The sequence below is a fragment of the Acinetobacter sp. CAU_H_S139_7 genome (assembly GCF_058599305.1).
The window spans coordinates 1-57671 of sequence record NZ_CM178651.1; the positions used below are offsets into that span (position 1 = coordinate 1).

Annotated in this window: 42 protein-coding genes, 2 tRNA genes, 3 rRNA genes and 1 pseudogene (1 of these 48 running past the window's edge); 32 read left to right on the forward strand and 16 right to left on the reverse strand. The window is 43.1% G+C overall.

Annotated elements, in window-relative coordinates; genetic code table 11:
• The 5 genes from dnaA to AC4MC0_RS00025 all read left to right on the forward strand — a co-directional run bounded on the left by dnaA (window position 1) and on the right by AC4MC0_RS00025 (window position 6799).
• Entirely contained in the window at window positions 1–1380 is a 1380-nt protein-coding gene (gene dnaA / locus AC4MC0_RS00005; protein ID WP_078390110.1) for a chromosomal replication initiator protein DnaA, read from the forward strand.
• 110 nt (window positions 1381–1490) lie between these two features.
• Window positions 1491–2639 (forward strand): DNA polymerase III subunit beta, encoded by a 1149-nt coding sequence (dnaN, locus tag AC4MC0_RS00010; RefSeq protein WP_004977721.1) that lies wholly within the window; start codon window positions 1491–1493, stop codon window positions 2637–2639.
• 15 nt (window positions 2640–2654) lie between these two features.
• The gene (gene recF / locus AC4MC0_RS00015) at window positions 2655–3737 is read left to right on the forward strand and encodes a DNA replication/repair protein RecF (protein ID WP_491887187.1); all 1083 of its coding nucleotides are present in this window, start codon (window positions 2655–2657) and stop codon (window positions 3735–3737) included.
• A gap of 52 nt (window positions 3738–3789) precedes the next feature.
• Complete coding sequence (gyrB, locus tag AC4MC0_RS00020; protein ID WP_491887188.1) at window positions 3790–6261, forward strand: DNA topoisomerase (ATP-hydrolyzing) subunit B; 2472 nt, start codon at window positions 3790–3792, stop codon at window positions 6259–6261.
• A 169-nt stretch (window positions 6262–6430) separates the two neighbouring features.
• The gene (locus AC4MC0_RS00025; protein ID WP_004977712.1) at window positions 6431–6799 is read left to right on the forward strand and encodes a hypothetical protein; all 369 of its coding nucleotides are present in this window, start codon (window positions 6431–6433) and stop codon (window positions 6797–6799) included.
• Between the two features lie 639 nt (window positions 6800–7438).
• On the opposite strand, the gene AC4MC0_RS00030 is transcribed toward AC4MC0_RS00025, so the two are convergent.
• Window positions 7439–9379: an ATP-binding cassette domain-containing protein gene (locus AC4MC0_RS00030; RefSeq protein ID WP_491887189.1), complete on the reverse strand. Its 1941-nt coding sequence runs from the start codon at window positions 9377–9379 to the stop codon at window positions 7439–7441.
• 229 nt (window positions 9380–9608) lie between these two features.
• Between AC4MC0_RS00030 and AC4MC0_RS00035 the strand changes: the two genes are divergently transcribed.
• The 4 genes from AC4MC0_RS00035 (at window position 9609) to erpA (ending at window position 13571) form a co-directional block, all read left to right on the forward strand.
• Window positions 9609–10619, forward strand: coding sequence for a putative solute-binding protein (locus AC4MC0_RS00035; RefSeq protein ID WP_279741216.1), 1011 nt, complete (start codon window positions 9609–9611; stop codon window positions 10617–10619).
• Between the two features lie 254 nt (window positions 10620–10873).
• Window positions 10874–11884: a putative solute-binding protein gene (locus tag AC4MC0_RS00040; RefSeq protein WP_078390106.1), complete on the forward strand. Its 1011-nt coding sequence runs from the start codon at window positions 10874–10876 to the stop codon at window positions 11882–11884.
• Between the two features lie 231 nt (window positions 11885–12115).
• On the forward strand, window positions 12116–13117 hold the full coding sequence (locus AC4MC0_RS00045) for a putative solute-binding protein (protein WP_171263906.1): 1002 nt from the start codon (window positions 12116–12118) through the stop codon (window positions 13115–13117).
• Window positions 13118–13235: 118 nt separating this feature from the next.
• A complete protein-coding gene (gene erpA / locus AC4MC0_RS00050; protein WP_004697409.1) occupies window positions 13236–13571 on the forward strand; it encodes an iron-sulfur cluster insertion protein ErpA in 336 nt (111 codons plus the stop codon).
• A 60-nt stretch (window positions 13572–13631) separates the two neighbouring features.
• On the opposite strand, the gene AC4MC0_RS00055 is transcribed toward erpA, so the two are convergent.
• The 5 genes from AC4MC0_RS00055 to grpE all read right to left on the reverse strand — a co-directional run bounded on the left by AC4MC0_RS00055 (window position 13632) and on the right by grpE (window position 18663).
• The gene (locus AC4MC0_RS00055; RefSeq protein WP_005401765.1) at window positions 13632–14006 is read right to left on the reverse strand and encodes a hypothetical protein; all 375 of its coding nucleotides are present in this window, start codon (window positions 14004–14006) and stop codon (window positions 13632–13634) included.
• 115 nt (window positions 14007–14121) lie between these two features.
• Window positions 14122–15033, reverse strand: coding sequence for a matrixin family metalloprotease (locus AC4MC0_RS00060; RefSeq protein WP_491887190.1), 912 nt, complete (start codon window positions 15031–15033; stop codon window positions 14122–14124).
• Between the two features lie 82 nt (window positions 15034–15115).
• Window positions 15116–15940 carry an OXA-211 family carbapenem-hydrolyzing class D beta-lactamase gene (blaOXA, locus tag AC4MC0_RS00065; protein WP_491887191.1) on the reverse strand — a complete coding sequence of 275 codons (825 nt, stop codon included), beginning with the start codon at window positions 15938–15940 and terminating at the stop codon, window positions 15116–15118.
• Between the two features lie 114 nt (window positions 15941–16054).
• Window positions 16055–17995: a molecular chaperone DnaK gene (dnaK, locus tag AC4MC0_RS00070; RefSeq protein WP_491887192.1), complete on the reverse strand. Its 1941-nt coding sequence runs from the start codon at window positions 17993–17995 to the stop codon at window positions 16055–16057.
• A gap of 119 nt (window positions 17996–18114) precedes the next feature.
• On the reverse strand, window positions 18115–18663 hold the full coding sequence (gene grpE / locus AC4MC0_RS00075) for a nucleotide exchange factor GrpE (RefSeq protein WP_004697399.1): 549 nt from the start codon (window positions 18661–18663) through the stop codon (window positions 18115–18117).
• A 924-nt stretch (window positions 18664–19587) separates the two neighbouring features.
• On the opposite strand from grpE, the gene AC4MC0_RS00080 reads away from it, so the two are divergent.
• Window positions 19588–19815 carry a hypothetical protein gene (locus tag AC4MC0_RS00080; protein WP_004697397.1) on the forward strand — a complete coding sequence of 76 codons (228 nt, stop codon included), beginning with the start codon at window positions 19588–19590 and terminating at the stop codon, window positions 19813–19815.
• Between the two features lie 113 nt (window positions 19816–19928).
• On the opposite strand, the gene AC4MC0_RS00085 is transcribed toward AC4MC0_RS00080, so the two are convergent.
• Window positions 19929–20501 (reverse strand): hypothetical protein, encoded by a 573-nt coding sequence (locus tag AC4MC0_RS00085; RefSeq protein ID WP_004697394.1) that lies wholly within the window; start codon window positions 20499–20501, stop codon window positions 19929–19931.
• 198 nt (window positions 20502–20699) lie between these two features.
• Between AC4MC0_RS00085 and AC4MC0_RS00090 the strand changes: the two genes are divergently transcribed.
• The gene (locus AC4MC0_RS00090; RefSeq protein WP_491887193.1) at window positions 20700–21773 is read left to right on the forward strand and encodes an alpha/beta hydrolase; all 1074 of its coding nucleotides are present in this window, start codon (window positions 20700–20702) and stop codon (window positions 21771–21773) included.
• A 47-nt stretch (window positions 21774–21820) separates the two neighbouring features.
• On the opposite strand, the gene AC4MC0_RS00095 is transcribed toward AC4MC0_RS00090, so the two are convergent.
• From AC4MC0_RS00095 to tnpA, 3 genes are all read right to left on the reverse strand, one after another.
• Window positions 21821–22489, reverse strand: a complete 669-nt coding sequence (locus AC4MC0_RS00095; RefSeq protein ID WP_005401739.1) for an acetoacetate decarboxylase family protein — start codon at window positions 22487–22489, stop codon at window positions 21821–21823.
• 37 nt (window positions 22490–22526) lie between these two features.
• Window positions 22527–23807: a transposase gene (locus AC4MC0_RS00100; RefSeq protein ID WP_490747393.1), complete on the reverse strand. Its 1281-nt coding sequence runs from the start codon at window positions 23805–23807 to the stop codon at window positions 22527–22529.
• Window positions 23808–23964: 157 nt separating this feature from the next.
• Window positions 23965–24378 (reverse strand): IS200/IS605 family transposase, encoded by a 414-nt coding sequence (gene tnpA, locus AC4MC0_RS00105; protein WP_287166577.1) that lies wholly within the window; start codon window positions 24376–24378, stop codon window positions 23965–23967.
• 20 nt (window positions 24379–24398) lie between these two features.
• Here tnpA and AC4MC0_RS00110 point away from each other — a divergent pair, with 20 nt between their 5' ends.
• From AC4MC0_RS00110 to AC4MC0_RS00175, 14 genes and pseudogenes are all read left to right on the forward strand, one after another.
• Complete coding sequence (locus AC4MC0_RS00110; RefSeq protein WP_058951462.1) at window positions 24399–25457, forward strand: RNA-guided endonuclease InsQ/TnpB family protein; 1059 nt, start codon at window positions 24399–24401, stop codon at window positions 25455–25457.
• A 72-nt stretch (window positions 25458–25529) separates the two neighbouring features.
• Window positions 25530–26099, forward strand: a complete 570-nt coding sequence (locus AC4MC0_RS00115) for a peptidylprolyl isomerase (protein ID WP_005402030.1) — start codon at window positions 25530–25532, stop codon at window positions 26097–26099.
• A 428-nt stretch (window positions 26100–26527) separates the two neighbouring features.
• A 16S ribosomal RNA gene (locus AC4MC0_RS00120) occupies window positions 26528–28065 on the forward strand.
• Between the two features lie 61 nt (window positions 28066–28126).
• A tRNA-Ile gene (locus tag AC4MC0_RS00125) sits at window positions 28127–28203 on the forward strand.
• A gap of 68 nt (window positions 28204–28271) precedes the next feature.
• Window positions 28272–28347 (forward strand) — tRNA-Ala (locus AC4MC0_RS00130).
• 420 nt (window positions 28348–28767) lie between these two features.
• Window positions 28768–31661 (forward strand): 23S ribosomal RNA (locus AC4MC0_RS00135).
• Between the two features lie 175 nt (window positions 31662–31836).
• A 5S ribosomal RNA gene (gene rrf / locus AC4MC0_RS00140) occupies window positions 31837–31951 on the forward strand.
• Together the 16S, 23S and 5S rRNA genes with 2 tRNA genes alongside form the textbook arrangement of a ribosomal RNA operon.
• 365 nt (window positions 31952–32316) lie before the next feature.
• Entirely contained in the window at window positions 32317–33675 is a 1359-nt protein-coding gene (locus AC4MC0_RS00145; protein ID WP_078425160.1) for an MFS transporter, read from the forward strand.
• Window positions 33676–33818: 143 nt separating this feature from the next.
• Window positions 33819–34379 carry a DUF4256 domain-containing protein gene (locus AC4MC0_RS00150; protein ID WP_409449317.1) on the forward strand — a complete coding sequence of 187 codons (561 nt, stop codon included), beginning with the start codon at window positions 33819–33821 and terminating at the stop codon, window positions 34377–34379.
• Window positions 34380–35342: 963 nt separating this feature from the next.
• Window positions 35343–36821 carry a sodium-dependent transporter gene (locus AC4MC0_RS00155; protein WP_224467933.1) on the forward strand — a complete coding sequence of 493 codons (1479 nt, stop codon included), beginning with the start codon at window positions 35343–35345 and terminating at the stop codon, window positions 36819–36821.
• A 10-nt stretch (window positions 36822–36831) separates the two neighbouring features.
• On the forward strand, window positions 36832–36975 hold the full coding sequence (locus AC4MC0_RS00160) for a methionine/alanine import family NSS transporter small subunit (RefSeq protein ID WP_081313279.1): 144 nt from the start codon (window positions 36832–36834) through the stop codon (window positions 36973–36975).
• Window positions 36976–37432: 457 nt separating this feature from the next.
• Complete coding sequence (locus AC4MC0_RS00165; protein ID WP_094148453.1) at window positions 37433–37813, forward strand: hypothetical protein; 381 nt, start codon at window positions 37433–37435, stop codon at window positions 37811–37813.
• Window positions 37804–37986: pseudogene (locus AC4MC0_RS00170) on the forward strand (hypothetical protein); the annotation flags it as partial. The gene AC4MC0_RS00165 and the pseudogene AC4MC0_RS00170, both read left to right, overlap by 10 nt.
• Window positions 37986–38558: a hypothetical protein gene (locus AC4MC0_RS00175; RefSeq protein ID WP_094148447.1), complete on the forward strand. Its 573-nt coding sequence runs from the start codon at window positions 37986–37988 to the stop codon at window positions 38556–38558. The pseudogene AC4MC0_RS00170 and the gene AC4MC0_RS00175, both read left to right, overlap by 1 nt.
• Before the next feature lie 64 nt (window positions 38559–38622).
• Here AC4MC0_RS00175 and rsmB read toward each other — a convergent pair whose 3' ends face one another.
• Together rsmB and fmt are read right to left on the reverse strand one after the other, a co-directional pair.
• Window positions 38623–39927 (reverse strand): 16S rRNA (cytosine(967)-C(5))-methyltransferase RsmB, encoded by a 1305-nt coding sequence (rsmB, locus tag AC4MC0_RS00180; RefSeq protein ID WP_004978440.1) that lies wholly within the window; start codon window positions 39925–39927, stop codon window positions 38623–38625.
• Window positions 39927–40886 carry a methionyl-tRNA formyltransferase gene (fmt, locus tag AC4MC0_RS00185; RefSeq protein ID WP_094148446.1) on the reverse strand — a complete coding sequence of 320 codons (960 nt, stop codon included), beginning with the start codon at window positions 40884–40886 and terminating at the stop codon, window positions 39927–39929. The genes rsmB and fmt overlap by 1 nt, the downstream gene beginning before the upstream one ends.
• Before the next feature lie 471 nt (window positions 40887–41357).
• Between fmt and ilvD (AC4MC0_RS00190) the strand changes: the two genes are divergently transcribed.
• From ilvD (AC4MC0_RS00190) to AC4MC0_RS00210, 5 genes are all read left to right on the forward strand, one after another.
• On the forward strand, window positions 41358–43187 hold the full coding sequence (gene ilvD, locus AC4MC0_RS00190) for a dihydroxy-acid dehydratase (protein ID WP_279700825.1): 1830 nt from the start codon (window positions 41358–41360) through the stop codon (window positions 43185–43187).
• 360 nt (window positions 43188–43547) lie between these two features.
• On the forward strand, window positions 43548–45233 hold the full coding sequence (gene ilvD, locus AC4MC0_RS00195) for a dihydroxy-acid dehydratase (protein ID WP_004691869.1): 1686 nt from the start codon (window positions 43548–43550) through the stop codon (window positions 45231–45233).
• Between the two features lie 71 nt (window positions 45234–45304).
• Window positions 45305–46603: a hypothetical protein gene (locus AC4MC0_RS00200; protein ID WP_491887194.1), complete on the forward strand. Its 1299-nt coding sequence runs from the start codon at window positions 45305–45307 to the stop codon at window positions 46601–46603.
• A 205-nt stretch (window positions 46604–46808) separates the two neighbouring features.
• Window positions 46809–48917, forward strand: a complete 2109-nt coding sequence (locus AC4MC0_RS00205) for a TonB-dependent siderophore receptor (RefSeq protein ID WP_491887195.1) — start codon at window positions 46809–46811, stop codon at window positions 48915–48917.
• Between the two features lie 161 nt (window positions 48918–49078).
• Entirely contained in the window at window positions 49079–49816 is a 738-nt protein-coding gene (locus tag AC4MC0_RS00210; protein ID WP_062031789.1) for a sulfite exporter TauE/SafE family protein, read from the forward strand.
• Here the strand turns inward: AC4MC0_RS00210 and AC4MC0_RS00215 are convergent.
• The 4 genes from AC4MC0_RS00215 to AC4MC0_RS00230 all read right to left on the reverse strand — a co-directional run bounded on the left by AC4MC0_RS00215 (window position 49813) and on the right by AC4MC0_RS00230 (window position 55984).
• The gene (locus AC4MC0_RS00215; RefSeq protein WP_183175356.1) at window positions 49813–50718 is read right to left on the reverse strand and encodes a LysR family transcriptional regulator; all 906 of its coding nucleotides are present in this window, start codon (window positions 50716–50718) and stop codon (window positions 49813–49815) included. The two genes, AC4MC0_RS00210 and AC4MC0_RS00215, sit on opposite strands and share 4 nt — an antisense overlap.
• 149 nt (window positions 50719–50867) lie before the next feature.
• A complete protein-coding gene (locus AC4MC0_RS00220) occupies window positions 50868–52169 on the reverse strand; it encodes a solute carrier family 23 protein (protein ID WP_058951473.1) in 1302 nt (433 codons plus the stop codon).
• A gap of 299 nt (window positions 52170–52468) precedes the next feature.
• Window positions 52469–55153, reverse strand: coding sequence for a phosphoenolpyruvate carboxylase (ppc, locus tag AC4MC0_RS00225; RefSeq protein WP_195728406.1), 2685 nt, complete (start codon window positions 55151–55153; stop codon window positions 52469–52471).
• A 204-nt stretch (window positions 55154–55357) separates the two neighbouring features.
• Window positions 55358–55984, reverse strand: coding sequence for a TetR/AcrR family transcriptional regulator (locus tag AC4MC0_RS00230; protein WP_195728405.1), 627 nt, complete (start codon window positions 55982–55984; stop codon window positions 55358–55360).
• A 149-nt stretch (window positions 55985–56133) separates the two neighbouring features.
• Between AC4MC0_RS00230 and AC4MC0_RS00235 the strand changes: the two genes are divergently transcribed.
• A complete protein-coding gene (locus tag AC4MC0_RS00235) occupies window positions 56134–57234 on the forward strand; it encodes an efflux RND transporter periplasmic adaptor subunit (RefSeq protein WP_279697122.1) in 1101 nt (366 codons plus the stop codon).
• A gap of 2 nt (window positions 57235–57236) precedes the next feature.
• Window positions 57237–57671, forward strand: the 5' end (the start) of a protein-coding gene (locus tag AC4MC0_RS00240; RefSeq protein WP_491887196.1) for an efflux RND transporter permease subunit. 2703 nt of this gene lie beyond the right edge of the window; 435 of the gene's 3138 nt are visible here — the first part of the coding sequence; its start codon is at window positions 57237–57239; its stop codon lies off the right edge, out of view.

A 57671-nucleotide genomic window follows, 5' to 3' on the forward strand; every position in this document is an offset into this window, starting at 1 on the left:
ATGCTTTGGACGGACTGCTTAACTCGCTTGCGACAAGAGCTCTCTGGGAATGTCTTTACAATGTGGATACGCCCTTTAGTTGCAGAAGAGTTAAATGACACACTACGTCTTTATGCTCCCAATCCCTATTGGACACGTTACATTCAAGAACATCACCTAGAGTTGATTACAATTTTAGTGGAGCAGCTCTCTGAAGGGCGTGTACGTAAAGTTGAAATTTTAGTCGATTCACGCCCGGGTGCAATTTTATCTGCGAGTGAGCAACCTGCAACGACGACTGCGGCTTTAGAGTCTGCTCCAGCACCTGTTGTACGTTCGAAAAAAGAAAAAGAAGAAGGGAATTCTAAAAACAGCCGTAAACGCCAGTTAAATCCTTTATTTTCCTTCTCACTTTTTGTGGAAGGTCGTTCAAACCAAATGGCTGCTGAAACGTGTCGTAAGGTTTTAACCCAGTTAGGTGCTTCTCAGCACAATCCCTTATTTTTATATGGCCCGACTGGTTTAGGTAAAACACACTTAATGCAAGCAGTGGGCAATGCCTTGTTGCAAGCCAAACCCAATGCACGTGTCATGTATATGACGGCAGAAAGCTTTGTTCAAGACTTCGTTAGTTCTTTACAACAAGGTAAAGTGGAAGAATTTAAGAAAAATTGCCGATCTTTAGATCTATTGTTGGTCGATGATATTCATTTGTTGGCGGGTAAAGAGGCAAGTTTAGTTGAGTTTTTCTATACTTTTAACGCACTTTTAGATGAATCTAAGCAAATTATTCTGACCTCTGATCGTTATCCAAAAGAATTAACGGAATTGGATCCACGTTTGGTTTCACGCTTTTCTTGGGGCTTGTCGGTTGGAGTTGAACCACCAGATATTGAAACCCGTATTGAAATTTTGCTGAAAAAAGCAGAAAGCAATGATGTGGAATTACCACGAAACTGTGCGTTATTTATTGCGCAACAAGTGGTTGCAAACGTACGTGAATTGGAAGGTGCGTTGAATAAAGTGGTGGCCATTTCACGCTTTAAGGGTACAGCTATTGATTTGGATGTTGTGCGTGAGTCTTTAAAAGACGTCTTGGCCATTCGTGCACGAACCATCAGTACTGAAAATATTCAACGTGTGGTGAGTGAGTACTTTAGAATCCCACTCAAAGAGTTGGTTGGGCCTAAACGTACCCGTATTTATGCTCGTCCACGCCAATTGGCAATGGGCTTGGCACGTGAGTTAACTGGCGACAGTTTCCCTGAAATTGGTATGGCCTTTGGCGGTCGTGATCACAGTACTGTCATGCATGCTTGTGAAAAAGTTTTAAGTCTGCGTGATGAAGATCCGATCTTCAATGAGGACTATAAAAACTTGCAACGCTTGCTGCAAAGTTAAGCGAAATTGCTCAAATTCTATTCTTGCAATGCGGCATGTTCTGCCGCATAGTACACTGCTAAAAACACATTTATTTATTATTTTATCTTCAGTTTTTCGAGGAATGTATCGTGCGTTTAAAAATCGCGAAAGAAAGCTTACTTAATGTTCTATCACATGTCGTAGGAGCGGTTGAACGTCGCCATACTTTAAATATTCTTTCAAATGTTAAAGTGCAAGTGAGCCAAGCGTCTTTGACGATTACAGGTTCAGACCTAGAAGTTGAATTGGTTGCAAGCACTACTCTTGCCGAAGGGGCGTGTTTGCAAGCGGGTGAAACCACTGTTCCTGCGCGCAAGCTGATGGATATTTGCAAATCTTTACCGACTGCAGCACTGATAGATTTACAAATTACTGAAGATCAACGTTGTATTTTAAAGTCTGGTAATAGTCGTTTTGTGTTGGGGACTTTACCGGCTGAAGATTACCCGTTATTGACCACAGAGAACACGCAAGGCACGCAAGTTGCGGTGACACAGCGTGAATTAAAGCGCCTATTTGAAAAAACTGCATTTGCTATGGCAGTGCAGGATGTGCGTTTTTATCTCACGGGAACCTTGCTTGAAATTGATAATAATCAACTGCGTGCAGTGACCACAGATGGCCACCGTTTAGCTCTGTGTGAAACTGTTGCTAGCTCAAATGCCACTCAATTGATTCAAGCGATTGTTCCACGTAAAGCAGTGGGTGAACTACAGCGTTTATTGAGCATTGAAGATGAACAATTGGCGTTGTTAATCGGTCGTGAACTATTGAATGTGACCATTTCTATTGCCAGCCGTGACAAAGAACAAGGGGATACCACTGTTCGTTTCACCACGAAACTGATTGACGGTAAATTCCCTGATTATCGCCGTGTGATTCCACGTGGTGGGGATAAAAATGTCTTAATTGCACATGATGTCTTTAAGCAATCTTTACAACGTGTTTCGATTTTAAGTAATGAAAAACTACGTGGTGTGTTCTTAAACTTTGCCGCAGATACTTTACAGCTACGTGCCAATAACCCTGAGCAAGACGAAGCCGTAGAAGATTTGGCGATTCAATATAATAATGCGCCAATGGAAATGTCTTTTAATGCCCAATACATATTGGAAGTCTTAGGCGCATTGGATGGTGATGATGTGTCAATGACGATGACCGAAGCAAATCAATCGGTTCTAGTGCAAGATCCAGCTCATCAAGATCAGACCTATGTGGTCATGCCAATGCGTGTTTAAGCCCTAGGTTCAGGCATGCAAATCACGCGTTTAAACATCGAACGTGTTCGAAATCTTAGAACGGTTGCTCTCCATGGATTGCAACCGTTTAATGTTTTTTATGGACAAAATGGTTCAGGTAAAACCTCGATTTTAGAAGCCATTCATCTGTTGGCGACAGGGCGTTCCTTTCGTACCCATATTCCGAAAAACTATATTCAAACCGATACCCACAACGCGATTGTCTTTGCCCAATCCAGTTCTGAAAAAATAGGGATACAAAAGCTGTTGTCTGGTGAACAGCTCATCAAGGTCAATGGCGACAACATTGCCACTCAAGGTCAATTGGCTAAGATTCTTCCTTTGCAACTGATTGATCCGCAAAGTACCGATATTATTGATCATGGCGCCAAGCCTAGACGGCAGTTATTAGATTGGCTGATGTTCCACGTGGAACCTGAGTTTTATCATGCATGGCAATATTATTCACGGGCATTAAAACAGCGTAATAGTTTACTGAAAACACGACGGAATCTAAGTCTGACAGATTTGGAGCCGTGGAACAAAATGCTCAGTGACTATGGGGAAATGCTGCATTCGCAGCGCGTCAGCATTGTGGAGCAGTGGAAGGGTTTTTTTGAGCAAGATTTAAAACACTTGCTGCCAGATATCGAGGTTCAGTTAGAATATAGCCCTGGCTTTCATACCGAGTTAGGGTTACTGAATGACCTGCAAAGTCACCATCAAAAAGACCTTGAACGGCGCTATACTGAGTATGGTCCACACAAGGCAGATTTACGTTTAAAAACAAGCCTTGGCGATGCAGATGTCGTACTGTCACGTGGACAAAAAAAGCTGTTAATCATAGCCTTAAAACTGTCACAGATTGCAATGCTGCATGCTTGTAATAAGGAAACTGTGGTATTATTAGATGATCTGACAGCAGAATTAGATTTAACAGCACAACAACGTTTAATTGAGCGATTGAGCCAACTGGGTAGTCAAGTTTTTATTACCACTTTAGAGTGTGAATCAGTCAAAAATCACTTACATGATTTATCTATTTCTTATCAATTATTCTGTGTTGAAAACGGTCAAGTTCAAGTTGTCGCACAATGATTTTAGATTTTACCCATCACGGGATAGACCTATTTTTCGCTAGGGAGAAACCATGAGTTCAGAAGATCAACAAGCTGCTTCTCAAACGGAACAAACCACAGAAAAAGCTTATGATTCCTCTAGTATCAAAGTATTACGTGGATTGGACGCAGTACGTAAACGTCCGGGTATGTATATTGGCGATACGGATGATGGTTCAGGCTTGCACCATATGGTGTTTGAGGTGGTGGATAATGCGATCGATGAGGCGCTTGCAGGTCACTGTGATGAAATTTTGGTGACGATTCACGAAGATGAATCTGTAAGTGTATCGGACAATGGGCGCGGTATTCCGACCGATATTCACCCTGAAGAAGGGGTTTCTGCCGCAGAAGTGATTTTAACCATTCTGCACGCAGGTGGTAAGTTTGATGACAATAGCTACAAGGTTTCAGGTGGTCTACATGGTGTAGGCGTATCGGTTGTAAATGCCTTGTCGCGTAAGTTGGAACTGACGATTCATCGTGCAGGTCATATTCATCAACAAGAATATAAACACGGTGATCCGGTTTACCCACTGACTGTTGTGGGGGATACGGATACCACAGGAACAACTGTCCGTTTTTGGCCAAGTGCTGAAACTTTTAGCCAAACCATTTTCTATGTTGATATTTTGGCGCGTCGTTTACGTGAATTGTCTTTCTTAAACGCGGGCGTGCGCATTGTTTTGCGTGACGAGCGTATTCATGCAGAACATGTGTTTGACTACGAAGGCGGTCTGTCTGAGTTTGTGAAATATATTAACCAAGGCAAAACCCATCTGAATGACATTTTCCATTTCACCGTACAGGCTGAAAATGGCATTGGTGTTGAAGTGGCGTTGCAGTGGAATGATACCTATCAAGAAAATGTACGTTGCTTTACCAACAACATTCCACAAAAAGATGGTGGAACGCATTTAGCGGGTTTCCGTGCGGCATTAACGCGTGGTCTAAACAGCTATATGGAAAACGAAAACTTACTCAAAAAAGAGAAAGTAGCCGTTTCTGGTGATGATGCCCGTGAAGGTTTAACCGCGATTGTTTCAGTGAAAGTGCCTGATCCAAAATTCTCTTCACAAACCAAAGAAAAGTTGGTTTCAAGTGAAGTGAAACCTGCGGTTGAACAGGCAATGAATAAATCATTCTCTGAGTATTTGCTTGAAAACCCACAAGCTGCAAAATCGATTGCGGGCAAAATCATTGATGCGGCACGTGCTCGTGATGCAGCACGTAAAGCGCGTGAAATGACACGCCGTAAAAGTGCGTTGGATATTGCAGGCCTACCAGGTAAGCTCGCAGATTGCCAAGAAAAAGATCCAGCATTGTCTGAATTGTATCTAGTCGAGGGTGACTCTGCAGGCGGTTCAGCAAAACAAGGCCGTAACCGTAAGATGCAAGCGATTTTACCGTTGAAAGGTAAAATCCTAAACGTGGAACGTGCGCGTTTTGACAAGATGATTTCATCTCAAGAAGTCGGCACGCTGATCACAGCACTCGGTTGTGGTATTGGTCGTGAAGAGTACAATCCGGACAAGTTGCGTTATCACAAAATCATCATCATGACCGATGCTGACGTGGATGGTTCGCATATTCGTACCCTATTGTTGACCTTCTTTTTCCGTCAAATGCCTGAGCTGGTGGAGCGTGGTTATATCTATATTGCTCAGCCACCGCTGTATAAGCTGAAAAAAGGCAAGCAAGAGCAGTATCTGAAAGATAATGATGCGCTTGAAACCTATTTAATTTCAAACGCGATTGATGAGCTTGAATTGCACATCAGCGATGCTGCACCTGCAATCCGTGGTGAAGCTTTAGCGAATGTGATTGCAGACTATCAAACGTCTCAGAAGAGCTTACAGCGTTTAACTGTACGTTATCCTGCCAGTGTCTTAGATGCGTTGATTTCGGTTGAAGGCTTTAAGCTTGATCAAAACCATGACCGAGCTTATGTTGAGCAGTGGGCTGAACAAGTGCGCAGTGCTGTGGCAGAGATTCAACCGAGCTTGCGTCCTGAGTTGAGCTTAGAAACGTTTGAAAAAGAACTGGCGGATGGTCAAAAGATCGAGACTTACTTGCCTCGTATCACCATCTATGTACACAATTTGCCGCACAGCTATTTATTAGATGCAGGCTTATTGGGTTCTGGTGAATATGCACGTTTATTGAAGAACTCCAAGAGTTGGTTCACGTTGTTGGAAGACGGTGCTTACCTACAAAAAGGCGATCGCAAGATTGCAGTCACTAACTTCCATCAGGTATGGCAGCATATTTTGTCTGATTCACGTCGTGGCATGATGATTCAGCGCTATAAAGGCTTGGGGGAGATGAATGCGGACCAGCTTTGGGAAACGACTATGGATCCTGAAAACCGCAACATGTTGCAAGTTACCATTCAGGATGCGATTGAAGCTGATCGTATGTTCTCTTGTTTGATGGGTGACGATGTGGAACCACGTCGTGCATTCATTGAGGAAAATGCATTGAATGCGGACATTGATGCCTAAGCGCTTTACAAAATAAGCCAAAAAAGCACCCTACGGGGTGCTTTTTTTTACAGCATTTTTTATGATTTTGAATAAAATATAAGCAGTGCACACTGTTATTAAACTGACTTATAGCGATGTCATGATGTGAGTATCAAGTCTTTTGCACAGTGCAAAATGTGAGGTCATTATGATGGATAACCAACTAGAACAAGTACGCGACATTTGGGTGAATGCTTTTTTTACAGGTAATTATGAGGTTTTAGCTCAATATGAAGATGAGCATTTTAAAGTGGTCTATGAACAAGCTGATCGTGTAGAGAGTAACTATACGCGCTATGAAAAGATCGCGCATGCTGTGAAAAATGGCGTTTGGAAACCTCAAAAACCCGACGTTGAATTTGAAGAATTTGAGTTTGATCGTGACCAAACACGCTGTCAGGTCTTGATCGGTTTGGTTGAAAATCGCCAACAAATCCAAGAAACATGGGTCTTTGATCAGGGATGGAAAATACAAGAATTACGGTTTTTAAAGGCGCAAAGAGCTGTATTAAATTAAGGAAAAAGAGTACAAAAACAGGATGGATTTGCCTAAAACAACTGAATAAATAAACAGCATTAGCCTGTGGATAAATAAAAATAGCACTTTATATCAGTTGCTAAAATACGTATAATTTTATCCACAGTTGTTTCAAGTGTGGTTTTTAAATTTAAAACCATACGTTATTTTTTAAATTTAAATCGGATCTTTTAAATTTATTCCCTCTTTTTAAATTCAAAACTTGTTGTGTTGAAAGGTGCATGTCTGAACATGGTGGATATTCGCTGTCTGTTGTGAAGGTTGTATTTGGCTTTAAGCTGTGAAATGCATGGAAATAGGGCAGTATATAGTTGAATATTCAATTAATTAAGCTAAATTAAACAATCTAATTTTTTGCTTTTTAAGAATATCTAAACAATAAAAATCAATCAATTTATCGCTTTATTTATTAAGAAATAATTTTAATTTCAATCACTTATGAATTATAAAAATGCTCAGATTCTTTGGGTGCATTTCCTATTGAGTTATATGCATAGACCGAAAAGGTACATTTTTCAAGATCGATTGGTGTTGCAGCAAAGTAAATCAATCAAAATGGTTAAGACATAAAAATGCCCGCCATGCATAAACAGAGCGGGCAGGGTGTATGAGGAAAGATTATTCGTTTTCGAATGAGCTTTCGAGTTCTTCAAGTTCCATCATCAGCTCTAGCATTTGTTCTTCTGCTTCACTGACTTGGCTTTTAAGTTCGGTTTGCTCATTCATCAGTTTCATGAGTTCATCTTTGCGTGCAGCATCATATAGGCCAGCATCACCGAGTAAACGTTCAATGTCGACTAAACGTGGCTGGTGTTTTGCCAGTAGGCTTTCACATTTTTCGATATTTTTACGAATCGGACGCGTTTGTTCACGGCGCTGTGCAGCTAATTTACGCTGCGCTTCTTTATCAACCTTTGAAACGATGGTTTTTTGAGTGCTGACTTTAGACACGATCGGCGCTACGATTCCGCCTTGTTTAATCATTTCTAGGCGCGCTTGGCGTAACCAGTTGGCATAATCGTGTAGATCACCTTCAAATTCGGTCGATTTTCCAGCATGGACTAAAATGAGGTCATCACACACGCTGGCAATCAGTTGGCGTTCGTGCGAAACCAAGACCACAGCACCTTCATAGTCTTGTAAAGCCATGGTTAGCGCATGGCGCATATCTAAGTCTAAATGGTTGGTCGGTTCATCTAGAATCAAGACATTGGGACGTAACCACACGATTAAAGCCAATGCCAAACGTGCACGTTCACCACCTGAAAAGCTCTCACAAGGGGTATCCATCCGTTCGCCACTAAAGCCGAAGCTGCCTAAAAAGGCACGTAAGGTCGCTTCACTGATTTTTTTATCCGCAATGCGTGCCAATTGCAGCATTGGGCTGGCCGACTCATCCAGTGAATCCATTTGATGCTGCGCAAAATAGCCGATATTTAGCAGTTCTGAGGCTTTACGTTGTCCTGCCAATAAAGGTAAATCACCGACCAAGGATTTGATTAAAGTCGATTTACCTGCACCATTCATCCCCAATAAGCCAATTCGGCTCGTCGGGGTGATTTGTATATTGATATTGGTTGCAATCAGTTTGTCGCCATAACCAATATCAGCCTGTTCTAGAGTCAGCAGTGGTGAACTCATTTTAGTGGGTTCACGGAAGCTAAAGGTAAAAGGGGTATCGACATGTGCAGGCGCAAGCAGCTGCATCCGTTCCAATTGTTTAATTCGGCTTTGTGCCTGACGTGCTTTAGTGGCTTGGGCTTTAAAACGGTCAATATATTTTTGAATATGTGCCCGTGTTTCGAGCTGCTTTTCATAGGCTTGTTGTTGTTGTGCTAAGCGTTCTGCACGAGTGGTTTCAAAGGTGGAATAGTTGCCGCTATAGAGGGTGAGTTCTTGATTTTCGATATGTAAAATACGGTTGGTAATGGCATCTAAGAAATCACGGTCATGCGAAATTAAAATTAGGGTACCTGTATAGGCATTTAACCAATCTTCTAACCATAAAATAGCATCGAGATCTAAGTGGTTGGTTGGTTCATCCAGTAATAATAGATCCGAACGGCTCATCAAAGTACGCGCTAAGTTTAAGCGCATCCGCCATCCACCAGAGAAACTCGAAACCAAAAGTTGGTTTTGATGTTCCATAAAACCCAGACCCGCCATAAGCTGAGCGGCTTTAGCGGGTGCGGAATAACCGTTAATTTCGTCGAATCGGCCATGTAAATCAGCCAGTTCAGTGTCAGTTAACTGTTCAGGATGGTTGAGCTGTTGTTGAATGTTCCAATATTCTTCATCACCGGTCAGGACGAAATCAATCGCAGCCATATCTAAGGCTTTCACTTCCTGTGCCATGTGTGCCACTGTCCATACGGCAGGGCGGCTCAGGGTGCCATCATCAGGACCTATCGAGCCTAAAAGCGCAGCAAACAGGGTTGATTTTCCAGCACCGTTGACACCGGTGAGACCAACTTTCCAACCCGGATGGATTTGCATGGAGGCTTTTTGAAATAACACTCGTCCACCACGGCGCAATGAAACTTGATCAAGCTGAATCATGGAACTATCAAATATCAGAAAAAGGTGCGCCTATTCTAATGGATGCGTCAGCAAAAGACTAAACATTCAAAATTTATCTGAACTGAAATCTTGAATAGCTGCTTTTAAGGGGAGGATGAAGCCATTTGACCTTTGGTCGGAAAGCTAAAAATTGACCTTTTTTGACCTATATTGAGGAATAGCACACAGATATATTTTCCCAGTAAAACAAAAATATGAAGGGATAATAATGAAAAGAAAAGGATTTTTTATTTTATCGACGCTAGCACTGTGCGGCTTCTCAAGTATGGTACAGGCGAAGCAGCAGGTGTGTGTCTTTGATTTACTGGGTAAAGCAGGGGAGTCTTATAAATTCTTAGAAGAATGGGCTTTGGTCAGTAAAAAATGGGGTGCACAAGTACAGTTGATTTCGTTTCAGGACGAAGACTTGGTCGATAAAGCCTTTCAAAATGATAAATGCGATGCGGTGTATATGACCTCAATGCGCGCGCGCACCTATAACAAGTTCGCAGGTTCGATTGATGCCTTAGGTGGAGTATCAAGCAATAAAATTGCACAAAAGGCCGTGGAATATGTACTCGATCCTCGTAATACCAAGCGCATGACCACCACATTACAAGGTGAAAACTATGAAGTGGCAGGCATTGGCTTGATTGGTTCAGCTTATATTTTTGTCAAAGACCGAAATTTGAATACTATTGAGAAAGCGCAAGGTAAAAAATTTGCCATCCTGCATTATGACCGTGCACAACGGGTGATGGTAGAGCGGGTAGGGGCTGTTCCTGTGATGTCGGATATTTCCAACTTTATAAAAAAGTTTAATACAGGTGAAGTGGATGTGGTTGCTGCACCTGCTTATGCGTATAAACCCTTAGAAATTGAAAAAGGTCTAGGCGCTAAAGGGGCTATGCTTAATTTTCCCGTGGTCAATGTCACTGCAGATTTAATTGTCAGACCCGAGCGTTTTCCTGCCCAATTTGGCGAGCAATCGCGACAATGGTTTTTACAAAAAATCCCGCAATCCTTTGCCATGGTGCAGCGACTTGAAGCTGCCATTCCCAGTAAAATCAAAATGCAGCTCAGCAAAGAAGACAAAGAAAAATATCAGCGCTTGCTACGGGAAGGGCGCATTGATTTAACCAAACAAGGGGTCTATGACCCAGGCATGATGCGCGTGCTTAAAAAAGCCCGTTGTACGGTTGAACGTACCAATTTTGAATGTTCATTGGGCGGTGAATAAGGCGAAAATCTGTATTTCTTTGTAATATTAAGCATCATTCATGTAAAACGGCTGATGCAGGATTTTTATTTTAATATGATGAATTTAAAATGCTTTTACTAATCCTTTGAAAAGAAAAATGAGAGAAAAGAAAAAAATTTGCCCAATTGACAGTAATTTTTGAGTAAATGCTCTATTTTTTTAATTTTAACTTGCTTAATATTTTGCATGTGTATGGACACCTGTCAAACAACAAAACGAACAAGGACACAAGAATGAAAAAATTAACCCTCGCACTCGCTGCTTTTTCTGCTTTGGGTGTAGCGTCGACAGCACAAGCGGCCAAAGTGGACATCTGTGTATTTGACTTGCTTGGCAAATCTGGTGAGTCCTATCAAATGGCGCAAGAATGGGCTTTGGCGGCAAAAGGCTGGGGGGCTGAAATCAATTTAATCCCTCGTCAGGATGAAGCCGTTGCCGACAATGACTTTAAAGCAGGCAAGTGTGATGGCGTGTTTATGACTGCTATGCGTGCACGCCAGTACAATAAATTTGTCGGTTCTATTGATGCATTGGGTGGTGCTCCAAGCAATGCCATTGCACAACGTGCGATTACTTTTGCATTGGATCAGCGTAATGCGACCAAAATGGTGAGCAATCTTGGGGGTAAAAAATATGAAGTGGCAGGGATTGCACCTTTAGGTTCAGCTTTTATTTTTGTGCGCGATAAAAGTATTAATTCCATTGAAAAAGCGGCAGGTAAAAAGTTTGCAGTCTTGGGCTATGACGATGCCCAAAAAATCATGGTACAACGCGTCGGTGCGCAAGCAGTGATTTCCGATGTGTCTAACTTTGTGGCGAAGTTTAATAATGGTCAAGTTGATATGGTCGGCGCACCGGCTTATGCTTATAAACCCCTAGAAATTTATAAAGGTTTAGGCACGAACGGCGCCATGTTTAACTTCCCTGTACTACAAGTGACAGCTGACTTTGTGATTCGTCCAGATCAATTTCCAGCAGGCTTTGGACAAAAATCACGCGATTGGTTTGTGAAAAACCTACCGAAAAGCATCGCAATGATTGGTCGTTTAGAAGCAGGCATTCCTGCAAAATACAAAATGAACCTCACAGCAGAAGACAAAACCAAATATCAAAAAATGCTGCGCGATGGTCGGATGGATATGACCAAACGAGGCATTTATGATCCAGCAATGATGTCGGTGTTGAAAAAAGCCCGTTGCTCGGTGGATAAAGCCAACTTTGAATGCTCACTGGGCGGTGAGTAATTTGCCGAGTGTAATCAAAGAAAGCTCAGTTTAATTGGGCTTTCTTTTTTTGCTTTTAATCGACAGATTTAAATCGATTTGACGCAACTAATTTGTATAGCGCGTAGGAAATGAGTGGTTTTGAACCGAGTGAAGTGTCAGTCGGGGCATTAAAAAATAACAAAGAGCACAAGTGAATGGCTCATCACAATAAACAACAATAAGTCAAAAGGAAGATGCATGAAACAGTGGATGAAAGGCCTCAGTGTCGGGACATTAGTCATTTCTGCAACAGCGATGGCACAGGCCAAACAAGTGGTTTGTGTATTCGACTTGGTCGGTAAAAATGGTGATGTATATAGCTTGATGAAAGATTATCAGTTGGCGGCTAAAAACTGGGGCGCGGATATTGAACTGCGGGTCGGACAAAACGAAGCCGTGATTGCTGAGGATTTTAAAGCAGGAAAATGCGATGCCATTAGTGTTACAGGCATGCGTGGGCGTCAATTTAATTCGTTTACAGGCTCACTCGACGCGATTGGTGCGATTCCCGATCTCAATTTAGCGGTTAAAGTGATGCAAGGCTTGGCTAGCCCCACTTTTGCTAAACATATGGTCAATGGTAAGTACGAGGTCGCAGGTGTGATTCCTGTGGGGGATGCCTTTTTATTGGTGAATGACCGTAGCATCAATACCGTAGCGAAAGCCGCAGGCAAGAAAATTGCGGTTTTAGACTATGACCAAGCGCAAAAAGTCATGGTTCAACAAATTGGTGCGCAAGCTGTGAGTGCCGATGTCACGAACTTTGGTGCAAAGTTCAATAACGGTCAAGTCGATATTATTGGTGCGCCTGCTGCGGTTTTTAAGCCGTTGGAATTACATAAAGGCTTGGGGACGAAAGGGGCGATTGTGAATTATCCGATTTTACAGGTCACAGGTAATATCATTATTCGTCCGGATAAATTTCCTGCAGGTTATGGACAAAAATCACGGGAATGGGTCAAAGGCCAGCTGCCGCGTGCATTCGGTATCTTGGGTAAAATGAAAGCTGAAATTCCGCAAAAATATTGGATGCAGGTGCCGGCTGCAGATCAACCGGGTTATCAAAAGATGATGCGGGAAGCACGAATTGATCTCACCAATCGCGGTATTTATGATAAGCGAATGATGAAACTGTTATGGCAATTCCGTTGTAAGCAAGCGGCGAAAAACTTTGAATGTGGACTACAGGATGAAAATTACAAACAATCTTGAGAAAATTAGTCTGATTTGACTTTAAATATTCAAATAGGGACCATATATTGAGTATGCTATACTCGAAATATGGTCTTTTTGATTTGAAAGACAGCTGAACCGAACTGAGGAATCTAAGATGAATGCCCAAGCACTTGAACTAAGCGACAATGCCGCAAATAAAGTACGTCAATTACGTGACAGTGAAGGGAATCAGGATTTAATGCTTCGTGTATATGTCACGGGCGGTGGTTGTTCAGGTTTTTCTTATGGCTTTAACTTTGCTGAAAACCAAAATGAAGACGACGCAGAATTTATCAATGGTGATGTGAAAATGTTGGTTGACTCATTGAGTTATCAATATTTGGTCGGTTCAGTGGTGGATTATATTGAAGGTTTGGAAGGTTCACGTTTCATCGTGCAAAACCCAAATGCAACAACGACCTGTGGTTGTGGTTCATCTTTCTCGATCTAAACCTGATCTGATTAAAAAAGCCCTCATCATGAGGGCTTTTTTATGTGCAATCATTCACTTTCAATCGAGTTTAATTGCATCGAGTAAGTCAAAAATAATCGTGGTGACATCTTGGCTTAAGTCACGGTTATTAAAAACTTCATAGGCAGTAATGGTGACATCGGTGTCACTCGGTAACAGTTTCTGCTCTTCTTCAATCAAGTCATTGATTGGTAAAAGCGTCTGTTTCACCTCCAGATGTAAAACATCCTTAAACTCTAAATTTTCATCTTCAAGTTCTAACAGCTGCTCGTTAAAATAGGGCAATAGAATAGAATGGAGATAAGGTTGAATCTCAACAATATCAAAGATTTCGATATCACGAGTTTCTTCAATCGTACTGATGTGGTCATTTACTTCGATTAAGATATGGTAGTAACTCACATTCGTCTCCAAAGCTTCTAGTGGATATTCAATTATTTACAATAACACGAACCCGAGTCAAGATGTGCTGTGATTGTATTTCATACACATATTAAAATTATGGGATTTTTTTTAGCAATTCATCATTTCAACGGGCATTAAACAATGCAATATCGGCACTTTGTAAACGGAAATGCTGCATATCTTGCTCTTCTAGCATTGGGTACATCAGGGCTTTCGGATCATTATGATGTTTCATTCCGAGGGCATGGCCAAATTCATGCGCTAAAGTCAGACGTAAGTCTTCTTTGGACTCAAACTCATAAATATGAATTTCACGCCCATTGAACAGTCCTTTATCAAATAGACGGGGTTGAAAGCGCTGGTTGAACTTGTCGATGGCCAGATTATGGCCTTGATCTAAGCGGTTCAGTTCATCTACCTTTTGATTGTAGGCATTCACTTGCAGATTAAAGTTGGCAATTTGTTGGTCTAAAACGTGTTGCTGTTGACGCAGCTGCGCCAAACTCTGTTGTACAGCCGCCTGCTGCGAAGCAGGGACTCCGCCGTGCTGGTTATACTGACGGATCATGGCATTATAGTTTTGGCTAAGTTCCTGTAGGCTCTGTTTTTGTACATCTAAAGCCCCTGAGTAGCGTGCCAGATTTTGTTGCATGGCTTTGAGTTCATTATTTTTTTGACTCAGCCCGTGTTCATTTTGTGTCAGTTTAGACAGTTGATCACGGCGTTGTACCGACTCATCTTGACGCTGGTCATAAATAAGTCGAATACTGAGTCGAGCATTAGGGTCATAGACAAAGTAGTCTTGGCCTAAACCCTGTTTCCAAATATCCGTGGCTTGCTGGCTAATGTACTTTAACTCATGTTCACTAAGACCAAAACGTGGATCGACTTCCGCAATACGATAGCGAATACGCTGATCGAAAGGATGGGTGAGTCGATCCAGCAGGGGATTGAGACGTAGCTGGGGTTGTTGCATATTTTGATACAGAATCAACCCTAAAAAGCCCAGCAAAGCAAACAAGAGACTTTGACGCATATTTCTTCATATATCTTTATTTTTAGCTACTTTAGCGTAAAAAATACCTTTGCAACATAAAAAATATGTCTTCTCTGTGGGCTTAAATTATCCCCAGTGCTGTCAGGCTTTGTTTGACCAGTTGCTCACGCACGCTGGCTGAAATCCCTGTTTTCATCTGCATATTCAAAGCAAAATACACTTTTGCACCTGTTGCTGTTTCGACCCAGCCTGTCCACCAACCGACTTGCGGTTCTAGGTCCATGCCCCAGCCTGATTTTGCATAGAGTTTATAATTCGGTTTTTGTTCAATCAGTAGCATGTCTTGTACTGCATGTTGCACGTCGGGCTTAAAAGCGAGTTTTGTATTGGCTAGTTTCTCCACAAAAAGGACTTCTTGAACAGGCGTAATTTGCAGTGGACCGACTAACCAAAAATTATCGACAACGGTGCCAATCTGTTGATTGCCATATCCAATGCGCTGCACTTCTTTTTGCATCAGGTCTAGGCCAATGCGCCGTGCAAGCTCCTGATAAACGGGAACGGCAGATGCTTGCATGGCTTGGCCTAAAGTCATGTCTTTTTCCCAAGCAGGGAAGCTGCGCTTTTGACCATCCCATTTAAATACTTCGGTGCTGGTTGCTTTACCATGTTCTAGTCCGATTAAGGCATTCAGCATTTTAAAGGTAGAGGCAGGTACATAGGGTGTCTGAGCACGGCTCAAGTCATTACCGTAGCTGTGTAAGCCATGTTTATCCTTAATGACAACCACCCCCGTGGTTTGGAGTTGATCGAAGGCTTGTTGGATCTGCTGCTGCGCGCTTTGCTGATGTTGGTTTTTAGCTGTTTCTACGGAGGGGGTTATTGTGGTACATGCGGAACCGAAGGTTGTAATTAGGGCGATGAGGCCCAATTGTAAATTTTTCATTGAAGGCTGAGATCTAAATTTTTTATCAGCCTAATGTAAAAGTGGAATGTGAAACAACAATATTTAGGTAATAAAAAACCGCGCTTTCGCGCGGTTTTTTATTAAAGAGACAAATTATTTTTTGTCATCTTTTACTTCAGTGAACTCAGCATCTACAACGCCATCGTCCGCTTTTTGTTGTTGACCAGCGTCACCGCCAAATGCATTCGGGTCGAAACCTTCAGCACCGCCTTGACCTTGCGCAGCTTCATACGCACGTTGCGTGATTGGCATGATGATGTTTTGAAGTGCTTCAGTTTTCGCTTTGATGTCTTCTACATCATTTTCTTTAGTTGAAGTTTCAAGCTCAGCGACTGCAGTTTCAACAGCACTTTTTTCGTCAGCAGTTACTTGCTCACCTAGATCTTTTACTGCTTTTTGAGCAGAAGATACCAATGCATCCGCTTCGTTACGTGCTTTCGCAAGTTCTTCGAACTTACGGTCTTCTTCAGCATTCGCTTCAGCATCTTTGATCATTGCTTCGATTTCAGCATCAGACAAACCTGAGTTTGCTTTAATCTGGATTGATTGCTCTTTACCAGTGCTCTTATCTTTCGCCGATACTTTTAAGATACCGTCAGCGTTAATGTCGAACGATACTTCAATTTGTGGCACGCCACGTGGAGCAGGCGGAATGTCACCTAATTGGAAGTTACCCAACAATTTGTTTTGTTGAGCCATCTTACGTTCACCTTGGTAAACAGAAATGTCTACAGCAGGCTGGTTGTCAGCAGCAGTAGAGAACACTTGTGATTTCTTCGCAGGAATCGTGGTGTTTTTCTCAATGATTGGTGTTAATACACCGCCCATTGTTTCAATACCTAAAGTTAACGGTGTTACGTCTAATAAAAGAACGTCAGTTTTGTCACCAGACAATACCGCACCTTGAATTGCAGCACCCATTGCTACCGCTTCGTCAGGGTTCACGTCTTTACGTGGTTCACGACCGAAGAACTCTTGTACTTTTTGTTGTACAAGTGGCATACGAGACTGACCACCCACCAAGATCACATCAGAAATCTCAGAAGTTGAAAGACCTGCATCTTTAAGTGCAATACGGCAAGGTTCGATTGTACGTTCAACTAAATCAGCCACTAAACCTTCAAGTTTTGCACGTGTTACGTTAATCACTAAATGTTTAGGACCAGTCGCATCAGCCGTGATGTACGGAAGGTTAATTTCAGTTGCATTTGACGAAGAAAGCTCGATTTTTGCTTTTTCAGCTGCTTCTTTCAAACGTTGTAATGCAAGTGGATCTTGTTTCAAGTTGAAGTTTTGTTCTTTCTTGAACTCTTCAACCAAGAACTCGATTAAAGCGTTATCGAAGTCTTCACCGCCAAGGAAAGTATCACCATTGGTTGATAACACTTCAATTTGTTGGTCGCCATCAAGATCAGCGATTTCAATGATAGATACGTCAAAAGTACCACCACCTAAGTCATAAACTGCAACTTTACGGTCGCCTTCTTTTTTGTCCATACCGAACGCAAGTGCAGCAGCCGTTGGTTCGTTGATGATACGTTTAACTTCTAAACCTGCGATTTTACCCGCATCTTTAGTTGCTTGACGCTGTGCATCGTTAAAGTAAGCAGGAACGGTAATCACCGCTTCAGTTACTGTCTCACCTAAGTAATCTTCTGCAGTTTTCTTCATCTTTTTCAAGATTTCAGCAGAGATTTGTTGTGGTGCAAGTTTCTTGTCGTTTACTTCAACCCAAGCATCACCATTGTCAGCTTTGATGATTTTGTAAGGGACAAGACCGATGTCCTTTTGAACTGCTTGGTCTTGATACTTACGACCGATCAAACGTTTGATTGCGAATAATGTGTTTTTAGGGTTAGTCACTGCTTGACGTTTTGCAGACTGACCCACCAAGATTTCGCCATCTTTATACGCAATAATCGATGGTGTTGTACGTGCACCTTCAGCGTTGTCGATCACTTTAACTTTGTCGCCTTCAAGTACAGCGACGCAAGAGTTTGTTGTACCTAAGTCAATACCAATGATTTTAGCCATTTGGATGATTCCTCAAAAATTTTTGCAATGTTTTTGCTTGTTATTCGATATGAGAGCCGTTCAATTTTTTTCAAGTGATAATCAAGAAAAAATTTTACAAACTCTCGAATTTATAGAGTTTATGCGCCAACCATGACCATTGCTGGACGAAGCAAACGACCATTTAAGGTATAACCTTTTTGTAATACCGTTCCGATCTCGTTGGCTTTCGCATTTGGATCAATCCCGACTGCTTGATGCAAGTCCGCATTGAAACCATTTGCTGTATCAACTGCGACCACACCAAATTTTTCCAGTGCAGTCAGTAACGATTTCAACGTCAGTTCCACACCTTCAAACATTGGTGTTTTTTCCTCACCCGATGCGCTAAGGGCACGTTCTAAATTATCCACTGAGTCCAGTAACTCTTTTGCGAATTTTTCGAGAACGGTGTCTTTATGCTTCTCTGATTCACGTTGAATACGCTCTACACTTTTTTGTGCTTCGTATACAGCATTTGCAGTGCGGGCTTTTTCAAGTTTTAAACTTTCTTCCAGATTAGTGATCTGGGCTTGTAAATCTTCAACTGAAACTTCAGCTTGCTCCGTTTCAGCTTGAGTTTGTGCTGTTTGTTGATCAGCTTGCTCTTGCCCTAGATCTTGAGCTTGTTCGTTTTGCTCAGCCGCCATAGATTTACTCCGTTTAAATGGGTTCTTAAACATGTACAGTCCTTTTGGCTTCAGTGCTAACTGGGTTAATCCTGAACTGCCATGAGTGATAAAATTCATGATTAATACAAAGGTCGGGGCAACAGCCAAAAATTCAAGCGGCTTCAGTGATTAATTCATGTATTTTTGGTAAAAAATTGCTGAAATCAGGCTTTCTAGGTGCTTATTCTGTCCGAAGGTCCATTTCCAATTCTGCTTGAGTTTTTTTATGTTGAAAAAGGCTAATCGTTACATTGAATTATTTTAATTAAATTTATCTGTTTTACTAATTTTTCGCTTGACCACATAATGAGTTCATCAGCGGTGATCATACTTTGTGGAGAGAGCAAAGTATGGTGACTGCGACCTATTTGCATAGCTTGGGGAAACTCTCCCATTTAGAGATTTAGGTTTTTGAATAGTACGTCTCCCAAAAGTACTTTATTCAGTGCAAAGGTATAATGCTGTCAGGATGATTCGAGCTTTGCGCTCAAAATTCGATTTTTAAGGCTGTGGTTTCTTTATTTTTGTATGCTTTTTCGAGCTTAATCCGCCTTGGGTTAAGCTTTTTTTTTTGCTTAAAATTTAAAAGTAACATTATTTAATCGTGTATCAGCATACAAGAGTTCTGCAATGCTGAAGAGTTGAGAGGCTCAGTATAGATTTCCTTTTGTGCTGCTAATCGAAGAGAGAAACAATGAAGAATCAGCACATTAACTTGCATTGCTGTGGAGATGTAGTGCTAAGGCGGCATTTGTGCGCAATTAATAAAAAATTGCACAAGTTGTACTCGAGTCTGCAAAAACTACAACTCAGCACGTGTGTAAAAGTTTTCAGATTTGACAAAGATAGGCAGGGCAAAGTTTGGCTTTGCTATTTTTGTATGACGTAAAAGGAAATGAAAGAATGTTAAATAAGAAAACTGCATTATTGTCTCTAGCGCTTTTAGGTTCAGCATTTGCCATTGTGGGCTGTAGCTCAAATGAAACCAGTACAGCGCCTGAGTCCGCTCAAGTGACCACTGCACCGGATGCAACAGCAACCGTTGAGGGGAGTGCTGGAGTCGAGGTTCAAGCAGATCCTGCGGCTCAGATTGAACCCATCCAATCTACACCTGCGACAACACAACAATAAAGCTTAAAAGAGAACGTTCTCTTACACTCGCTTTGTTCAAGACCTTCACCGGATGCCGTGAAGGTCTTTTTTTAGAGGGTAAATCACTAAAGCTGCTCAGCCGTGTTATTTCATCAGTCTGATGTACGATGACGATTTTCTCGTTCTTGACGTGAGTTATCCCAACCTTTGTTTTGATCGCGGCGTTGATCATCGGGATGTTGCTTACGATCGTTATGGGATTGTTTGCGTCGATCTTCAGTCCGTTGACGCTCTTGCTCGCGACGTTGGCGTTCGGCATTTTGTCGTTGCTGACGTTCAGCATCATAACGTTTACGTTCTTGGTTTAATCGCTCTTGATCACGCTTTTTCTGTTGCCAATCGTGATGACGTTGATTGGCGATCCGTTTGCGCTCAGCTTCAATACGTTGCCGTTCTTGTTCACGGTTTTGACGTTCCCATTCAGCATGTCTTTGGCGGTTTCGGTCTGCCTCGCGACGTTCGCGCTCGATACGGTTTTGTCGTTGTTGGTATTCCCAACGTTGGCGGTCTCGTTCACGTTCATAGCGATCATGCTGGTCGTAGCGTCGATCATCATAATCATAGCGGTGGTCGTAGCGTCCGTCATAATAGCCATCCTCAGGAAAAGCCACACAGCCAACAAACAAAGTGCTGATGAGCGAGAGGAATATTATTTTTTTAGTCATGGCAGATCTCCTTCATAAAACGGAGTAGCAAAACACTCCTAAATCGGCATAAAAATTGTCAATGACAAGCTCTTAAAAGAAGATTAGCGTATAGGGCGTATTGCTATGTATCTTGATGTGAAGACTTATATAAGAGAATGGTCACATAAGTGCTGATCATGTAGAGAATATGAAGAACGATAAAAGGATATTATTGACATGGGCGTGTTGAATCAAACTTTACAACAATGGATGGAACAAGGCCAAGGCAGTGCGGCGCGTGTAATTGATCGCTTACCGACAGTAGCACAAGAAGGCTTGGTGAAAGCGCTGGGTTATCCTCACCAGTTTGAACAATTAGATCCCTTTATCAAATGCTTAATGGCAGCTCAATATAAGCAAGGCAAATCGGGCTTTATTTTTGAAGACTACCATCGTTCGCGTAGATTGTTTGATCATCAAATTCAAATGTTGACCGCGAAACCCAGCGCGGTAAAACAAGTGGAAGATTTACGTCTACCTTTACAAAGTGGAACTGTGTTTGCACGGCATTATCATCCTGCACCGAATAAGAAACTTCCGATGCTGGTGTTTTATCATGGCGGCGGCTTTGTGGTTGGCAGTCTCGACAGCCATGATGAAGTCTGTCGCTTACTGGCGATCCATGCCAAAGTGCAGGTGCTCAGTATTGATTATCCTTTGGCACCTGAAGTTGGCCCAAATGTATTGATTCAATCTTGTGAAGATGCTTTGGCTTGGGTCTATCAAAACCGTCGTCAGTTCAAAATTTTGAAAAACCGAATTGCGGTTGCAGGCGATAGTGCAGGTGGTAATATCAGTGCCGTAGTGGCGCAGCGAACTGCTGCAAAAGCTTATGCGCCAAGTGCACAACTGTTAATTTATCCTGTAGTCGATTTCAAAAGTCGCCATCCATCGTTCTTTGCTTATAAAGATGGACTGACCTTAACTGGACAAGATGTCGATAGGGTGACGTCATTGTATGCTGAACAACATCAAGTAGCTCTGGATGATCCTATTGTTTCGCCAACCTATGGCGTATTAAAAAGTGTCGCCCCCGCTTTTGTCATCACCGCAGGTCATGATTTATTGCATGATGAAGGTGAAATTTATGCCATTAAATTAAAGCAACAGGGCAATAAGGTTTATTATCAGAATTATCTAGATCAACCGCATGGCTTTGTGAACTTCACCATCATTTCTCGTCGAGCAAAAAAAATCACCATAGAAATGGCAAAGAACTTTAGAAAATTTTGGGATAAGAATGCCAAATAAAAAAGCATGGATTTTAAAAAGAATGTTTCACGTGGAACATTCTTTTTTTATTTAGGGCGGATTTTGGCTTCTGGAAAAACGAGCTGAAAACTCGGGACATAAAAACTTTGTAGAGCCTTGGCTTGGCCAAAGTCTGGGAAGAGGGTGGTATGGTTTTGCCATTCAAATTTTTTCAGTTTTATTAGCTTTGCGCGAAACTGTGGAGAAAACTCATAGCGTTGACCTTGCCATGCTTGTTGTATTTTGAGCATGGAACGTGGAATGTGATGACTATTAATATAAAACGGACGTGCCTTTTTGCATTGGGTGAGTGTTAAACACAGGGTTTGGTCTTGAGTGCTGAGTTGACATTGTGTTGTTTCGTGCTGCGTATGCCAGTCAAACTGAGCGAACTCTTTCGGAATGCCCCAAAGTTGTTGACCATGTTCAACTGAAATCTGTGTAGACACATAAATTTTAGGAATCGAGCTTAATCGCCGTTTGCTCAGTAAAGGGTGGTCGAGCAAAAGCAGTTCATCATAAGGTCCAACAGGGGATTGATGATAACGCACCAACATGACTTGAACCACACGACCAATCGGGGACGGGGCGATACGAAACGCTTTATATTGTCGGATAAATTGCGGACTGATCCAATAATTCAAAATAAAGGCTTCACCTTGTAAATGCCAAGGTGGAAATTGACTCAATTGAGACAGGGCTAAAGCTTCATTCATCGTTATTCTCGTTTTCTTAGAAGAAGTAGTGTTTTATTTATCCATTGGAGCGTAAAACCTCGGGGTTTAGCCCATAGGTATCTACACATCTTGATGTACCTAATGCAATTGTTGCGATTTCATTCAGTTCATCTATTGAATATTCTGAGAGCAGTTGAAGAGTGTTCAGTAAAATCGAAAGTCCTGCCAATATTGCAGGTGCACTTTCCAACTTACCTCTCTTCTGCTGTCGGCCTGAAAGACGGGCCAGAAATATACGAATTTTCTGATTTTGTTCATCTTCAGAACGCTGTATTCGCCAAGTCAGTACACACGCCATACTGCTGATCAGGAGCCGTCTTAAAATCGCTGCAGGTGTGGTCTGAAGCCATGATTCAACGTCATGGCCTGCCTGCTTCAGAAGCTTGAAATAGCACTCAATTGTCCAGCGCCAGTAATACCAGGTGGTTAATTCTACCGCATCAATCTCTGAAGAAACATTGCTGATCAGCGACCATCTCGCGACTGTTTTACCTTGAGCATCTTTCACCACAGCAACAATTAATCTGGCTGTAACTGCCTTGCCTGGCTGGGGAGCAACCCGTTGGCCTAAATCATCTTTTCTCTTCGGTTTTGCTGCACGCGTTATCCGAATATCGGTTTCTCCAACATGCAGCATATGCCTGTTTCCTTTATAAGCAATCGGCTTAACTTGCTGAGTTACTACTTTTTCTGCGACTTCTGCAACTTTGTAGGTTTCCCCTTGATGCTCAATCCGATGGCTTTCTTTGGCCCGAATCAACCATTTGAAACCATGGCTGCTGATTTCCCTCAAGTGGGCAATCGAGTCTCCTTCACGGTCAATGATATGGACTTTTGTTTTCTCAATCGGATACTGTTCAATCGTTTTGATTTGTTCTGCGAGTGAGTCCAAATGGGACTTGCGCTCGCTGTATTGTTCACTGAATGTGGAATAACAGCCGGATGCATCTGTTAGCGTCTGAGCTAATGGCGCAATTGGGAGCCCTGATGACGCATCGACAAGTAAACTGCTTTGCAATTCATAGCCTGAATTCGCCTCTGTTCTTTGAAGACGCCGAACCTTATGACTGTGCTTCACATACTGCAGTTGAGACCAGTCATGAACGATTAATGCATACTGATGCGGTGATGTCTTGATCTGTTCGCATGCAAGAAGCTTAATCGGCTGGTTTAATTGACTAAAAGAGATTTTATTATTATTCAGGAATCGCCAAACAGCCTGTGTAGTTGAGAAACTCGACTTTTGGGTAGAGGCCAGGTCTTTGATTGCGGGAGCAAGTGAAGCAAGAGGATTCATATTGAGTTTTACAAGGCTGTTATAACGTTTGACAAGACGCTGATCCAGACCAGAGATGTTAAATTGAAGAGCATGCTCTTCAATTTAACGCAAAGCTCGGAAATTGTGTAGATACCTATGGGTTTAGCCCGAGGATATAAGCGAGTGGCGTAAGCCATTAATGCGGTGTTTGCTGTTGTTGAATATATTGTTTAACAATTCCAATTGGCGCACCGCCACATGAAGCAGCGAAGTAACTAGGCGACCACAAAGCACTGCCCCATAGCTTGTTTTTAATTTCAGGGTGTTTGGTTCTTACAATGCGACTTGAAGCACCCTTTAAACTATTCACTAAGCTAGAAATTGCTATTTTAGGTGGATAATTCACAAGCAAATGAACATGATCGTGTTCACCATCAAACTCTACCAACTCGGCTTCAAAGTCTAAACAAACACGCTCAAACACTTCACGCATTGTTTCAAGCATTGCTTTGGTAAAAACATCTCTACGGTATTTAGCCACAAAGACTAAATGTACATGCATATTAAAAACACAGTGGCGACCTGTTCTAATCTCTTGACTATTGCTCATAGACCAAATATATTTTAATCATGAAAACACTTAAATTACGCATAAAAGACAAACATTACAAGGTACTAGACCAACTCGCATTGGAAGTAAATTTTGTTTGGAATTATGTGAATGATTTAGGATTTAAACATCTAAAAAGAAAAGGTGAATTTCTTTCAGCTTACGATATTGCTAAATACACGAAAGGCACATCTAAAGAATGCAATCTGCATAGTCAAACTGTTCAAGCGATAACAGAAGAATTGGTTACTCGAAGAAAGCAGTTTAAAAAAGCAAAGCTAAAATGGCGGGTGAGTAATAAGAAGTCTGCAAGACGTTCTTTGGGTTGGATACCGTTCAAAAAGGTTGCAATCAAATATGCTGATGGCTACGTGCAGTATGGCAAGCATCAATTCAAGCTATGGGATAGCTATGGACTATCAAAATACAACGTCAAAACAGGCTCATTTGTAGAAGACAGTCGTGGACGTTGGTATGTTTGTTTAGTTGTTGATAAGACAAAACAAGTTAAATCAAAGGGTAATACCTCAATCGGTATAGATTTGGGCTTAAAAGACCTTGCAACCTGTTCAGATGGCGTAAAGCTCAAAGCCCCTCAAATCTATCGGCAATACGAACAAAAACTTGGCATTGCTCAACGTGCTAGAAATAAAAAGCGTGTTAAAGCGATTCATGCCAAGATTAGAAACATACGTCAAAATACGCTACATCAATTCAGTCATAAATTGGTGAATAAACATGCAGCCATCTTCGTTGGTAATGTGAATGCAAAGGCATTAGCACGGACTAAACTAGCGAAGTCTGTATTAGATGCAAGTTGGACAACACTTAGAACCATGCTCAAGTATAAATGCGAGAACGCAAGTGTATGGTATAAAGAAGTCAATGAAGCCTATACCACCCAAACTTGTTCGAGCTGTGGCTCACGCTGTAGTAGTCCGAAAGGTAGAACGGGACTTGGAATAAGAGAATGGCAGTGCATGGAATGCGGTACATTCCATGATAGGGATATAAATTCCGCACTGAATATTCTTGCGCTCGGACATGAGCGTCTAGCAGTAGGAATCCCCGTCCTTTAGGTCGCGGAGGATGTCAAACTGAACGATTAATATACCGAAATCTAATAACATCTGAATGCTGTGAGTAAAGAAATGTTAAAGAAGAGTTTAGTTGCAGTGGCGGCTACATGTATGAGTATGGCGGTCATGGCAAATAACACGATTGTTGAAATGAAAACATCAATGGGCAACATCGAAATTGAACTGTTTAATGATAAAGCACCTATCTCAGCAAAAAACTTTGAAGACTATACGAAAGCTAAGTTTTATAACGGCACGATCTTTCATCGCGTCATTCCGGGTTTCATGGTACAAGGCGGGGGTATGACTGCGGACCTTGTAGAAAAGCCAACTCGACCAGCCATTCAAAATGAATCAAGCAATGGTCTATCTAATAAACGTGGCACTTTGGCGATGGCACGAACCAACCTACCGCATTCTGCAACCAGTCAGTTCTTTATTAATGTGGTGGATAATAACTTTCTAGATAGAAGTACCAATAACGCAGGTTATGCGGTTTTTGGTCAGGTCACTAAAGGTATGGATGTGGTGGATAAGATCACTAAAGTACCGACAGGACGTGCAGGGCCACATCAAGATGTACCGAAACAACCTGTTAAAATTCTCAGTGTGAATATTAAAGCAGCAGCAGTGCAAAAGTAATGAAAAAAGAGAGCAGAAATATTAAATTTATATTTCTGCTTTAAAATTATTAGGTTAGGTGTGTGACTGCATGTTTTTGAACCTTTTTAGTGCATAAAAATACAACACCCGATAAAACAACCAGTTAAAAGCACTTGCAAAGCTTTAGAAATCCTCTAGAATGCACCCCATACCGACGAGATAGACGGAAACGAACGAAGCACGAAGTGCTGAGTTGTTGAGTATATTGAGTCCAGCTTCTAGCACTGACGAGGTGTTAGAAAGATCATTAAGAGATTATGAAGAACAACTTGTGTGGATTTTTACTGATTGATCGATCGAAAATATTTCATTGATTGAATGGTAAAAATTACTCGAAGTTTATTTGAGAAATATTTGTCAGAAAATTGATGAGCCAAGATTTGTAGCCATAAGCTACTAATGATTTTTAACTGAAGAGTTTGATCATGGCTCAGATTGAACGCTGGCGGCAGGCTTAACACATGCAAGTCGAGCGGGGAAGGGTAGCTTGCTACCTGACCTAGCGGCGGACGGGTGAGTAATGCTTAGGAATCTGCCTATTAGTGGGGGACAACATTCCGAAAGGAATGCTAATACCGCATACGCCCTACGGGGGAAAGCAGGGGATCTTCGGACCTTGCGCTAATAGATGAGCCTAAGTCAGATTAGCTAGTTGGTGGGGTAAAGGCCTACCAAGGCGACGATCTGTAGCGGGTCTGAGAGGATGATCCGCCACACTGGGACTGAGACACGGCCCAGACTCCTACGGGAGGCAGCAGTGGGGAATATTGGACAATGGGCGAAAGCCTGATCCAGCCATGCCGCGTGTGTGAAGAAGGCCTTTTGGTTGTAAAGCACTTTAAGCGAGGAGGAGGCTACTTAGATTAATACTCTAGGATAGTGGACGTTACTCGCAGAATAAGCACCGGCTAACTCTGTGCCAGCAGCCGCGGTAATACAGAGGGTGCGAGCGTTAATCGGATTTACTGGGCGTAAAGCGTGCGTAGGCGGCTTCTTAAGTCGGATGTGAAATCCCTGAGCTTAACTTAGGAATTGCATTCGATACTGGGAAGCTAGAGTATGGGAGAGGATGGTAGAATTCCAGGTGTAGCGGTGAAATGCGTAGAGATCTGGAGGAATACCGATGGCGAAGGCAGCCATCTGGCCTAATACTGACGCTGAGGTACGAAAGCATGGGGAGCAAACAGGATTAGATACCCTGGTAGTCCATGCCGTAAACGATGTCTACTAGCCGTTGGGGCCTTTGAGGCTTTAGTGGCGCAGCTAACGCGATAAGTAGACCGCCTGGGGAGTACGGTCGCAAGACTAAAACTCAAATGAATTGACGGGGGCCCGCACAAGCGGTGGAGCATGTGGTTTAATTCGATGCAACGCGAAGAACCTTACCTGGTCTTGACATAGTAAGAACTTTCCAGAGATGGATTGGTGCCTTCGGGAACTTACATACAGGTGCTGCATGGCTGTCGTCAGCTCGTGTCGTGAGATGTTGGGTTAAGTCCCGCAACGAGCGCAACCCTTTTCCTTATTTGCCAGCGGGTTAAGCCGGGAACTTTAAGGATACTGCCAGTGACAAACTGGAGGAAGGCGGGGACGACGTCAAGTCATCATGGCCCTTACGACCAGGGCTACACACGTGCTACAATGGTCGGTACAAAGGGTTGCTACCTAGCGATAGGATGCTAATCTCAAAAAGCCGATCGTAGTCCGGATTGGAGTCTGCAACTCGACTCCATGAAGTCGGAATCGCTAGTAATCGCGGATCAGAATGCCGCGGTGAATACGTTCCCGGGCCTTGTACACACCGCCCGTCACACCATGGGAATTTGTTGCACCAGAAGTAGGTAGTCTAACCGCAAGGAGGACGCTTACCACGGTGTGGCCGATGACTGGGGTGAAGTCGTAACAAGGTAGCCGTAGGGGAACCTGCGGCTGGATCACCTCCTTAACGAAAGATTGACGATTGGTAAGAATCCACAACAAGTTGTTCTTCATGACGATGTATCTGAGGGTCTGTAGCTCAGTTGGTTAGAGCACACGCTTGATAAGCGTGGGGTCACAAGTTCAAGTCTTGTCAGACCCACCAAATCTGACTAACAAGCATTATTAAATGCTGAATACAGAAAAACAGAGACATTGACTTATTGATAAGCTGGGGACTTAGCTTAGTTGGTAGAGCGCCTGCTTTGCACGCAGGAGGTCAGGAGTTCGACTCTCCTAGTCTCCACCAAATTTCAAGACAAGAAAAGCATGCTTTTCCTTGAAATTTAAGCAAGAAGCTATGCTTCGCGCAGATAGGTTGGATTACAGAAATTAGTAAGTAGATAACTTATTAACTTCTGTGATTTATCACAGTTTCCTGACCTGACGAAGGCTGGAAAAATCATTAACAGAATATATTTGAGTTGAAATAATTTGTTCATACTCGTTTTTAAGATTGACATTAACAGTGATTTATTACTGATTGATGAAGATTGAAGAAATGAGTTACTAGCGAAATTAACTGAATCAAGCGTTTTGGTATGTGAATTGAATTGAAGCTGTACAGTGTTTAAGTACACAGAACAACAAACTGTAAGGAAGTGATGAGAAATCATCATAGACTGTCTTAATCCTACTTGTAGGGATTAACGACTGTTTGGGGTTGTATAGTCAAGTAATTAAGTGCATGTGGTGGATGCCTTGGCAGTCAGAGGCGATGAAAGACGTAATAGCCTGCGATAAGCTCCGGGGAGGCGGCAAATATCCTGTGATCCGGAGATTTCTGAATGGGGAAACCCACCTGTCATAAGGCAGGTATCGTATGATGAATACATAGTCATACGAGGCGAACGAGGGGAAGTGAAACATCTCAGTACCCTTAGGAAAAGAAATCAATTGAGATTCCCTCAGTAGCGGCGAGCGAACGGGGAAAAGCCCATTAAGTCATATCAGTTTTAGTGGAATGCTCTGGGAAGTGCAACCATAGTGGGTGATAGTCCTGTACACGAAAGGGCTGATATGATGATGTCGAGTAGGGCGGGGCACGTGAAACCTTGTCTGAATATGGGGGGACCATCCTCCAAGGCTAAATACTCCTGACTGACCGATAGTGAACCAGTACCGTGAGGGAAAGGCGAAAAGAACCCCTGTGAGGGGAGTGAAATAGATCCTGAAACCGCATGCATACAAGCAGTGGGAGCCGACTTGTTCGGTGACTGCGTACCTTTTGTATAATGGGTCAGCGACTTACATTCAGTAGCAAGGTTAACCGCATAGGGGAGCCGTAGAGAAATCGAGTCTTAATAGGGCGTTTAGTTGCTGGGTGTAGACCCGAAACCGGGTGATCTATCCATGAGCAGGTTGAAGGTTGGGTAACACTAACTGGAGGACCGAACCCACTGTCGTTGAAAAGCCAGGGGATGACTTGTGGATAGGGGTGAAAGGCTAATCAAACTCGGTGATAGCTGGTTCTCCCCGAAAGCTATTTAGGTAGCGCCTCGGACGAATACCATTGGGGGTAGAGCACTGTTTCGGCTAGGGGGTCATCCCGACTTACCAAACCGATGCAAACTCCGAATACCAATGAGTACTATCCGGGAGACAGACTGCGGGTGCTAACGTCCGTAGTCAAGAGGAAAACAATCCAGACCGCCAGCTAAGGCCCCAAAATTATAGTTAAGTGGGAAACGATGTGGGAAGGCATAGACAGCTAGGAGGTTGGCTTAGAAGCAGCCACCCTTTAAAGAAAGCGTAATAGCTCACTAGTCGAGTCGGCCTGCGCGGAAGATGTAACGGGGCTAAAACTATATGCCGAAGCTGCGGATTTGCAATTTATTGCAAGTGGTAGGGGAGCGTTCTGTAAGCCGATGAAGGTGTATTGAGAAGTATGCTGGAGGTATCAGAAGTGCGAATGCTGACGTGAGTAACGACAATGCGAGTGAAAAACTCGCACGCTGAAAGACCAAGGGTTCCAGTCCAACGTTAATCGGGGCTGGGTGAGTCGACCCCTAAGGCGAGGCCGAGAGGCGTAGTCGATGGGAAATTGGTTAATATTCCAATACTTCTATGTAATGCGATGAGAGGACGGAGAAGGTTAAGTCAGCCTGGCGTTGGTTGTCCAGGTGGAAGGTTGTAGGCATGTATCTTAGGCAAATCCGGGGTACTCTATGCTGAGAACTGATAGCAAGCTGTACTTGTACAGTGAAGTGGCTGATACCATGCTTCCAGGAAAAGTCTCTAAGCTTCAGTTACATAGGAATCGTACCCGAAACCGACACAGGTGGTCAGGTCGAGTAGACCAAAGCGCTTGAGAGAACTCTGCTGAAGGAACTAGGCAAAATGGTACCGTAACTTCGGGAGAAGGTACGCTGCCGACGGTGATAGGATTTACTCCTTGAGCTATTGGCAGCCACAGAAACCAGGCCCCTGCAACTGTTTATTAAAAACATAGCACTCTGCAAACACGAAAGTGGACGTATAGGGTGTGATGCCTGCCCGGTGCTGGAAGGTTAATTGATGGGGTTAGCGTAAGCGAAGCTCTTGATCGAAGCCCCAGTAAACGGCGGCCGTAACTATAACGGTCCTAAGGTAGCGAAATTCCTTGTCGGGTAAGTTCCGACCTGCACGAATGGCATAATGATGGGGGCGCTGTCTCCAGCAGAGACTCAGTGAAATCGAATTCGCCGTGAAGATGCGGTGTACCCGCGGCTAGACGGAAAGACCCCGTGAACCTTTACTGCAGCTTGACATTGAACTTTGATCTTACTTGTGTAGGATAGGTGGGAGGCTTTGAAACCGAGACGCTAGTTTCGGTGGAGCCAATCTTGAAATACCACCCTGGTAATATTGAGGTTCTAACTCTGTCCCGTTATCCGGGACGAGGACCATGTCTGGTGGGTAGTTTGACTGGGGCGGTCTCCTCCTAAAGAGTAACGGAGGAGTACGAAGGTGCGCTCAGCGTGGTCGGAAATCACGCGTAGAGTATAAAGGCAAAAGCGCGCTTAACTGCGAGACCCACAAGTCGAGCAGGTACGAAAGTAGGTCTTAGTGATCCGGTGGTTCTGTATGGAAGGGCCATCGCTCAACGGATAAAAGGTACTCTGGGGATAACAGGCTGATACCGCCCAAGAGTTCATATCGACGGCGGTGTTTGGCACCTCGATGTCGGCTCATCTCATCCTGGGGCTGAAGCAGGTCCCAAGGGTATGGCTGTTCGCCATTTAAAGAGGTACGCGAGCTGGGTTTAGAACGTCGTGAGACAGTTCGGTCCCTATCTACCGTGGGCGTTGGAAATTTGAGAGGATCTGCTCCTAGTACGAGAGGACCAGAGTGGACGAACCTCTGGTGTACCGGTTGTGACGCCAGTCGCATCGCCGGGTAGCTATGTTCGGAAGGGATAACCGCTGAAAGCATCTAAGCGGGAAGCCTACCTCAAGATAAGATTTCCCTAGGACTTTATGTCCTCTAAAGAGCCGTTGAAGACTACGACGTTGATAGGTTGGATGTGGAAGCATAGTGATATGTGAAGCTGACCAATACTAATTGCTCGTGAGGCTTGACTATACAACACCCAAACAGTTGGTGTTGTGGTTCAAATCACTGCAAACAACTTGATTTAGTTATAAAGCTAGATAAAATATCCAACTCAAATATACCTGTTAATAACTCATTTGATGAAAGTTAGGCACGAAGAGCACTGCTCTGAGGTTAGACCCAACGAATAGTCATAAACAGTTGTGCTGGCGACAATAGCAAGAGTGAACCACCTGATCCCTTCCCGAACTCAGAAGTGAAACCTCTTAGCGCTGATGGTAGTGTGGAGTTATCCATGTGAGAGTAAGTCATCGCCAGCTCATTAATTCAAATCCCCCTAACTTAACGGTTAGGGGGATTTTTTTATGCAACATATATTCAATAATTTAAATAAAGAATTATTAAGTGGGTAAGAAGAGAATTAGAGCGGAGAATACACGCTAAATTATACAAAAATACATTTATATAAATGAAAATTATGTGAAACATCTACCATTTATCAAATAATTTGATGTAGTGCAAATTATTTTTCGTCATTTTCATACAACTTTAGTCTAATTTTTTCAAAAAAAGCCGTTTCAATCGTTTTATTTATAGACAAAAACTGAATTATGATTCATTTTATGTAAAAGTGAATTTTAATTCATTTTTTATAATAAAGCTCACAATTGGAGGTGAGGGAAAAATGACAGCGACAAGAATGAATGTAAATGCTGTAATCGATCAGGCTAAGTTTAAGCCTTTTCATTTAACGGTTGTTTTGTGGTGCTTATTCGTCGTCTTGTTTGACGGTTATGATTTAGCAATTAACGGTGTGGCTTTACCGCTTTTAATGAAAGAGTGGGGCATGACGGCCGTTCAAGCGGGAATGTTAGCCAGTACTGCCTTAGCAGGCATGATGTTTGGTGCAATGTTATTTGGAATGCTGGCTGATAAAATTGGTCGTAAGAAAGTCATTATTATCTGTGTTACGTTGTTCAGTGGGTTCACTTTTGCGGGTGGCTTCGCATCAAACCCGACTGAATTTGGTATTTTACGCTTTATTGCGGGTCTTGGAATTGGTGGTGTATTACCGAACTTGGTCGCTTTAACTTCGGAATATGCGCCGCAGAAGTTTCGTAGCACCTTGGTGACCGCGATGTTTAGTGGCTATGCGATGGGCGGGATTATGGCAGCACTGCTAGGTGTTGCGTTTACACCGACCTTCGGCTGGAAGATCATGTTTTTCATTGCTGGTATTCCATTACTATTTATTCCAATTTTATGGAAATTCTTACCTGAATCAGTCACTTTTTTAGTGAAAGACCAGCAAACAGAAAAGGCACGCAGCATTATTCAACGTCTGGTACCTGAAGAGACTGTAACTTCAGATACTGTTCTAGTGCTGAACGAAGCGAAAGTCCCTGATGCATCTGTCGCTGCCTTGTTTAAAAATGGCCGTGGTATGGGTACAGTTTTATTTTGGTGCTGCTTCTTCATGTGCTTATTGATGGTTTATGCCCTAGGAAGCTGGTTACCAAAACTGATGATGGCTGCGGGTTATTCGATGGGCAGCAGTTTAATGTTCCTCCTTTCCTTGAACATTGGTGCGGTGATTGGCACTGCTGGTGGTGGTGTGCTTGCGGATCGTTTCCACTTGAAACCTGTCATTATTAGCATGTTGACTGTCGGGGCATTTGCATTGGTGGGTTTAGGCTTTAATTCACCACAACCTGTAATTTATTTATTGGTTGCACTTGCAGGAGCTGCTTCAATCGGTTGTAGTATTTTACTATATAGCTATGTGGCGCAATATTATCCATTGGCTGTTCGTTCAACTGGGTTGGGTTGGGCATCAGGAATTGGCCGTGTGGGTGCAATCGTGGGTCCAATTGTCATTGGTGTATTGTTGGGCATGGAATTACCACATAAGTTGAATTTTATTGCTGTAGCGATTCCTGCGGTACTTGCTGCGATAGCTGTTTCTTTTATCCGTTTAAATAGTGCTGAAGAAGCAGTTAAAACTCAGGTGAAAGTTTCAAGTTCAATCAAAGCATCTTCTTAATCACCCCCCCAAAAAAATAAAAGGCTCTCGTTTTGAGGGCCTTTATTTTTCAAAATCGATGTACCGTTGGATGGTATTTGATCGTATTTGACGGAGAGCGCTATGCTAAAGGTAGCTTTAAATAGGGCAGCACAATAACAATGATTAAGCAGCAGAAAAAACTCGAACCTGAGCAAAGTGAACGTTTATTCAATACCTTAGAACAGCGGTTTCAACAACATACTGAACGTCATATGCAAATTAGTTGGGCATTTGTCCGAGAAAAACTTTTGCAGTCCCCTGAAAAATTATACGCCTTACAACAAATGGAAATGAGTGGTGGTGAGCCTGATGTCGTGACTTTACCGAATACGCAAAATGTATATTTTTTTGATTGTTCAATTGAGTCACCGAAAGGGCGACGGAGCATGTGTTATGACCAAGAGGCACTATTGAGTCGCAAGGATCATCCGCCTGAAAATACAGTACTCGATTGGATACAGGCGTATGGCTTAAGCTTAATGACGGAACAACAATATTATCTTTTACAACAGATCTTTAATTTTGACTTGAAAACATCCAGTTGGGTTGAAACTCCAGCCGAATTACGCCAGCAAGGCGGGGCAATTTTTTGTGATCAGCGCTATGGTCGTACGTTTACCTATCATAATGGCGCTGCTTCATACTATGCGAGTCGAGGATGTCGGACTTATATTCAGCTTTAACTGTGGAATAGAGATAAAAAGAAACCCCGACATCCTGTCGAGGTTTCTTTGTATTTCAGTGCTTAGATACAACTCCTGTCATATCTCACATCCTGATGCTCAAACTGATTATTGTTGTTTTAAGTTTGGGAAACGTCCTGTTCCCTGATGATTTAAATATACATGGCGATGGCTGTTGTTCAAACAGCATTTTAACCACGCTATTTGTAAGCCTAAGCTGACAAAAGTAAATGGCTTATAATTTTTGCTTAGTGCTTTAGATCAGCATCAGTTAAATAGCCTGATCAATACTAGATTGATCTAGTGAAGCTGATGATGTTCTACGCAATGACTGGCTTTGGTGGTTTCTCTTTTAAATATAGAGCATCACTGGTATCGCGCAGTTTTAAATACTACTGCACTGTAAGTACAGAACAATATTAAAAAGTTGTATGCATGCATGTGATGTTCATTAGAAATATGGCCAATGTTCCCTGATGGGGTGAATATTTGAATAAAAATGTGAAAAGTAATGTTTTTGTGTGAGGGGTTAATACTTTTAGCGTTATTTACATTGATTTTTTCAGTAGGTTGAGTATCGATGCAGGATCTTCAAATTTTATGCATGAAAGTAGATGCAATAAATCATTCCAAAAAGTTTGTTAATTTATAACTAATTTTGTACAATAAATAAGCTGATTAATTGAACGGTTGAATCAGCACACATTATAAAAATGGAATATTTGAAGCAGAAATTACAGAATATTTTTATAAAAGTGAGTATTGTTGAACCATATAAAAGGGAAGTTTAATCGACACACTTTAACCAAGGTTTTGTGAAAACTCCTCTGTTTGTCATTTAGAACCTTGCACCCAAAAGGTCGAAGCTAAATCAAACACTCAAGATTAATATTAAATGGTTCTTTTTTGTTGCGAGATAACCAAATAAAAAGCAATTAAAAGGGACCTAGGTTTAGGTGTTTTATGTCAGGAACTCGTGAAAACTGGACATCACGATCTGGTTTTATTATTGCAGCTGTAGGTTCGGCTGTAGGTTTAGGTAATATTTGGCGTTTCCCTTATGTTGCTTATGAAAATGGTGGCGGTGCCTTTCTTATTCCTTATTTATTGGCATTAATTACCGCTGGTTTACCCCTATTATTTTTGGATTATGCAACAGGACACCGTAGTTCGGGGTCACCACCTAAAGCCTATCGGGCTTTGTTTAAAGGCGGTGAAACGCTAGGTTGGTGGCAAGTCTGTGTGTGTATCATCATTGGTTTGTACTATGCCAGCGTACTGACGTGGGCGGGAAGCTATGTTTACTTTTCGATTGGTCAGGCATGGGGTAGTGATCCTGAAAGTTTCTTCTTTAATACTTACTTACAAACTTCGAAAGCAACAGGTTTCGATTTTCAGTTTGTGAGCCATTTATTTTGGCCAATCGTGGGAATTTGGGCACTGACCTTAATTATTCTGTTTGGTGGGGTTAAAAAAGGTGTTGAATTATCGAATAAGATTTTCATGCCTTTGTTATTCGTTTTATTCACTATTTTAGTAGTGCAATCACTTCGTTTACCAGGTGCAGCAGAAGGCTTAAATGCATTCTTTACACCGAACTGGTCTGCGATGATGGACTATAAAGTGTGGTTGGCGGCGTACGGTCATACCTTCTTCTCGCTTTCCGTGGGTTTCGGGATCATGGTGACTTATGCATCTTACCTAAAGCCAAAGACCAACTTGACTGGTTCGGGGCTGATCGTTGGTTTTGCCAATGCTTCAACTGAAATTTTGGCGGGTATTGGTATTTTTGCTGCATTGGGCTTTATGGCGCATACCGCAGGCAAAGAAGTTCAAGATGTAGTGAGTGGTGGTATCGGTCTGGCATTTATTGCTTTCCCGAAAATCATTTCAAGTCTAGGTGCAGGTGCTGATCTATTCGGTCTATTGTTCTTCTCATCATTATTTGTTGCTGGTATTTCTTCCATGGTCAGTATCTTGGAAGTGCCAATTGCAGCGATGCAGGATAAGTTAAAATGGAGCCGTAAAAAAGCAGTTACTATTATTGGTGGTGGTAGTGCACTGGTTTCAGTGATCTTATTCTCAAGTGTGAATGCGATTAAACTGGTAGATATCGTGGATCACTTTATCAATAACATCGGGATTATCGGTGGTGCACTATTGTCGATTATCAGTGTGGCATGGTTTAAGCGTTCTGCATTGATTGAGCTTCGTGATCACGTGAACCGTATTTCAACGGTTCAATTGGGCAAAGGCTGGGCATTTACTTTAACTGTCATCACCTCATTGATCTTATTAACGACCTTGAGCATGACCATATTTAACTTACTGAAAAATGGTTACGATAGTTATAGTATGAGTCTACAGGGTGTATTCGGATGGGGCAGCGTGATTTTCTGTGGTGTCGTTGCAATCGTACTCAGTAAAATGAAAGATCGCTAGGAGAGCATAAATGAATACTTCGGCAATCGTGATGATGATCATTTCAATGGTGTTTTTATGGGGTGGACTTGTGTTGTCTATTCTCCACTTGATGAAAAACCCTGAAGAACTCGATGAGGTTCTTGAAGAAGTGAAAGACCAGCATACGTTGTAATACTGGATTTAAAGTTTAGTCGCCCTGAAATAGGTATCTACTTATTAAAAAACGCCCAATGAGCTTCATTGGGCGTTTTTTTAACGAGGGTGTAGTGAGCTATCGCACATCAGCGCTATACAACAATGCTTCGATAAGTTTTTTTGATGAGTTGATTTGGAGCTTAGTGTTCACGTCAATTTGGCTTGAAATAAATAAGAATTCATACGGCTAGAAAGAACAAAAAGTATGCTGTACAAATTTTATCTAATAAATATGCAATCACAATAACAATTATGATACAAAATAGTATAGAATTGTGACACAGTTTGCACTTTTGCTGGCTAATTCATATGAAAATTAACAAAAAGAAATTTTCTGCTCTGTCGTTTTTATTTTTTTTTCATTAGAAGCACATGCATTTCCACAACCGGGAAGCTATATTTCTAACGTTGCATCTGGGGACTATACCGATGAGATGGGGAATGTTTTATTGGTCAATTCCAATCCCGTGGCATTGGAAGTGCAAAAAACGTACTCACTGACTTTAGTACAAAATCAAAACCAATATGGTGTGGTCGGTGGGGCGGTGAATCTGCCACATGTCTTAACCAATACAGGTAATACTGCTGATCGATATACATTGGGTCTAGTACAAAGTAGCACGGATAATTTTGATTTAAGTAATGTGAAGGTCTATGCAGACCGCGATCAAAATGGTTTACCAGATAATACCGAAGACTTATTGGTGGGATCAATTGAGCTCAATGCGGGTCAATCTTTAGCAGTTCTGCTTGTGGGCAGTATCTCGACCAATGTGTCTTTTAATCAGCTCAGTAGTTTAGACCTCATCTACTAGCGTCGAACCTTTGGGTTTCAGGTGGATATAACTTTGTGGGCTATCAAGATAAAGATCTGATTGATAGTGATACAGCGATGGATGGTGCATATTTCCGTTTCCGCTTCAAATTTGACGAAAATCTATTTAACAAAAATAAGCCTTCAGTCAATAAAGCCTTGGAGCCTAAATAATGCTGAAACACCATGCTAAACATGTGTTGTGGCTTCTAGCTTTGGGTACTGTGGTGGCGCATGCTGCAGAGGTCCCTGTCAGCTCAAATTATCCAGTTTCGCAGCAGCAGGTGCATGAGCAATTGCACACTGCAATTGAGCAAGCGATGGACGTACGAGACAAGTACCAGTTAGAAAAAGCACGAACATGGCTGAGTTATGCTGACCATGAATATAGTGAAAAAGCGAAGCGTCAAAATATTGATCTGATCTATCAGCAGGTTTTAGAGATTGTATATGCAGATCAGCGTGCAACGTTAAGTGTAGAAACAGCAATGCTAGCGTTTTCCCAACTGATGCGCCGTGATTTATGGACGCGTGCCGCAACCCTAAAAACACAGACTGGGTTTCAATGTGCCTATAAAGAACTTGCACAAGCTGAGGTGAATTTGGTTTGGGCAGCTGCTGAGTACCATGAATTAGGTTGGCATCATTCGTGTGAGATTTTTGCTTCAGCAGAACGTTTGATGGATCAAGCCACTCATTTATCTGAAAACTGTGGCACACTTAACTTAACGCAGTTCGCTTTTTAGAAAAATTGCAGTAATTGCAATCAGTACACACATGAAAAAAGGAGCCTTTCAGCTCCTTTTATTATTAAATCTTTTCAATGCGACAATAATAAAAACCATCGCCACGCCCTACTTGTGGGAGTAGTTGGCGACCATGAATCTGCTCAACACCCCAATCGGCATCAATTTTAATTTCTTTCGCATCCGTATGTTCAGCAAAGAAGTCGACCATTTGCTGTTCATTTTCGGCTTTCAAAATCGAGCAGGTGATGTATAGCAATGTGCCGCCGACTTTGAGTTGTTGCCACATATTTTCAAGAATTTGCTTTTGCAGCTGTACTGTTTTAGCAATATCGCCCGACTGACGCAGTAAACGAATATCGGGATGGCGACGGATTACCCCAATGGCAGAACAGGGTGCATCGAGAACGATACAATCTGCAAGTTCAGGTGATGTCCACTTCACCGCATCGGCAGTGATAATGTCGACATACTTTTCATTTAAAGCCAAACGCTCTAAGTTTTCAGAGACACGTTTTAAGCGCTTTTCATCTTGGTCGAGTGCAATCAATTTTTTCGGCTGATACATCTCTAAAATATGCGCTGTCTTGCCGCCAGGTGCTGCACAGGCGTCAATTACGAATTTGCCATTTAAGTCGGGTAACAAAGTTGCACAGAGTTGTGCATGTTCATCTTGGACTGAAAAACCACCTACTTCAAAACCTGGTAGGCTTGGGATATGCAGACTGTCATCCAGCACAATGCCGACATTTGAAAGTTCACAGGCATGGGCTTCAATGCCTTCATCTTCTAAAATTTCAAGATATTCGTCACGGCTAACTTGTAAGGTGTTGACGCGCAAGGTTAAGGGTGCAACTTGTTTCAGCTCGTAGCTAATTTCAGCCAGTTGCTCGCCCCAGTCTTTTTTCAAACGCTTTGCTAACCAACTTGGCAGATTCGAGGCTTGTTCTAGAACATCGTAGAACTGTTCCGTTTCACGTGTTGCACGGCGCAAAATAGCATTCACCACACCACTTAAGCTTTCCATACCCAATTGTTTGGCTGCTTCTACCGTTTCAGAAATCGCGGCATGCGCTGCAACGCGGGTACACAGCAATTGGTATAAACCCACATATAAACAGGTTTCAACGACTTGGTTTTCCAGTGGCTTAGTCAACAACGGTAAAGTCACTTGTTTAAGCGCATGCCATTGGCGTAAACAGCCAAGAACTAACTCATGGTACAAGGCACGGTCTTTGTCAGACACAATCGCCATGTGTTGCTGGAGCACCGATGCCAGTGATTGACCATTTTGGACAGCCAATAACGTTTTAACAACCTGAGCACGTAAGTTTAGAGTCTTACCTGAGGCGTGGGGAGATTGTTTCATTATAAAATTTGTCCAATATTCAGTTTTTGGGTTTGTAAAATTTGTACGGCATTTAGTGGTTTACCACCTGGCCATTGTAGAGAGCTTAAACACACCGCGTGTTCATCGCCACAAGCGACATGAACACCTTGTTTATCGATGGCTAAAATGGTCCCTGCAGCTTGAGCTTGGGCATTTTCTTGAGACAACATCGAACCCCAAACGCGCAGATTATTGCTTTCATCCAGTGCGATAAATGCGACAGGCCATGGGTTAAATGCGCGAATATTACGGTCAATTTGCACCGCTGTTGAAGTCCAATCAATTTGCGCTTCAGCCTTAGAGAGTTTGTGTGCATAGACTGTCAAAGCTTCATCTTGCACTTCGCGGTTGTCTAAATAGTGCTGCAATGTGCTTTCAGAGGCTAAAACTTTGACCGTCGCTTCAGCCCCTTGGAGTGCCAGTTTGTCATGCAAACTTGCAGAGGTATCTGTAGCTTCAATCGGGCAGTAGGTTTTATACATCATATCGCCCGTATCCAAACCTGCAGCCATTTTCATAATGGTGACCCCAGTTTCGGTATCTCCAGTAGAAATTGCGCGTTGAATAGGCGCTGCACCCCGCCAGCGGGGCAACAGTGAACCGTGAATGTTCAAACAGCCATATTTAGGCGTATCCAAAACCACTTGCGGCAAAATAAGGCCATAAGCAGCCACCACCATCACATCTGCATTTAAGGCCTTGAGTTCAGCTTGAGCAGCCAGACCTTCTTCAGTTGAGGACTTAAAATGCAGCGGTTGATACACAGGAATATCATGCGCTAAAGCCAACTGCTTCACGGCTGAAGCGGTAAGTTTCTGCCCACGACCGGCTTTACGGTCAGGTTGCGTATAGACGGCTACAATTTCATGTTCTGTTTTTAGCAGAGCGTCTAAAGCCACAGCCGCAAATTCGGGCGTGCCTGCAAAGATGATTTTCAAGAAATACTCGGAAAAAAGGAGAAGATTAAAACAATTATAGCAAAACTCGAGCAGCTACAGATTTATCCTGCATAAAAAGCCGATAGAGCGGTTCTAACTGAATGATGTACGAGAGTTTTATTCAAAAAATAGCGCAAGGATCCTTGATCGCACATCGCTCAAAATTTGTATTTCATATAAATAAAACTCATGCAAAATTTAAAAATTATTCATAGAAGTTTTGTATTGCAAGGCGATTGAACGGGTTATAGTAGTTTCCACATGCAATTGAATGTCAGCTCATCGGTTAAAATGTAGCGCGTAAACTTACTGCCTTCGGTAATTTAGGTCGAGATGCCTAAAAACGAGATTTACGCAGAATGCGAATATGCTATGTTTAAATTTTTGACAGTTTGACACTCTCAGAACTCAGATTTTAGCCAGAGTGAATGTGGACATTCATCTCAAGCACAACTATGTTGGAAAAGTACAATGCCTGACTATCGTTCAAAAACATCAACACACGGAAGAAACATGGCGGGTGCGCGTGGCTTATGGCGCGCAACGGGGATGAAAGACGAAGACTTTGGTAAGCCGATTATTGCGGTAGTCAACTCATTCACTCAATTTGTACCGGGTCACGTTCATTTAAAAGACTTAGGTCAACTTGTTGCACGTCAAATTGAGAAAGCAGGTGGCGTAGCTAAAGAATTTAATACCATTGCGGTCGATGATGGGATCGCGATGGGACACGATGGCATGCTGTATTCATTGCCTTCACGTGACTTGATTGCGGACTCGGTGGAATACATGGTCAATGCACACTGTGCTGATGCTATGGTGTGTATTTCAAACTGTGACAAAATTACCCCGGGCATGTTGATGGCGTCTATGCGCTTGAATATTCCAGTGGTGTTTGTCTCTGGCGGGCCGATGGAAGCGGGTAAAGTGAAAATCCGTGGCAATGAACACGCGATTGACCTTGTTGATGCCATGATCGTCGCAGCAGATGACAGCTTCACTGATGAAGAAGTGGCTGAATACGAACGTTCAGCTTGTCCAACCTGTGGTTCATGTTCAGGCATGTTTACTGCAAACTCAATGAACTGTTTAACCGAAGCTTTGGGGCTATCCCTTCCGGGCAATGGTTCAACCTTAGCGACCCATGCGAATCGTAAAAAACTATTCGAGCGTGCCGGTCAGTTGATTGTTGAAATTACCAAACGTCATTACGAACAAAACGATTACAGCTTGTTGCCACGTTCAATTGCCACCAAAGCAGCCTTTGAAAATGCCATGACGCTTGATATTTCAATGGGCGGTTCAACCAATACTGTTTTACACTTGTTGGCAGCGGCGCATGAAGCGGAAGTTGACTTTACCATGACTGACATTGACCGTTTGTCACGTAAAGTGCCGGTACTGTGTAAAGTTGCACCTGCAAAGCAAGATGTGCACATGGAAGATGTACACCGTGCGGGTGGTATCATGTCGATCTTGGGTGAGTTAGACCGTGCAGGGCTATTGGATACGTCTGTACCGACTGTGCATGAAAAAACCTTAAAAGATGCTTTGGACAAGTGGGACATCATCCGTACAGAAGACGAAGACGTGTATCAATTCTTCCGTTCAGCACCGGGTGGTGTCCCGACGCAAACCGCATTTTCACAAGACCGTTACTACTCTCGTTTAGATGGTGACCGTGACAACGGCGTGATTCGTAATGCTGAACATGCCTTCTCTCAAGATGGTGGTTTGGCTGTGCTGTACGGCAATATCGCACTTGAAGGCTGTATTGTGAAAACAGCGGGTGTGGATGATTCCATCTTGAAATTCAACGGCACGGCACGTGTATTTGAAAGCCAAGATGCAGCGGTAGAGGCGATTCTAGGTGGAAAAATCACTGCTGGCGATGTGGTGGTGATTCGTTACGAAGGTCCGCGTGGTGGTCCGGGTATGCAAGAAATGTTGTATCCAACCAGTTACTTAAAATCGAAAGGCCTTGGTAAAGACTGTGCTTTACTCACCGATGGTCGTTTCTCGGGAGGTTCATCAGGTCTATCGATTGGTCACGTGTCGCCTGAAGCAGCTGAAGGTGGTGCAATTGGTTTGGTGGAAGATGGCGACCGTATCGAGATCGATATTCCAAACCGTAGTATTCACTTGGCGGTGGATGAAGCAACCATGGCTGCGCGCCGTGAAGCACAAGAAGCCAAAGGCTGGCAACCTGCTGAACAGCGTCCGCGTAAAGTCTCTAAAGCCTTAAAAGCTTATGCAATGCATACTACCAGTGCGTCTAAAGGTGCGGTACGTGACATTTAAGCTGTAGTCTTTGACTGATTAAAAAAGCACTTCATTTGAGGTGCTTTTTATTTAAAAGTCATTGGTTCAGCACAATGGAGTCTTAAATAGGTTTCTCAAATTGCAGTTGATAACCTTCGGTTCGACCTACTTTTGTTTTAGCAAAAGTAGGTCGAACGCCTTTTTTTTCCTGCCATACAGTGAAACAGCGACATCCATGTCGCTTCATCATGCGACCTGATTTGGGTAGAACCACAATAAATGGCTTCATGTAATACCCAGTGAGTCGCTTTCATGTCTAGCTTGCTTTCTATACAATAAAAACAGCAAAAATTGCCAAGACTGTAGAGTAATACGCAGCCATCGCTAAGGACAAATACAATGAGTAAAGACAATATCCGCGAACATTCAGCCCCCGTTTATGAAGGCATCGAAAATGCACCCGCACGTTCCATGATGCGTGCCACAGGCTTTAAAGATTCCGACTTTACTCGTCCCTTTGTCGGTATTGCTTCGACGTGGGCCAATGTCACGCCGTGTAATATGCACATCGATGGTTTGGCACGTGAGGCTGAAAAAGGGGTTAATCAAGCTGGCGGTAAAGGCATTATTTTTAATACCATTACCATTTCTGACGGGATCTCGAACGGCACCGAAGGCATGAAGTATTCATTGCTTTCTCGTGAAATTATTGCCGATTCGATAGAAGCCGTGGTGGGCTGTCAGGCCTATGATGGGGTGATCGCGATTGGTGGCTGTGACAAAAATATGCCGGGTTGTATCATGGGCTTAGCCCGTTTAAACCGTCCAGGTTTGTTTGTTTATGGCGGGACCATTAAGCCGGGCGCAGGGCATACCGACATGATTTCTGTCTTTGAAGCTGTGGGTCAGCACGCCAAAGGTGAAATCAGTGCCATTCAAGTCAAACAGATTGAAGAAGTGGCGCTACCGGGGCCGGGTTCATGTGGCGGTATGTACACTGCAAACTCGATGGCTTCTGCGATTGAAGCCTTGGGCATGAGTTTGCCGGGCTCCTCTGCACAAGAAGCGGTTTCGGATGACAAGCGGATCGACTGTCAAAAAGCAGGTGAAGCGGTGATGAATTTACTGCGCTTAGACCTGAAACCACGCGACATTATGACCAAAGCTGCATTTGAAAACTCAATTAAAGTACTGATTGCCTTGGGTGGTTCGACCAATGGTGTGCTGCACTTACTGGCAATGGCACATACTGCTGGGGTTGAGCTGAGTTTGGATGATTTTGTCCGTATTGGGCAAGATATTCCCGTAGTGGCCGATGTGCGTCCATCTGGCAAATATTTGATGTCTGAGTTGATCGCGATTGGGGGCATTCAACCGCTGATGAAGCGGATGCTTGATGCTGGCATGCTCGATGGTTCATGTTTAACGGTCACCGGAAAGACCTTGGCGGAAAATTTGGCTGAGGTTGAAGACTATCCAGAAGGTCAACAGATTATTTTACCGTTCGACGCGCCAATTAAAAAAGACTCTCACTTGGTGGTGCTTAAAGGTAACCTGTCTCCAACAGGTGCTGTGGCTAAAATTACCGGCAAAGAAGGCCTTTACTTTGAAGGACCTGCACGTGTCTTTGAAGGTGAAATTGGCGCAATGCGTGGCATTTTGGATGGCGAAGTTCAAGCGGGTGAGGTGGTGGTGATTCGTGGTGAAGGGCCTAAAGGTGGACCGGGCATGCCAGAAATGCTGAAACCGACCTCAGCGATTATTGGTAAAGGTCTCGGTAAATCTGTGGCGCTGATCACCGATGGTCGTTTCTCTGGTGGTAGTCATGGCTTTGTGATTGGACATGTCACCCCAGAAGCCTATGAAGGCGGGCCAATTGGTTTAGTGCAAAATGGCGATAAAATCTCGATTAATGCAGAAACCCGCGAAATGACGTGGCATGTTTCTGCAGAAGAGATTGCAGCGCGTCAAGCCGCGTGGGTGAAACCGCAACCGAATTATCGTTATGGGGCTTTGGCCAAGTTTGCAAAACTGACCACAGGTGCGGAAAAAGGCGCGGTAACTGATCTAAATTTAGATGTCTAATTGATCATTTTGCTATGAATTGATATAAACCCTTGTAGTACTTTCAAGGGTTTAATTTAGAGGCTTTGCTCATGTCACTGTTGCGTCGATGGTTCGATCCGATTCGATCGCGTTGGTTTTACCAAAAACCGATTCGTCAAACGGTCGTATCTACTGAACAAGGCTTGAGTATTCATTTACGCCTCGACGATGTATATAGCTATTTAGCGGTTCAGCAGTTACCACAAATTGAAGAAATTTTAGCGGACGAACTGAAACCATTGAAGGTGGTCATTTCCAGTCAGGCTGCTGCCCCCCCGAATCAAATGTCGGCTTTGGAGTGGCAAACTTATTGTTTAAATGATGCCAAAATTCTGTCGCGCCAGCACCGTTTTAGTTTTCACGAAACGCCAGAACAACCCAGTCCAGAGGCGCTGAGCCAAGCGGAAACCATCTTGCGGCATACACCGCTGCGTGGGCAGGATTTTTTGTATTTGCTGGAAGATGTATTTCACATGCTATGGCAAAAACAAGAAGGTAAGCTGCGCACCTTATATGCGATGGCCAGCCGTCACCATCAAGAGCAACACTTTCCAGAACGTATTTTTAATGATGATGCGGTACTGGCCAGTTACTTCCAACTCGGTGACCGTCAGTATCATGCCGTCGATGATCTGCTGCGTTTAACACGCCGTTTAAAACAACAAAAATTATTTACCGATAACCCAATTTTCTTGATCAATCATATTGATTGGCGTGAGCATTTGATTAGTGATGCTGAAGAGTTAAATGAAATTCAGGCGCTCGATCCAGAGTTAGACCTATACGTTGCGTTGGAAGATCCAATTTCATGGTTGTTATTGGCCTATATTAAAGAAGAACTGGCCGATTATTATAATATTCAGCTCAATGTCTACCCGCTCAGTTATCACGGTCGAGATGGGTTTGATTGGAGTTTGGCAACGCGTTTATCCAAACGGACAGAAATCAAATTCACACCGTTTTGCCGTCCGACGCAAGCAGCCACTTTGGCGATGGCACAGTTATTTTATAGCGTGCCTGAAGAGCAGCGCGTTGATGCCATGTATCGGATTTTGAAAGCCGTTTGGACTCAAGGCAAAGATTTATCCTTTAAATCGCATTTTGATCAACTGATGCAAGAATTGGAAATCACAGCATTGATCACCGAAGATGTGGAAGCCAAGCTTCAAGAAAATGACATGCTCTGTGAAATGAAGTCCCAGCCTGATTTTCCCGTGCTTGAACTGCGTGTGGATGGGCAGAGCTATGTCTTTAATAGTCTTTATCGCGTCTGGATGATTGAAAGTATTTTCAGTAATGTGCTGGAAGATCAATATAAAACCGACCCTGTGGATGAAAGCGAAGGCTGAGTTTTGTATACCTCTTATTGAACAAAACAGTCCAATAACACATGAAACCTAAAGCCGATGGTGTTTTTAGGCTGAGTTATTGAAGTGCTTATTAATAAGGTTAATGAGGTTTAACAATTAAATTCATTGTTAAATTTTATTAATAAATAGGCTTCCAAATGAAAATGATTATAATTGGCATCCTTTCTGTCTGTTGATCGATGTTATGCGTTTTCATATTTCTTCTTTGAGCTTATCCATTCTGGCCGTGATGACTACAGCAGCGTTTGCTCAGGGCGAGACACAGGAAACAGCATCATCCCAAGTTTTACCGACTTTGCAATTTGAAGCCCAAGGTGCTGATGACAAAGCGGCATATGCAGCAAAAACAGCATCAGCTGTTTTGCGTTCAGATGCCCCACTTTTTGAAACCGCACAATCGATCAGCGTGATTAGTGAAAAACAACTGGAACAGAAACAAGCGAAAACGCTGTCTGAAGCCTTGCAGGGTGTAGCGGGGGTCACCGCAGGACAGTATGGTCGCCGTGGTTGGGATGACTTTATTATTCGTGGGCAAATTTCGAGTTCGCAAACGTATATTGATGGTTTACGCATACAAGCATCGGACAATGTTTTAAGAGCAGAAGATATCTCAGGTCTTGAGTCGATTGAAGTGGTGAAAGGTCCTACATCTGTAGGTTTTGGTTTAGCTTTGCCGGGCGGTTTAGTCAATTTGACCACAAAGCGGCCACAAGCAGAAACTGCTTATAAAGGCACATTAAGCTACGGTAGTTATGGTTTAAAAGAAGGCACTTTCGATCTTAATTATGCACCAAATAATACTGATAAAGGGGCGTTTCGTGTTGTTGGGAGAGTGTCTGATCAGGATGATCCAACAGATCATGTTTATTTTAAAAATTATTATATTGCGCCGTCTTATAATTTTGACTTAGGCGACAAAGATGATTTGTCTGTCATCGCCAGTTACCAGCGCCGTGAATATGTCCGTCAACAGGGTATTCCATATAGTGGTGGAAATTATAAAAAATATTCACATAGCCTGTTCTTTGGCGATCCTGACTATGGCTATGACGTTGATGTTTATCGTTTAGGTTCGAACTATGCACATTATTTTGATAATGCTTGGACTTTTAAACAAAACTTTGCTGTGACTAAAACCGAGACATTGGGTGATTCGATTTTAGCATCTGGTCGAAGTACATTACCTACAATTAAACGAGCAATCAACAATCAAGATAAACAAGATATTAATTATACCTTAGACAATAATTTACAGCGAAATTTCAATTTCGAGCATATAAACTATGATGTAATGGTTGGTTTAGATATGATGCGTGAGCGTAGTGATTATTATCGTCGTACCGATACGATCAATAATGACTTTGATGCAGATAATCCAAGTTATGGAAATATAAGTATCAAAAAAGTAGGTGTGCCAACGGAAGAAATCACCTATAGCCAATATGCAGGTTTGTATTTAAGAAACACCATTAAAATTGATGATGACTGGATTATTGGGCTCTCTGGACGCCATGACTGGACTCAAGTTGAAATTGACAATATCCTAACAAATACAACAACTAAAAATTCAGATAATGCTTTTACGGGTAGTGCATCGGTGATGTACCGTATCAATGATATGTTTGCACCATATATCAGTTATGCAACCTCTTTTATGCCGGTGACTGATTCTGGTGAAAATGGTTCGTTGCTTGATCCAGAAGAAGGGAAACAAGCTGAAGTTGGGGTTAAATTCCAAGGGTTGAATCAAAGACTGCAAGGCTATGTGGCTTATTATGATTTAACTCGTCAGAATGTCACAGAAACAGATGCTTCAGGGAATTTTTCAATTCAAACAGGTGAGCAAGTCACAAAGGGCTTTGAAACAGAGTTATCAGCTGCTCTAACTGATCAATGGAACCTGACCGCAACCTATAGTTATATTCCAACTGCAAAAATTACTGAAAGTGAAACTAGCAGCGATATTGGCAAGCGAATTAACCATGTGCCTAAAAATGCCGCCTCTTTATCAACCCAATACTTCTTTGCAGATGAGCAATTGGGCTGGAATATTGGTGCTAGTGCGAATTATCAAGGTGCGCGTACAGCACAACGTGGGACTGATTATGTGCCACTATCGAGCTATACGCTGTATGACGTCAGTGCCGGTTATGAAGCGAAAAATTGGGGCGCAAAGTTCAGTGTAAAAAACCTGTTTGATAAAGAGTATTTAGTCGGCACCACGCCAAATGCGCAATTGGTCAATTGGGGCGATCCACGTACTTTCCGCTTCAGCCTAAATTTCAAATACTAAGCAGAATTGCACTGCATCACATCTGGATTCAATAACAGTTGAGTCCAGTCCATTCTTCCCAGTAAGCCTCAATCTTTGGTTGAGGCTTACTTCTAAAAACAGTGATATGAGTCCAGATTTAAATTATATAGCATGGCGCTAAGTGTTTAGAGAGAAGCGTCATGCTTGCTTTTGTTATTTTTGTTTTTGCTGTCGCAGGCATGATTAAAGGTACCATTGGTCTGGGTTTGCCCGCCGTGTCGATGGGACTTTTATCTTTGGTGATTAGTCCATTTCAAGCGGCAACTTTGCTGATTATCCCTTCCATGGTCACGAACTTCTGGCAATTGTTCGCAGAAGGACGTGTACTGCGACTGGTACAACGCTTTTGGCCGTTGCTGGTGGGCATGATCATTGGTTCAGTTTGGAGTGTTTTTCCTACACTTGGACATGGCGAATTTCAAAGTGAAGCGCTGTTGGGCGGGATGCTGGCCATTTATGGTCTATATGGTTTGTTTGCCAAAAACATGCCCAACTTAGCCCCGTATGAAAAATATTTATCACCGATCATGGGCTATTTGGGCGGTGCTTTGACGGTGGCGACAGGGGTGGTAGTGATTCCCGTGGTGCCGTATTTGCAGTCCTTGCATTTGAAACGGGATGATTTGGTACAGTCGCTCGGCCTTGCCTTTACCGTTTCAACTTTATGTTTGGCCGTGTATTTACATCTAAATCCTGTTGAAGACACTCCCATTGACTATCAACTGTCGTTGATCGCTCTGCTTCCTGCATTGCTCGGAATGTGGTTGGGCACTAAAATTCGCTACCGCATTCCTGAACAAGCCTTTCGTAAGGTGTTCTTTGTGGGCCTAGTGCTATTTGGCAGTTATATGGTTTTACATCAACTGGGCTGGCTTTAATACGCAATGAGTTGGTCATGTTGGCTCAAGAGGAATTGACTAAAGCGTTGGTAATCTGCGGGGAGCTGATCAAAACACTGTGCTGCTAACAGCAACTTGCGGTTTGCCCATTTGCCTAAGAGTTCAACCTGCTGAAAATCATACTGTGCTTTTAAACGCAGGGCTGCCCGTTTGGGAATAATCGCAATGCCGACGCCATTGGCAACGACTTGGGCGATTGCAGCAAAGTTCGGCACCCGTAGACGATAGTGGATGTCACAGCCTAAGCGTTTGGCTTGCGCTTCTATTGACTGTTGTAAGGAGTGATATTGCATGAGGCCCACAAACGGATGTTGCAATAATTCACCCAGCTCCAGTTGAGCCGCAGTGGCAAGTGGATGCTGGCTTGGGCAGATCAGTACCAACGGGTCTTCAGCAAACTCTTGAGTTTCAAGCTGCCCTGCATCAAAAAAACCAGAAATCAGCCCCAACTGCGCCGTACCTGTACTGAGGGCCTGAATGATGTCATTGGTTTCGGCTTCTTTTAATTCAATATGAATCTGCGGATTTTCCATTAAATACTGCGGCAATAAATGAGGTAAGTACTCACTCTGCGCCGATGAGTTGCACCACAATATAATGTTGCTCGTTGCACTGTGAGCAAAGGGCAGCATGGCTTGTTGTAATTGCTGCTGTTGTTGCAGTAAGTGCTGCGCATATTCCGCAAAGGTTTGTCCAGCAAGGGTCGCTTTTACCCCAGTTGCATGGCGGGTAAATAAACTGACTTCAAAATGGTGTTCTAATTTTTTAATTCGCTCACTGGCGGCCTGTAAAGAAATGGCGGAGCGTTCTGCACCCTTGGTAAGACTGCCTGTACTCAGGATATTGATAAACAATTGCAGATCAAAAAAATCAAGGCGCATGGCAGGGTCAAAGCGGAAAATGTTGCTTTATCTTAGTCCTTTTTGCGTTTTGAGACATCCCTTTAGGTGTAATAGGAGTCAGAGCATTAGACCAAAAAAAGCAGCCCGAAGGCTGCGATCAACAATGGATAATCAAAATATCAGATAGATTAATCTTTTTGCCCTAAGCTGAAGAACCAGTTTAAGAACAACGCTGCAAACGTAGCAGTACCAATACCACCCAAGTTAAAGTTGCCAATTTGTAAGGCAAAATCACCTGTACCTAAAATGATGGTGACTGCTGCGACCATCAGGTTTTTGTTCTGTGAAAAATCGACTTTGTTTTCAATCCAAATTTTTGCACCCGCGATGGTAATCAAACCAAACACTACAATCGATGCACCGGTTAAAATCGCGGTCGGAATGGTATGGATGATGGCACCAAATTTCGGTGACAGACCCAAGAAAATGGCAAACACACCTGCGATGGCAAAAATGATGGTCGAGTAAACTCGTGTGACTGCCATGACTCCAATGTTTTCACCATAGGTGGTCATGCCTGGTGCGCCGACACCGCCTGCTAATGTCGTTGCGACACCATCGGCAACAAACGCTTTACCAATGTGCGGATCAAGGTTTTCACCGGTCATCGCACTCACGGCTTTAATGTGACCGAGGTTTTCTGCCACCAAAATTAACGCAATTGGTGCAATGATCATCATGGCATTGGCATTAAATTCAGGCGCATGAAAAGTCGGTAAACCAAACCAAGCGGCTTGTTGAATTGGTGCAAAATTAATCGCTGTGCCATAGCCCATAACGTTGGTCACGATGAAATAGACCAAGTAAGACAGTAACAAACCAATTAATAATAAGAGACGCTGCAATAAACCACGGGTAAAGACTGCAATCGAGCCCATACATAATACGGTAACTAGTGCCATCCACATATTAAAGGAATTGCCCGCAACGCCTTTGACCGTCACTGGCGCAAGGTTGAGACCAATAATCATCACCACAGCACCTGTCACCACAGGCGGCATCAGTTTTTCAATCCACTTAGTGCCCGTTGCCATGACCATAAAACCAAACAAGGTATAGAGCACGCCGCAGGCAATAATACCGCCGCCCGCCATAGCTAAATTTGGATTGAGTGCGCCTGTGCCCGATGCGGTATAGCCCGTTGCTGCAATCACGACCCCAATAAAGGCAAAACTTGAACCTAAATAGCTTGGAACACGTCCACCCGTCATAATAAAGAACAAGATGGTACAAATCCCGGACATTAAAATAGCAAGGTTGGGATCGAAGCCCATTAAGAAAGGTGCAAGAACCGTTGCTCCAAACATGGCAAAGGCATGCTGCACACCTAAAATTGCACTTTGTGAAGCAGGGAGGTATTCACTTGTGCCAACAGGACGTGCATCGATATTGCCTTCGTACGGGCGCCATTTGGGAAACCAATTGGACATTTTTTGAGCACTCTAAAGATAAATTGTGCACATCATACTCTTGTTTTTTAGAAGATTTAATCAGTGATACAAAAAATTGTTCAAACTAATCTTATGACTTTTCAGAACTTTTTACCGTATGGTAAAACTTTTAATTTTTAAAAATAATGAAAAATCAATGTTTAATTGGTAAATTTAGCCAATCGCTCATTCATAAATATTTATGATTGGATTGATAAAAAATTATAAAAGGTTTGACCATGCGGTCAATAAAAAAGCACATCATGCTGATGTGCTTTAAATGGAGCGGGCTTAAAACTTTATCCTGTGTTACGAAGACCCGCTGCAATGCCGGCGATACTCACCATAAGTGCATGATCTACAGGTGTATTTGTTTCCTGACGCTCTTCTAGGTAGCGGCGACGACGTTTCATTAACTCTGCTTGGAGTAAATGTAGCGGCAATAAATACGGTTTGCGCACTCTCATTGACTGGTCTAAAACTTCGTTACTGCTCAGTAGTTTTGATTCACCTTTAAGCGCTAACAGGGTTTGTACTGCATACTTTAAGCGCTGACGTAGATGTTCACCGAGCACTTTCAAGTCCTCATCATCGGTCAGGTGCGACTCATAATATAGCGCTACATGAGCATCAGACTTTGAGAGCACCATTTCCAACATATCAATCAGGGTTTGGAAATACGGCCATGCCACCAGCATTTCATCTAAGGTGGCTTTATGACCTTGATCAATCACTTGGTTAATTGCCGCGCCAGTACCTAGCCAAGCGGGTAACATCAAACGAATCTGGGTCCACGCAAATACCCAAGGAATGGCACGTAGAGACTCAATGCCGCCAGTGACTTTACGTTTTGCAGGGCGTGAGCCAAGCGGTAACATTTGCAGTTCAAGCTCTGGCGTGACGGTGCGTAAATATTTGACGAAGTGCGGGTTTTCTCGCACGGTCTGACGATATACCTGTACCGACAAATCGGTCATGCTGTGCATTAACTCGCGCCACTCAGGTTTTGGGACGGGTGGTGGAAGTAAAGTGGCTTCTAAAGTGGCAGCGGTATAAATCTCTAGGTTTTGTAGCGCAATGCCTTCTAGGCCAAACTTGAAGCGAATCATTTCACCTTGTTCAGTGACTCGAATTGCACCTGAAATCGAGCCAGGTGGCTGTGAAAACAGGGCTTGTTGCGTTGGCGCACCGCCACGGCTGATGGAACCGCCACGACCATGAAATAGTGTGAGTTGTATGCCATGCGTTTTCGCAATTGCGGTTAATTCTTCTTGCGCACGGTACTGTGCCCAATTGGCTGACATAAAGCCTGCATCTTTTGCAGAGTCTGAGTAGCCAATCATGACTTCATGTTTGCCCTGAATATGCTGTTTATACCAATGCATATTGAATAAGGTATTCATGGTGGCTGCGGCGCCATCTAAGTCTTTCAATGTTTCAAACAATGGCACCACACGTAGTGGGTGTTGGATACCTGCTTCTTTTTGCAAAAGCAGTACCGCCAGCACATCACTTGGATATTCAGCCATCGAAATAATGTAGGCACCTAAACTTTCTTGAGGCTGCGCTGCCAAAGTGCGCATGGTGGCAAACACTTCTTGCACTTCAGGTTGTTCAATTAAGCTTTGCGCAGGCTCATTTAAATGCTTGGGCAACAGTGGACGTTTGCTTTGTAGTTCCTGTAATAAGAAGTTTTGGCGCGCTTGTTCGGTCCACGTTTCAAAATTACCCAGACCCAAATATTCAGTAATGGCGGAAATCGCTTGGCGATGACGTCCTGACTCTTGGCGAATATCCAGTTTTAGCAGTTCAATCCCGAAACAGTTCACTCGATGGATAAAGTCTAGCAATTTGCCATTGGCAATTTCAGGCAGGTTGCTGGCAATCAAAGAGCGATAACACAGCAGTAAAGGCTGTAACAGTTCCTCTTTGGCTTTAATCACCAAGCTGTCATCGGCATCGGCACCGCGCAGTTTTTCTGCGAGCCAATGGCGCGTAGCTTTTAGCCGTTCGCGGGTATCGCGTAAATATTCGCGGTAGGGTTCAGGATGGTCTTGACCCAAGGCTTGACGCAGTTCATCACTACAACTTTGAATCGACAGTTCCCAACGCAAGTCTTCAATGTCACGTAAGTAAAGATCAGCCGCTTTCCAACGCGATAGCCACAGGACTTCTTGAGTAATGTTGTGTGTCACATTCGGGTTGCCGTCACGGTCACCACCCATCCATGAAGCGAAACGTACAGGTGCGACATGGAGAGGCAGACGTTGCCCACAGTGCTCTATTACCATGCCGTCTAGTTCACGCATGAACTTCGGTACGGCATTCCATAAGGTTTGCTCAATGGTGGTGAAACCCCATTTTGCTTCATCGACTGGGGTTGGACGGTGTTGACGAATTTCATCGGTCTGCCATGCCGAACAGATCAGTTGTTTTAAGTCTTCAAGGACTGTTTGACGCTCACGAGGAGTTAGTTTTTGCTGATCCATTTTAAATAAGGCATCGTTGATACCATCATATTTTTGGATCAGGGTACGACGGCTGACTTCAGTGGGGTGAGCGGTCAGAACCAGTTCAATATTTAAATCACAGATTTGCTGGAACAGCGTATCGGTTGAAATGTCGTTATTTTTAAATTTAGCAAAAAGGTGGTCGAGTGGATTTGGAGAGGGTGCGGTCTCATCAAATTCACTTTGACGACGGCTACGGACCACATGATATTGCTCTGCAATATTGGCAAAGTTCAAAAAGTGGGTAAAGGCACGTGTCAGCGGCAGAATTTCATCATCTTCAAGGCTGAAAAACAGTTGTTCCAGCTGTTTTTCGGCTTCGACTTGACCATCCCGTGCCCCTTTGGATAAGGCCCGAATTTGCTCGACCTGATTAAACAAATCTTGTCCTGCATGCTCCTTGAGGGTTTCACCCAATAGGTTACCGAGTAATCGGACATCTTCACGTAGTGGAGCATCAATTTGTTGAATCATGATTATTATTCCCTCGTTGTTCTTAATTTGACTATACCCCGATTCGATGACAATCCAAGTAGGGGCAGACAAAAGTAGGGGATTAATTGCTGAATTTAGAATCAAATGAACAACTTAGGGCAAGCAATTGTTTTAAAATAAAGATGGTTTTAATCCCAAGTATTTGAATTAATTATAAAAAATATAAATTTGATTAGCCGAATCTTACGGTTTTTGTATGGGGTATTTTAATAAAAAAATCGCAATGGCTTCTCGAATCAGTTGCTCGCGTTGTTCGGCATTGGGCACTTCATTCATCCCCAACAACATTTCTTGGTGACGGTATCCAAACAGCAGAGACATTAATAAGGTGATGACCTCGTTGACCTGTTCAAACTGAAGCACGCCTAAGGTTTGGGCTTGGTCAAAGAACTGTTCCCAAATCGCCCGCATTTTGAGGTGGGAGGCTTTATAGAAGTTCTCTAGCAAAGGATTTTGTTCAGCGGCCAGCTGTAATAGTAAGTGCTCCAGCTTGATGGCCTCAGGCAGGTTAATAATATGCATCGATAGCGCACAGATCTGTTCGAGCATGGGCACAAAGTCTTCGGCACGTTGCAATTGAAAAGAACGACCCAGCATCAGCTTTTCACAGGTTTCCTCAATCGCACAACTGAACAGATTGGCTTTGTCTTGAAAATGGTTATACACCGTGAGTTTGGTGACGTGCGCTTCCTTGGCAATATGGTCCATGCTGGAGCCGTGGTAGCCATGTTGTAAAAACAACTGACGTGCCACCTCCAAAATACGTTGCCGTTTTTCTAAATCCTTGGGACGTCCTGCTGAAGTTTGCACACATTTTCCTAAAAAAAGTTCAAAAAGTCATTTACATCTGAGCATATCTTTAATTAGTGTACTATGCATTATATTAATTAAAAAATAACCAAATTAAGTCTGGATATTGTGCCTGATTAATTGGTGGTTATGGAAGAAGAGCAGACTTCATGAGCAAAATTCAGACCCTTGTGGCAAGTATGATGGTGGTGTGTAGTATCACCTTGTGGGGATGTAGCAAAGACACGACCGAACCAGAGTCGGTGCCTTTGGTAATGGTGAGCCAACCGAATACCACGCATCTAGAACAAAAAAGCTATGCAGGCGAAGTGCAAGCCCGCCAACAAACTGCACTGTCCTTTCGTGTTGGGGGACAAGTTACGGAGCGTCTGGTCGATGTAGGTGACCAAGTCAAAGTTGGACAAGTTTTAGCACGTTTAGATGTACAAGATGCCCAGTTACAATTAAATGCAGCCAAAGCACAGTTAGAAAGTGCACAAGCGGCTGAAAAAAATGCGCAGGATGAACTCAAACGCTTTAAGCAATTGTTACCGAGTAATGCGGTGAGTCGTTCACAGTACGACAGCGTTGAAAATCAATATAAAGCCGCACTATCGAGCTTGAAACAAGCACAAGCCAATTACAACGTTACGCAAAATCAAACCAGTTATAACCAACTGATCGCCAATAAAAACGGCGTGATTACCGAGCGTAATATTGAAATTGGACAGGTGATTTCAGCAGGGCAACCCGCGTTTCAACTGGCCATTTCAGGTGATCGTGAAGTGGTGATTGGTGTGCCTGAACAAGCCATTGCTCAGATTAAAGTCGGACAAGATGCCCTAGTCACTTTGTGGTCTAAACCTGATGAACGTTTTGCTGCCTACGTCCGTGAAATTTCGCCTGCCGCAGATCAGTCACGTACTTTTAGTGTCAAAGTGGCTTTGCGTGAAGGACAAAATACGATTCAACTGGGACAGAGTGCACGGGTATTTTTCAGCTCAACTGAAAGCAATGTGTTGAGTGTACCTTTAGCCAGTGTTTCCGCTGCGGGTAAAAATGCTTATGTCTGGGTGGTGAATACTGATAACAGCATTCGTAAAGTCCCTGTCAGTGTGGGGGAGTATGGTCGAGACAGCGTTACCATTCGTTCAGGTTTACAGCCAAAGGACTATGTCGTGGTGGGTGGGGTGCATTTACTGCGTGAAAAACAAAAAATTCAACCGATTAGCCGTGACAATAAAACGGTCAAGATTGCGACAGGGAGTTAAGTATGAACTATAACCTGTCGGAATGGGCCTTAAAAAATAAGGGCTTGGTCCTTTATTTGATGTTGTTACTGGGCATCGTGGGTGTGGTGTCTTATTCCAAACTAGCACAGAGCGAAGACCCACCTTTTACCTTTAAAGTGATGGTGGTACAGACCTATTGGCCGGGTGCAACGGCGCGCGAGGTGTCTGAACAAGTGACCGACCGTATTGAAAAAGAGCTGATGACCACGGGTAAGTATGAGCGCATTATGGCCTACTCCAGACCCGGCGAGTCGATGGTGACTTTTGTGGCACGAGATGCCATGCGCTCCAGTGAGATACCAGATGTGTGGTATGACGTACGCAAGAAGGTTGGAGACATCAAACATCAGCTGCCCAATGGGGTACAAGGACCATTCTTTAATGATGAGTTCGGCGATACTTTCGGCAATATTTAT

Coding starts and splice junctions, on each gene's coding strand:
- dnaA (WP_078390110.1), top strand. CDS start 1: ATGCTTTGGACGGACTGCTTAACTCGCTTGCGACAAGAGCTCTCTGGG.
- recF (WP_491887187.1), top strand. CDS start 2,655: ATGCAAATCACGCGTTTAAACATCGAACGTGTTCGAAATCTTAGAACG.
- gyrB (WP_491887188.1), top strand. CDS start 3,790: ATGAGTTCAGAAGATCAACAAGCTGCTTCTCAAACGGAACAAACCACA.
- AC4MC0_RS00025 (WP_004977712.1), top strand. CDS start 6,431: ATGATGGATAACCAACTAGAACAAGTACGCGACATTTGGGTGAATGCT.
- AC4MC0_RS00030 (WP_491887189.1), bottom strand. CDS start 9,379: ATGATTCAGCTTGATCAAGTTTCATTGCGCCGTGGTGGACGAGTGTTA.
- AC4MC0_RS00035 (WP_279741216.1), top strand. CDS start 9,609: ATGAAAAGAAAAGGATTTTTTATTTTATCGACGCTAGCACTGTGCGGC.
- AC4MC0_RS00040 (WP_078390106.1), top strand. CDS start 10,874: ATGAAAAAATTAACCCTCGCACTCGCTGCTTTTTCTGCTTTGGGTGTA.
- AC4MC0_RS00045 (WP_171263906.1), top strand. CDS start 12,116: ATGAAAGGCCTCAGTGTCGGGACATTAGTCATTTCTGCAACAGCGATG.
- erpA (WP_004697409.1), top strand. CDS start 13,236: ATGAATGCCCAAGCACTTGAACTAAGCGACAATGCCGCAAATAAAGTA.
- AC4MC0_RS00060 (WP_491887190.1), bottom strand. CDS start 15,033: ATGCGTCAAAGTCTCTTGTTTGCTTTGCTGGGCTTTTTAGGGTTGATT.
- blaOXA (WP_491887191.1), bottom strand. CDS start 15,940: ATGAAAAATTTACAATTGGGCCTCATCGCCCTAATTACAACCTTCGGT.
- dnaK (WP_491887192.1), bottom strand. CDS start 17,995: ATGGCTAAAATCATTGGTATTGACTTAGGTACAACAAACTCTTGCGTC.
- grpE (WP_004697399.1), bottom strand. CDS start 18,663: ATGGCGGCTGAGCAAAACGAACAAGCTCAAGATCTAGGGCAAGAGCAA.
- AC4MC0_RS00080 (WP_004697397.1), top strand. CDS start 19,588: ATGTTAAATAAGAAAACTGCATTATTGTCTCTAGCGCTTTTAGGTTCA.
- AC4MC0_RS00085 (WP_004697394.1), bottom strand. CDS start 20,501: ATGACTAAAAAAATAATATTCCTCTCGCTCATCAGCACTTTGTTTGTT.
- AC4MC0_RS00090 (WP_491887193.1), top strand. CDS start 20,700: ATGGGCGTGTTGAATCAAACTTTACAACAATGGATGGAACAAGGCCAA.
- AC4MC0_RS00095 (WP_005401739.1), bottom strand. CDS start 22,489: ATGAATGAAGCTTTAGCCCTGTCTCAATTGAGTCAATTTCCACCTTGG.
- AC4MC0_RS00100 (WP_490747393.1), bottom strand. CDS start 23,807: ATGAATCCTCTTGCTTCACTTGCTCCCGCAATCAAAGACCTGGCCTCT.
- tnpA (WP_287166577.1), bottom strand. CDS start 24,378: ATGAGCAATAGTCAAGAGATTAGAACAGGTCGCCACTGTGTTTTTAAT.
- AC4MC0_RS00110 (WP_058951462.1), top strand. CDS start 24,399: ATGAAAACACTTAAATTACGCATAAAAGACAAACATTACAAGGTACTA.
- AC4MC0_RS00115 (WP_005402030.1), top strand. CDS start 25,530: ATGTTAAAGAAGAGTTTAGTTGCAGTGGCGGCTACATGTATGAGTATG.
- AC4MC0_RS00145 (WP_078425160.1), top strand. CDS start 32,317: ATGACAGCGACAAGAATGAATGTAAATGCTGTAATCGATCAGGCTAAG.
- AC4MC0_RS00155 (WP_224467933.1), top strand. CDS start 35,343: ATGTCAGGAACTCGTGAAAACTGGACATCACGATCTGGTTTTATTATT.
- AC4MC0_RS00160 (WP_081313279.1), top strand. CDS start 36,832: ATGAATACTTCGGCAATCGTGATGATGATCATTTCAATGGTGTTTTTA.
- AC4MC0_RS00165 (WP_094148453.1), top strand. CDS start 37,433: ATGGGGAATGTTTTATTGGTCAATTCCAATCCCGTGGCATTGGAAGTG.
- AC4MC0_RS00175 (WP_094148447.1), top strand. CDS start 37,986: ATGCTGAAACACCATGCTAAACATGTGTTGTGGCTTCTAGCTTTGGGT.
- rsmB (WP_004978440.1), bottom strand. CDS start 39,927: ATGAAACAATCTCCCCACGCCTCAGGTAAGACTCTAAACTTACGTGCT.
- ilvD (WP_279700825.1), top strand. CDS start 41,358: ATGCCTGACTATCGTTCAAAAACATCAACACACGGAAGAAACATGGCG.
- ilvD (WP_004691869.1), top strand. CDS start 43,548: ATGAGTAAAGACAATATCCGCGAACATTCAGCCCCCGTTTATGAAGGC.
- AC4MC0_RS00200 (WP_491887194.1), top strand. CDS start 45,305: ATGTCACTGTTGCGTCGATGGTTCGATCCGATTCGATCGCGTTGGTTT.
- AC4MC0_RS00205 (WP_491887195.1), top strand. CDS start 46,809: ATGCGTTTTCATATTTCTTCTTTGAGCTTATCCATTCTGGCCGTGATG.
- AC4MC0_RS00210 (WP_062031789.1), top strand. CDS start 49,079: ATGCTTGCTTTTGTTATTTTTGTTTTTGCTGTCGCAGGCATGATTAAA.
- AC4MC0_RS00215 (WP_183175356.1), bottom strand. CDS start 50,718: ATGCGCCTTGATTTTTTTGATCTGCAATTGTTTATCAATATCCTGAGT.
- AC4MC0_RS00220 (WP_058951473.1), bottom strand. CDS start 52,169: ATGTCCAATTGGTTTCCCAAATGGCGCCCGTACGAAGGCAATATCGAT.
- ppc (WP_195728406.1), bottom strand. CDS start 55,153: ATGATTCAACAAATTGATGCTCCACTACGTGAAGATGTCCGATTACTC.
- AC4MC0_RS00235 (WP_279697122.1), top strand. CDS start 56,134: ATGAGCAAAATTCAGACCCTTGTGGCAAGTATGATGGTGGTGTGTAGT.